The following is a 57,671-nucleotide window of genomic DNA, read 5'->3' as shown; positions in this document are numbered from 1 at the left end:
ATCCTGGTACTGGAGAAGCCCAGGAATCTGAAAAGAACATAGCCGCTGTAAAAGTCACTTCCATTCTGCTCGTGGCTATTGTAACCGTATTTCTCGTCTATGCCAACAGTCTGTTTATTAAGAGAAGAAGTAAAGAAATCGGCCTTTTTCAATTAATTGGCATGACGAAAAAACGTATTTTCGGTATCCTTACACTGGAAAATTTAATCTTATATTTTGGATCACTCTTTGTCGGAATTTTTGTCGGCTTTTCCTTCTCAAAACTCATTCAAATGATCCTTTTTAAATTGACCGGAGTAGAAGCGCTGGCCAGCCTGCATTTTTCAATAGAGGCTTTTTTCCAAACAATACTAGTGTTTGCGGCTGTTTACCTCATCATCATGCTGGTCAATTACATTTATATTAAACGCCATACAATTCTGGCTCTGTTTCAAATTACTTCAAGTACAGAAAACAAAGTAAAGAATATATCAGTCTGGGAAGTAATCATGGGAATCCTCGGATTAACTCTGATTGTCACAGGATACTTCGTCTCAAGCAAGCTGTTTGAAGGAGATTTCGTATCGATGGGTTCTCTTTTCACTGTCATGCTGGTCATATTAGCTTCTGTTATTATCGGCACGTATTTTCTTTACAAAGGCTCTGTCCGGTTTATTGCCAATTTCATTCGTAAAAACAAGGACGGGTATTTATCAATTAATGAGGTCCTTTCTTTATCCTCTATTATGTTTCGAATGAAGTCGAACGCTCTGCTGCTAACTATTATCACGACAGTTTCAGCACTGGCCATCAGTTTTTCTTCCTTAAGCTACATCTCTTACTACTCTGCTGAAAAAACAGCCAAGGAGAATAATCCGGACGACTTCTCGCTTGGAACGAAAGGTCATGCCGATGAATTTGAAGCCAGTTTAAAGAAAAAAGGAATTTCTTATTCCATAAATGAAAAAGAAGTAATAAAATACGCCGTTGCCACCAAGGGTATCCTTTCTTCTGTGCCTAAAAACCTGAACATGGACCCTGCTCATATGACTCTTCCAGTAGTAAGTGATGACCAAGTCGAGCACATTGACTTAAACGCTGACCAAGTGTTGTTTTCGGGGTTTAGCAAAGCAATGTCCAGCATCATTTCGTTTAAAGATTCAGGAAATATCACTTTTGAAGGACAAGGAGAGAAACTACCTAGAAAATATATTGGCATGTCACAAACTCGAGTACTGTCCACTCCCTATAAACGCGGAATGCCTGCAGCCATTGTTGATACTTCGACTTTTCAGCAATTAAAAGAAAACCTTAATCCTAAAATCCAAGACATAAGCTCCTCCTATTACGGTATTAATATTAGTAATAAAAAGAGTCTAAAAGAAGCAAATGAGTTGTTTCAGTCGCTGCCATTTACGAACGACCCCGGGCAAAGTTCAAGGTATGAAAACGCCGAGCGTCAGAAGGAAAACATGGGGCTTACGATGTTTATCGTTGGATTCCTAGGGTTAACCTTTTTGATCACGTCAGGCTGCATTCTTTACTTTAAACAAATGGATGAAAGCGAAGAGGAAAGACCAAACTACACGATTTTACGAAAACTTGGCTTTACGCGAAATGATCTGCTCCGAGGAATAAGAGGAAAACAACTGTTCAACTTCGGAATTCCGTTGACGATCGGGTTGCTTCACAGCTATTTCGCGATTCGTTCCGGCTGGTTTTTCTTTGGAACAGAGCTCTGGACACCTATGGTCATCGTCATGGTGATCTACACCATTTTATATTCCATTTTCGGAGGATTGTCAGTGATCTACTGTAAGAAAGTAATTAGAGAAGCTTTATAATGAAAAAGCTCTAGAGTTTACAGACTCTAGAGCTTTTATTAGTCGGCTGCATCAGGCGGCCGGCCAGAGTACGCTGGGTTCATATGTATGGGTAAGCAGTGCACCACTTTCTGTAGAATGGAGCTATCTACAACCATTGGGAAGGATCTCTCCTTCCAATTTTGAGAGCTCCTATCCATTAAAGAAACCAAGCCCAAAGGCAACAAGAAATAATAAGATCATTGTAATGATCAGTTTAATAAACCCTTTCTTCGTCAGGGAGTTATTTTTTGTTTCCCTTCGAATAACAAGATAACTGATGAAAAAACCCACAATAAACAAAACAGGAAATACCCATTGCATAGTCTCCCCCTAATATCGTTTAGCCAAGATTACCATTGAGAGAAAAATGGTTGATATTTGTAATGAAAGGAGCAAGTGTATTAGCTCTTGTCCAGAAAAAGATACCCCTTCTAATTGCAAGAGTACTAGAAAGAAAATTAAATAAATCATCATAGCAAAATAAGAATATACCATTGCTTTTTGCCTGATTAACTTCATACGCTCATCTTTCTGCTTAAATTGAGGATAAAGATAGCTCATACTAAACGATAAAACAGCCAGTGTTATCATCAGGTAAGAATGATGGGAAGGAACTTCATTTGCAATGATCGCAATGATTAAAAACATTCCCCCGAATCCAGTAAACAATAAACCCAAAATAAAATAGGCTTTTGGATAATAATCCATATTCGTTACCCTCCCTCCTGATTTTCCTCATAAATAAATAATTCTTCAATAGAGACTCCGAACATTCGGGAAATTTCAAAGGCTAGAGGCAGAGATGGAGAGTATCGATCTTTTTCAATTGAGATAATAGTCTGGCGGGATACCTGTAGTTTTTCAGCTAATTTATCCTGGGATAAAGAATGTTTTTTCCTAAATTCAGCAAGCCTATTTTTCAACACCCTGCCCTCCCTTAATCTTAGCCTAATGTAAAGTTATCTTTACGTCAAGGAAGCTTTACATATTCTCATAAAAAAAGCACACTCCCTATACAGGACTGTACTTTTCTAACATTCATATACCCAAGGTCATTTCTCGCTGGGAACAAAAATATTCAATTCATTATGAAGCACTTCCGCTTTAAAAGGTAAGTGGATGCCTTCATCCCCATCGATATTTACTACCAGGTTCTGCCCGGAGGACACTTCTACGCTAGAAGAGGAAAAATATTCAATTTGGTCATTGCTTTGAAGTTTCCCCTGAAATAAATCAGGGATGATTTTAACAACATGAGGCAAAGATAATTCTTTTAATATGAACACATGAAAAGCACCATCATTTACTTCCGCATGTTCAGCAAAAGATTCGATTCCTCCTACCGAATTTGTCAGAGCTACCAGCATTAAATAGGCATCCCCTTTCCAAATTCCCCCTTCATGTTTTACCTGCAGATCAAAGGGCGTCTCGTTATTCAAAGCTTTTGCCCCTTCTATGAAATAGGCAAGCGGACCGAATTTGGATTTTTCCTCAGGGGTCACTTTATAAACGGATTCAGCTATAGCTCCAACTGCAAGCACATTCATAAAATAGCGGTTATTAATTTTTCCAATATCTACAGGAATCGTGTGTGTCGTTTCTAATACACGGAGGGCTTCTTTTGGTTTCTTAGGAATGTTAAGCGCTCTAGCGAAATCATTCGCTGTACCAAGAGGAACAAAGCCAAAAAGGGGAGAGTTCTTTCGTTCTGCCAGACCATTGATGCTTTCATTGATTGTGCCATCTCCACCCATAGCTACTACTGTTTCAAATTGCTGATCAGCAGCTGTTTTTGCAAATTCAATCGCATCCCCTTCTTTTTCTGTCAGCTTCACAATGACTTCTTCGTGGGTTTGATTAAGAATTTTAACGGCATCCTCTTTGTAATCTAACGCTTCTTCTTTTCCTGAAGATGGATTAATAATCAGCATCGCTTTCTTCATAAAATCACCTCTTCATCAAGAACTATCTTAGTTACGCTTGCCAAAGCTCATATGCTCATAGCGGCCGCGGGTAACTTGATATACTCCGTATAAAATTAAACCTAACGCTACTAAACCAAGCAGCCATTGGCCGAACGGTTTTTGAGAAACTTCTGAAAGTGCACCATCCAGTCCTTTGGTGTCTTCAGGATTTTTGGTAACAGCCGTTTGAATAAAGAAAAAACCAACCAGTCCCAATACTGTTCCTCTTGCTGCCAATCCAAGGGTTCCAGAATTCCTGGCGATTTTTTTCTCGTGACTGTTCATATCCTGAACCCTGAATTGGTTTAGAAACTTCTGGCTGACGCCTGTGAGCAGCTCAAATAACCCATACCCAACGATGATGACCCCTAACGCACCAATGATCCAAGGTCCATAAGGATGGGAAAGCAGCTTAGTAGAAATGGTCTGCTTCGACCCTCCACCCCCGCCACCTGCATTCATAGCGATCTTGATAGCCTGGTAAGCCAAACCTCCATATATAATTCCGCTCACAAAATAACCTGTTCGTGCAATCAGTCCTTTGGCATCTGCTCCTTCATTCTTAGGATCTTTAATTGCTTTAATAAATACCCATATAATATAAAAGATTAATCCAATACCAATCATCCATAATAATAGATTCCCAAATGGCACAGTAGCAAGGGAACGCATCATTCCTGTGGTACCCGTTGTTTTTCCGCCCGTACCGACAGCTGCCATTAAAGCAAGAATTCCTACCATAGCATATACCATACCCTTGGCCATGTAGCCAACCCGGGCAAGGCGCCTAATCCACGGTTTTATTTCTTCTTTGGCGTCTGAAGCTTTGGATGAAATAGATTCTGTCGAATTCATCTCTCTTCCCCCTTTCCAGTCTGAAAATCATATCTCTTACAAATACCCTTTTTACATGCATGATATGCCTTTGTCTTTCAGGAAAAAGTTACTAAGAAACCCTACATCTGCTGATTTATTTACTTTTCAGCTGAATTATCCGTGTTTCCGCCGGATTAATTCTATTTGCGCTGAATTATCCGTGTTTCCGCTCAATTATTTCTATTTTCGCTGAATTATCCGCGTTTCCGCCGAATTATTTCTATTTCCGCTGAATTATCCGTGTTTCCGCTCAATTATTTCTATTTTCGCTGAATTATCCGTGTTTCCGCCGAATTTTTTCTATTTTCGCTGAATTATCTGCGCTTCCGCTGAATTATTTCTATTTTCGCTGAATTATCCGTGTTTCCGCCGAATTTTTTCTATTTTCGATGAATTATCTGCGCTTCCGCTCAATTATTTCTATTTCCGCTGAATTATCTGCGCTTCCGCCGGATTATTTCTATTTGCGCTGAATTATCTGCGCTTCCGCTCAATTATTTCTATTTCCGCTGAATTATCCGCGTTTCCGCCAAATTATTTCTATTTTCGCTGAATTATCTGCGCTTCCGCTGAATTACCTGCACTTTCGCTAAATCACCCGCAGTCCCACCGAATTATCTATCTTTCCGCTGTAAACTCTGCTTTTCAACCGAGATTAAAGTAGTATTCTAGAAAAATAAACAAAAGACCTTCCTCTCCCTCAGGAGCAGAAGGCCCTTTATCCTAAAATAGCAGCTGGCTATTATTTTACTTTTTTCCAGTATGCCGCCTCTTTGTTCGAGCGAATTGGAGGAAACGTTTCTCCACTTTCCAATTCTACATACTTTTCGTCTTCTATTACTTCATTTTCATTACCCTCGTTTACAAGTCCATCAAATTCATAGGTTCCTTTTTCAGGAGCATTTTCTCCAGTCTTGTACCGACCTCCCATAGTTCAACATCTCCTTTATCAAAATTGATGATCCCCTCTATTGATAACCCTGTAAAAATTACATCAAACCTACTTTATTACATTTATATAATTTTATTGGTTGAATCTCTATTTCCCCTCTGCTTTCGATTCTTCAATGAGTGATTCACACAGATAGGCATTCATTTTACAAAGCTCTTTCATTCCCTCAAGGTCATCTATCTCCCATTTGCTGATCGTCTGGACACATCTTTTGCAAATCCAGGCACATGTTCGGCAGATTTCTTCAGCTATCGCCGGTGTTGTCTCTGCTGTATATTTTGCATGCCGATAAGCCTCATTGCTCTTTTTCACTAAATAAATGGCATAGAGGGTGGTGGATGATCTTGTTTCTTCAGGTAGGCTTCTTCGTTTTGTCATATTCATTTACCTCCAAAAATTCCCATTAAAAAAAGCCAAAAAGAACATGAGTCATGTTCTTTTTGGCTTATGTCTAGCTCTATTTGTCTAGCTCATTCCCGCCAAAGGAATGCTGTTATTCATTTTCTAACCGTCAAATTCTCGTTCATGTGTTTGCGAAAAGCTTATTCACTTCTCACCTTTTAAAAAGTAACATGGTTCTTTGTTCTTGTAAAGTTTTGACTATACGATGGCCGTAAGCTTATCTGCTTCTTTCTTTAATAAATCCGCAGCGGTTACCACCTGCTGATAACCGCTTTCCGCTATGTTAATCTGTTTCACGCCTTCTTCAACATCGCTCTGAATCGCAAGAGTTCCAGTCGTAATATTAGAAATGCCGCTCGTAATCGTTTCAATGGTATGATTGACTTCTCCTATAGATTGCTGGACTTGTGTGGACAGCTTTCCTACCTCTTTTGCCACTACGTCAAATCCTTTTCCATACTCTCCCGCCCGGGCCGCTTCAATAGCTGCATTTAAAGAGAGCAGGTTCGTTTGGGACGCAATATCCTTAATCGTTTTTACAACCCCTTGTATGTCATTGGCCAGATGCTTTAACCCGTTTAAAGTTTCTGTATTTTCCATGGAAATGGCTGCAATCTTTTCAATTTTATCACTTAACTCTTTATGATTTTTCACACCTTCATCCGCTCTCTTATTAAGTGTTTCAGACATTTGCTGGAGACTGTTTACTACGTCGTTCAAGTTATTCTGCCGATCAGTAATATCTGTCGCGACCTTTAATACGCCAATTACCTCCCTGCCTTTATAAACCGGCATATACGTGGCTTCCAGCCAAACCTCATTTCCCTTCGCATCTCTACGATTGATCTTATCTTGAAAACTTTTGCCTTCTAACAAATTTCGCCAAAACAATTCGTATTCATCACTTTCCGAAAACGATTCAAAGCAGAATGTCTTATGGTGAAGACCGAATAGATCACTTGGTACATTATATTTCATAGTTTTTGCAAAAATTGAATTCACGTAAGAAACTCTACGGTCTTTTCCAAATTGAATGATAGCAAGGTTTTGATTAATGGCTTGAAACATGGAGTTTTGTATCGATGCGTCCGTGTGCAAAGTATTTTCCACTATTAATTCCCCCTACGATTTCGTAAGTATCCACGAGGTATCTTGATTTCTAGATGTACTAAAAATTATAGCGGAGCTTCAAATTCCAGGCAATTTTGAACTCGCTCTGAATAGGCGCTGTCATTTCATCGGTGACCTTTACAAATACACGAACTGACCAAGACCATTTGAGTTTTGATATAATTAATGTGGATAAATGATAGGACTCTTAATCAAGAAAAGGAACTCATGTTATGAAGAGGAACAGGAAGGGGATTGAAAACAATGAATGTAACTTATGAAGTTATTCCTGACGCTAATATTGAGGAATGTCGTGACTTATGCAACCAGCTTATGAATTATCAAAAATCTATCGCCCATATAACACCCGAACGGTTTGATTCCATGAATTTTGAAACTCGTCTTCTTCCTTCCATTCAGCATGCCAAACATAATTTTACAGTCGTCGTAAAAGATCATGACGAACTGATTGGCTATGTGTACTCGAATATCTCTCCTAAAGAAGCGTATGACAATGAATTTGCCACCTTCTTCGACCTTGCTTCGGTCAGTAATGACCACGTGGGCTGCCTCTCTCAATTCTATTTAAAAGAAGGTTATAGAAAATTTGGCATTGGGTCAGTTCTTTTTAATAAATCCATGAATTGGCTGAGTCAATTTCAAAACGTAGGGGATTATTTTGTTTTTGTTTCAAACGGGAATCACCAGGCATTAAATTTTTACAAACAAAAAGGCTTTACTCCTACTCATGACATTTTAGACGGATTTATTACGGTTTTGCGCAGCGATCGTTCTTTGTTCACCCGCCTTTAGTCCATTGCTATCAATTTCCTTGCAATAGAAAGCCAAAGGTAGCAGCTTTTTTAAAACTCATCTATGATGAATAATTGCCCGCATTCCGGTGTACATTAAGGCCATAGAAAAGGAGGCTGGAATGTAATGAACAAAGAACGAGCTAAGGAAATCTTTAACTCTCCTGGTATGATAGAAGTAACTCATGACAAACGCTCTGTTTATATCGAAGAAGTCATAGAGAGAAATGAAATGGCTCGCATTCATCCAATGAATCAGCCTAACATCGTCCAGGAAGTGCCTCTATACGAATTAAAAGAAACCCAGGATTAAAAAGAAGCCGGTCCAACATTCATTGGAGCGGCTTCTTTCTTGTTTCGAAAAGACTTCTCCCTCTTTAATAAATCAGAAGGGTCAATAAAGCAACACCTATGCCGACTAGTCCACATAATAAACTGTAAGGAAGGTTCTTGAGTACAATTTGGTAAGGATTCATCCTCAGTCCAACCGAAGTAATGGTAACGATAAGACCATATGGAGCAGATGGAACGGTAGCAATAGAACAGCTCGCTAATAAGACAGTTAACGTCACAGTAGGAAGAGCATCCATGAGCAGGCTGCCTACCCCTCCAAAAATTCCCATAGTAGCCAGAGGGTGGACTCCAAGTAAAGTCATTACTAGAAATGCACCTTGAATAAACAACATAATTAATAAAGGATGTCCATCCAGAGCTACAATGGGCTGCTGCAAGTACTTCAAATAGGGAGAAGCATTTAAGGATTCTGTAAGAAACGATAAAGATAATAATAAAACGATAAAATTATTTAAATGATTAGTCTGCTGCTTCCATGCCGGCCAGCCTATGCGCAAAAAGCTTTTTCTGCGCTTCATTAAAACAGACCATACAAATGCAAACGGAAAGATAGCGATAGTCACTGCAAACAGAAAGTTCAACTGAACTACATTTACGAGAAGTACAACAACAATCAAAAACAATACAAGAGCAACAATAAATTGTAACAATTTCTTTCGATCTTTCCCATTATGCTGGGAAGAAGGAATATCAACTTCAGCTTGATGTTTCCGGAAAAACAGTCTTCCAATGCTGCTATCAAGAATAAATCCTAATATGGCCACGAGCAGCATCCAGGGGAGAACTTCTATATAATTAGCACCGGTTATAAATATAGAAGTTGCCAGTAATATTTCGAGCGGGCTCCATAACAAAGCAAGCGAGTATCCTCTTAAAGTTGCCATAGATATAAAGCTGTCTCTTATTTTTTTCCGCTTCTTTTTTAATTGTTTCAAAAGCAAATCCTGAGAAATCGTCGCAGAAGATAGATTAAGGAATGCAGCCAGAGAAACCATAGTAATCTCGCTTCTTACATAAAGCGCCCCCATCCCCTTGCTCTTCCCTCCAAGCAGTGCTTGAAGTAAATGGGTATACCTCCCTGCTTTCACGACGCTGTTCATCCAGGGAAGCATAGATAAAAGAAACAACAACCCTATATTTTCGGCAAAAAAACCCGGGATCTCTCGGATAGAAGACTCCCCTGAGAGAAAGAAAAATGCCCCAACGGCTAGAAGTATTCCTCCTAGAAGTTGAAAGACACGATCAGCTCTCGGAAAATTAAGGAGAATCATAATTATCCCCATTATTCCTATTCCAGTGTAAAGAGAGGGATTGTTCCAGAAGATGTGGACCACATTTAGAAAGAATATGAATGAATAAAATATGTATAAGTACTTGGTAAGGTGACGCATCAAATCCTCCTCTCCTGGAAGATAAATAACTTCCCAATATTGCAATTTTCACAAACCAATGCCCTCATCCTATCGATAACAAGCGGGAATTTCAAGAAAATCAGCTTGTTTATTCCTTTTTCATGCTTCTAATCAATAGTTACAAGTAAACCGATTTATCTAATGGTGAAGGACGTTTTCTCTGCTATTCCCTCAGCCATTTGTCAAAAAAGAGTCAGTTCGCCTTACCTGTTATCAGGAAGGCAGAGCGGTTACTTTGATTTCACATCAATCAATTCACTTTGAATAATGTACCTGTAAGGGGCATCACCTACAAACTGAAATGGATAACAAGTGGAAATAGTCAAAAATGACTTGTCTTTTTTTGTGATGACACTTCGATCATCTTTTTCCGTAACAAACAGTTTTCTGATTTGATAGATATATGTACTTCCTTTAAATTCTACAGCTACCACGTCTCCAATATTCAGCTTCCCCATTTCTTCAAAGACGGTATCACGATGGCCGGCTAGAAATACGTGCCCGGTCTGATTTGGTTGAACCGTCCATTGGGAGTCATACATCCCTACTCCTGATTTTAATGTTTCATGATCTGTACCCCAAAAGACTGGATACTTTTTTTCAATTTCTGGAACACTCAGCTGACCGATTCTGTCTCCTTTTTGGAAGGAAGTACTCTTTTCCTCTGTGTTTAACTGGATAGCTTTTTTGTAAGTATCGTCATAACCAAGGTATTCATTCAGCTCTTGATTATCCATTTCCTGGATCGCTTGCCGCTGTTGCCACCAATTAAACCCATAATACAAAAAGATTCCCAGTCCCAGCAAAATAACGAAAATGCCAACCTTCTTCATAACAACCAACCTTTTTTAAAAATATAAAGAGCAGGCGATTACGCCTGCCCTCATTATACCCTATCCTAAAATCATTATTGAGCTTGTTTTCTGCGAATAAAGAATGAACCACCAACCGCGATGACACCAAGGCCAATGATCATCATCAGTGGATTATTTGTCGCGGTATCCGGAAGTTCTCCCCCTTCATCCATAGACTCATTCGTGTCTGCAGCGGACGAGTCTTCGTCACTGGTTGTTCCGTCATCTGAATTTGAATCTTCTTTATCAGCTACAAAGGAATTCCATGCATCTGATGACACTTCACACGGGAGTCCATCGTTATCCCCATCCAAACCATGCGGGTCATTGTTTTCATCATAGCCATTGTCATACCAGAATTCCATAACTGCATCATGATTACTGAAATCATCGCAATTCTTGTCACTATCTGCGTGAACAGCCTGATTGCCACCGGCTAAAATTCCAAAAAACATTACTCCTGCAAATAACAGCTTCCTTACCATTCAGTTCTCCTCCTTATGTATTATTTTGGATATTATTACTTTTATATCCAATTCAAGTACATCACGATCTATGCTATTTTTCAAGAGTTATTGTAATATTTTGTATAATTAATGAAATAATTTAAAAAGAAAATGAAAATATTGCCTCTTCAGTGCATGAGGAATACTTATTTCCCGCTAAAAACCCCATCACAAAGGATGGGGATGCATAATATTTCGTTACTGCCATTTGATTGCTGTAATAGTCGTTCCTCTATCGCGGGACGAATGAATTTCAAACTCATCCATCAATTGCTTTACCCCTGGTATTCCCGCCCCAAGGCCCCCTGAAGTAGAGTATCCTTGAATCAATGCTTTCTCAGTATCGATGATTCCCGGCCCATCATCCATTGCGACAATTTTAACGCCGGTCTTATGTATGGAAGAATGTGGTTCAAGGATGATCTCACCGCATCCTGCATATTTGTATATATTTCTTGCTAATTCAGAGACTGCTGTCATTACTCTAGTTTGGTCTAAGGTTCCCAATTGAAGTGTTCGGGATAAGGTCCTGCTCGTCTTTCGTGCTATGGCAATATCCTCTTCTTTTTGAATTGGAATGACGACTGAATTTTCCATAGTTCTGTTCTCCTTGTAAATGTCATTCTTACCAAGAAAGACTCTGTGGACTCACACTAAACTTATTGCTTTATCCAAGAACACTCACTATACCGAATGGGAATGAAACCCTTCTCTCTATTCAAGTAAAGGATATCACTTTTTCCGTCCATAAGTTATTTTTAAAAAATGTGTTTGAACTAGGAATAAGGGCTTAGCTTAAATATTAATTGGTGATAAAACCCATACAAACACTTAAATATTTTATTCCTATAACAATCACTTTTATTCATTATATCGCATTCATACTATGAATACCCTCACATTTCCGAATATAAGAGGATAGTCCCGCCACTTGTCATACTATTCGATTAGTTTCTTGTTGGAAAATCATTAATTTGTACATAACTGCAGACTCTCTATTCCACCAGAGGCAGATACAAGTATTAACCGATTTCAGAACAAGAAAATGCAGTGCACTGTAAATCTTCAACAGCTATCAGGATACTGGCATCTTACTCCCATTCCAAGTGTCATTGAATAAGCGGTCTTCCCGGAATTTATCACGAAAGAATGCCTGGCTTTCCCTTTTCACAAAGAAAAACGCAATTCCTCAGAAGGAATTGCGAAATCACGAAAGTACGAATATAACTTTGTAATAAATCAATAGGACTAATCTGAATGGAGTGAGTGCCCACACTTTTATAGCAGAAGAATGTGTGTAATTTTAGCCTTTGGATTGTTTTTCAAATAATTTTCGCGCGCCTTTTCCTTATGCGTTGCAAAAATGGGTTCTTTCTTAACTACGCCCGAACTCGTCTGGTAGTAAACCACGTATTTCTCAGCCACGTTAAAGCTCCTTCCCGAGAGAGTAAAATTTGTATAAGTATTCGCTCTAAAATAGGAAAATATACATTTCTCATTAAAGCTAAGCTTTAATTGTGTCTTCACACTTTCTTTTTGACGGAAGTATGAATTTATCATCGAATAATCTATTCAATCGAATTCAATACAAATAAGGGGGCTAACAGCCTGTTAGCCTCCTTACTGTACTTACCATGTTTGTCCTCCAGCTGGAGGCGGCCACTTTTTTAATTGACGCCGCAGCAAGACTGCCTGACCTGTGTGATAACTGTTATGTATGACAAGATCCATCAGCAAGTCCAGCCTTGTTGTATGGTCTAAATCCTCGAACTGCTCAGATAAATCCAATGAACATTCATTCTCTGCTTGTGCCAGCCCTTCCATAAACTTCGAAACCATCTCAGTCCATTCTTCTTGATCGTCAGGCATTAACCGATCCGGCCAAGTCTCTCTGGCGTGTACAGGAAAAGAAACATGTTTACGTTGAAGGGCCTCTAAAATAAAATTCTGCCAATAGTCCATATGCCAAATAAGTTCCCAAATAGTATACGGAGAGTCATCAACACAACTTCCTGACTGCTGCCAATCTATGTCTTCAAATACCTGTTTAGGAGAAACATGGGCCGATTCTCCTCTTAAAGATTTAACTAATGTATTTTTATTCATCTGATTGTGCCCCCTTCATTAAATTACTTTTCTAAACAAGTCGATCAAAAGCAAAGAAAAAAGAATGAGTGATGTAATAATATAACCATAACCAAGCTTCGACTTTCTTTCCTTGTCAAGGACATATTCCATTCCAAAAAGGAAAAACATTACAATTAAAAAGGCCGTTATGGCATTGAAAGATAAGTCTATACCATGAATAAACCAGTTATACAAACCTGCACTTAAACCAATAATCGCAATTACGATATTTATTTTTCTTAATGTCTTCACAGCCTCCCCTCCACATCTATGCCGAAATGGCTTTTCCTGTTTAATTCTCTGAACAACCTTGAAATAATCTTCAAACCTGCGCCTCAGACTCTTGTTGAAATTGGCTTTCTATCCATTTTTCAACTAATTCATCCGCATCATGGGGATATCGGTAATTCAGGAGCTCCGCAGTTTCCAAAGCCATTCGTCTAAATAATTTTATAGTATGTAAAAGCGCCTGCTGCATGTCGTATTTCTCATAATGAGCATAACAATGCTTTATTTGTTCTTGAATAAAAGGATCTGCCCATTGATCAAAAAATCTTCCGTTATGCCAAGTATCATAATTAGCTCCGTACTTAGCTCTTGCATGGCATTCTGCAACTGAAAGCAAGCACTGCTTTAAGTAATGATCGATACAGTCTTTTGCAGTCCACCATTCCCTTCTTAATAATTTTTTCGCCCCCCAGACAGCGTGATACAAAAAATCGTGGATCAGCTCGATCCAGGCGTCTTCATTGATTAGACGCTGATCTTCACCTGCATAGGTTTCTTCTCTTCTATAGATTTCCTGAAACTCCCCATCTTTATCAGCCAGGACCCTTACTCCTCGGTGCAAAGCTTTTCTCGTTTGCGGGTCTTCAAATAAATTCTTCATGCTCTTTATAGGAAATACGGAGAAATCAACATCAATGGCATCTTCAAATAAAACGCGACGCTCTTTTCCGCCTCCAACAGCCGTCTCTTCAATAAACGTAAACCAATACGGTCCTATTTCACTGATCCATTCGTCTGAGGAGAGGTATTGATCGGGTTCATTGGTGAAAAAGACGACATCGAGATCCGACCATTTATCTGCAGGTGCGTCTTTTCTAGCTCTCGAACCAACGACGAGAATAACCCTGAGATCTGATCGCTTTTCAGCCCATGTGGTCACTTTCTTTATGATCTTTTCATATTTTTGAATATGGCTTTCCATCTTTCACCCTCTTTTCATTAAGATCCAGGTTTAATTGCTATTACTTCAATGCTTTTTTGGGGAATCATTCACCTGACTTCTTTTTCTTTTGAATTGTGTAGTTAACAATACTCCGCCAATCACCACGAGAGCTCCCATCACTTTCATGAACGTAATGGCTTCACCTAACCATAAATAAGCTCCATATAGAGTCACTACTGGTAAAAAGTTCAGGAATATGGCTGCTTGGGATGGATTAAGTAATTCAACAGCACGATTATAAAAAACTAACGCAAAAAAGGAAGGAAAAATGCCCAGGTATAGAAAACCAGCGATGTGGTCTGGGGTATTCCAAGCCGGTACGCCCAGCCACCACCATTCCATAACGACGACCGGCATTAATAACAAAACGGAAATCCCGGTCATAACTAAAAGAACAGCGTAAGGAGGAAATAAATGCATATACTGCTTTACACACACAGAATACACCGCCCAGGAGATGACTGCCCCCATCATGATGCCGTCTCCAATGTTCCATGTCAAAGACGCAAGCTTTAGGAATCTTCCGTCAAGGATTACCCATACAGCTCCGAAAAAAGATAAAAAAATTCCAAGCCATTGAATACGCTGTAATTTTTCTTTTATTAATCCCGTACTCAAAATGACAGTTACTACTGGAATAATTGTTTCTAATACAGAGACATTTGTCGCGGTTGTAAATTGAAGCGCTCCATAAACAAACATGTTAAAAAAAGTAATCCCGGTCAGAGTCAATACAAAAAGAGGTCCTTTATGTTCCTTAAACGTTAAACGTTTTTTCCAAGCAGTACGAAGTCCTATCGGCATTAATATCATAAAAGCGACCAGCAGTCGAAAGAATGCAATCGTAAACGGCGGTAAATCATTCAGAGCCTTACCTACTAAAATATTTCCAGCATAAAATATAACAACAAAGATCATTAGAAAATAGGGATACATAAAATCCCTCCTTTACTACTTCACTCTCACCTAAAGAAAAAGATCCTTCGTCTATCAATAAATGATCTTAAGAGCGTATGTATATGATTTCAAATAAGCCTTTTACACTCAATGATCTTACTAAGCGGCCAGTTATGCTATTTGATGCTCTACTCTTCACTCTATATCCTTTATTGAAATCACGGAAAATTACGAACGGAAATGGTGCATGACTAACAAATTCTTACGTACGTTCCTTTAATCGACTTCTCATATGCCGCATTATTCATTTTCTTTACTCTTTCAGAGAGAACCGATGCCCTCTGTATACCTTGTCCATTAATGATGGAAGGGTCGATTAATCGGACTTTGCTTTTACGGTGTAAATCGTAATTCACTTCATCTTCCTGTACGTTTACATAAGGGTGAATAAGATCTAAGATTTCATTGAGTTCCTCATCTTCCATCGTCTTTATTTTATTAATTAAAGCATCATCTTCGTTTAAGAAATCATGAATGTCGATCATTTGTTTATCTAAAGCAAGCTTTAATGTCTTGGCCAGTCGATCGTTACTAAATATATTGAGAGGATCCATAAAAAAATCGATAACTTCCTTATAATAAGTTTGAACAAACCATTCGGCAGCGTTGATACTCCTGAGATACATCTCCCCATTTACTGCCTGTAAATCGTTTAAAAAAGCTTGGACTTCCTGTTTTGAAATGTGCCCGTATCTGTACATATCCCTCAAAGTATAATCCACCCTGTCTGCGCATAATTCAGGCGCAGGCTGCTCCAGCAATGTCCACTTTGAGTCATCAAACAGCAGCTCTTCACAGTTGTAACTGAATTTCCCCAATATTTCCGGGATTTCAGAATCACCAACTACAGAATGATAAATTTGTTCATGGTAATTCTCGTGTTGATTGCCAAAAACAAAATCCACAACATGGGAAAAAGCCGTATGAGAAACATCATGAAGCAATCCGGCAATCTGTTCCTTTATTGATCCTCCGAGTATTCTTATTAAGAGCATAACACCAATGGAATGCTCATACCGAGTAACATTCCAATCAGGGTTCACTAAATAACCGGCTCCTCCCTGATGGATTCCCTTTAATCGTTGAACGGGAAAACTATTGATTAATTCCTCCACTACTTTTTCTACTCTAAAATCACCGTAGATTTCATCTGACAGCAACATTCTTCTATCTTCCTTTCTACTTAAATAGTAAACCTGTTCATCAAGTAATCCTTGATCTATTAAACGATACGGCATAGCAGGAAATCTTGAAATTCATCACATCTGTCAGTGGTTTCTTCATACTTAGAAAAATCCCCAATTCCTTATTAACAAACAAGGAATTAGGGACATTCTCTCCATTTTACAGCTCAATAGGGGCATATATTGAACTCTCAATGCTGCCTATATTCATCGTGACAGGGGTGAAATAAGTCTTCTTCTGCATTTCTGACTATGGCAAAATGTTCGACATTGTAGTGACCGTTAAGCGTTTGGTTATGATGCTTTATGATCTGTTCTGCACTTAAATCAGCACTATCCGTCGTTGAATGACCATCTGCAACTAGCGTAACATCAAAACCATTAATTGTTGCTGTTCTGACTGCACTATCAATACAATGCTGAGTAGCACATCCCATGATTACAAGGTGTTGAATGTGCTGAGATTGCAGATGCTCCAAAAGCCCCGTTCCATGAAAAGAATTCGTTGCTGTCTTATCAAAAACCTCTGACTCAGGAGGCAATTTAATTTCGTCGTGGATTTCAAATCCTCTTCCCTGACCTTCCGCAACGTCTAGATCTCTTACAAAGATAATTGGAACTAGTGCTTCCCCTGCTTTTGCAATCACCCCATTAATATTGTTCAAAAGCTCCTCTTTGTGAAAAACCGCGCTCTCTACTTGATCCCCATCAATTAATTCATTTTGGACGTCGATAATTAATAATCCTTGTTTCAACGAAATGTTCCCCTTTCCAGTTTGGGGAAACGCTGATTTGTCTACGTAGACGCTTTCCCCTTAGTCATATTCATGCGAGTATATTTATTGATTATCATACGAATCAACCTCCTCTTCTAAAAATTTTATAATTTTCAGACATCACAACTTTATCATAAAACTTTAATGAAGGGTACAGAGGAAATAAATGAATTCAGTTAAAGTTTATACGTATTTTCAGCCCAATGCATGGCTCTTTTCTCCAGTTCGGAAACAAAAGTTTTTTTCGCAGGACTGTAGTCGCTGGTGGAATCATATTTGTCCGCTAATTGTTGTTTGAAATTACTGTATTCTTGAGCTTCAGCTGGATGTGCAAGTAAATAATCACGGAATAGTAAATGTCGATTAATGTGGGGATTATCCATTTGATAGCAATGAATGTGGTGCGTTCTTTCTTCTCCGCCTTTTCGGAAGAGCCTTCTGCCGTTAATGCCCCATTCACCGGCAACATCGTAATTCAACGATTTCATTTTTTCGTTATATGCATCTATTTTTTCTATAGTTCTTACGATACACATCATATCAATGACTGGTTTTGCTTTCATACCTGGGATGGATGTGCTGCCAAAATGCTCAAATGAAATAATCTCCTCCCCGAATATAGAAGTTAATCGTTGTACTTCCTCCTCGTACATTTCCCTCCACTTTTCTGTGTACTCAGTTAATCTAATTTTCATTACACCCCTCCATTTGAAGAATTAAACTTGTAAATGATGAATTACACCGATCATACCGCAACGACCTATAGTTTTCCTCCCGTTCATTTGTAAATACAGGCCGGTGTATACTGAAATAAATCTTTTCACTTCATAAAAAGAGATCCCATTTTTGTACAAAGACCCATTATTAAAGGTACTACGTTTTTGAAAAACGTAGTACCTCGTAGATGGAATTCATCTAAGAGAATTCCTTCTTTATTAGACTCACTTATTCTTCCTATAGAATACTATAGCAAGGCGTGCAATAGTTTTTGTATGAAGCGAGCTCTCCACGAACAATTTGATTATAGAGCTGTTGAATCTTTGTTGTAACAGGACCCACCTGCCCCGTGCCTATAACTCTCCGATCTACTTCTATGACTGGTTTTATTCCTACAGCTGTGCCCGTTAAAAAAACTTCATCTGCTTCATAGAGCTCTACCCTTGTAATCGTCTGTTTTATCACTGGCAATTTAAGCTCGTTTATTCCAATCATAAAAACCGTATCCCGGGTAATCCCAGGTAAAATATCATCCGATTCAGGAGGGGTGATCAGCTTATTGTCCCTCACGATAAACAAATTTTCAGTTGCTCCTTCACAGACATTTCCTTCCATCGTAAGAAAGAGGGCCTCATCGCAGCCATTTCTAACTGCTTCATTAATCGCCAATCCGGAATTAAGGTATCCTGCGGTAGGTTTTGCCTGCGGTGGAATCATATTACTCCCTATCCTCGTCCAAGAAGAAATACATACTTTTAAATAGGGCTTAGGCTGGTATTCAGAAAAGACTGTGTAAATGGCCAAATGATTCGGCGGGTCATTCAAATCAGGGCGTAAAGTATCGGCCCCTTTAAAACAAATAGGTCGTATATAAACATCTTGAGAGACTTTATTTATTTCCAGTAACTGCTTCGTAATGGAAGATAGCTGGGAGACAGTATAAGGAATGGGAATGAATAAGCTTTTTCCGGAGTTATGAAATCTCTTTAAATGATCTTCCAACCGAAAAATATACAGCTGCTTCTTCCGTTCATTCCAAAACGCACGAATCCCATCGATGCAGCCTAATCCATAATTCAGGCCTTTATTTTTCACACTGACACTCAAAACATTCTCGTCTACAAACCGATCTATATCAAACATATATGCCACTATAACCACCCCCTTTTACAAAAGGCTATTCTTTTAGCTCGCGGTCTATACAAGTTTCCCCTTGGATTCTATGCAAGATCTCAGCTTATTTTTAAATATCGATTAAACTATTATGAAAATAAATTGAGTTAGCTGTTGACATGAACCAACAATTTTAGAATAATAACACTGAATATTTATTTAATTCGAACTATTTTAAAAATGAGTAGTTTTGATAACGCTTACAACACTCTCTGAAAGGAGGAAATCTATGTTCATTCCCTTCATCCTTGCCCTCATCACTATATTTTCCGTGTATTTCGCGTTAAAGAAAAAACGTCCTCTGTATTTTATCCTTCCAATTGCAATCATCTTTGTGGCTGCCATTGTAAAAATTGCCATGGTGCCTATGCCCTTTTGGGAAACGATCCAATTCATTTTTGATTTGAGAGGTTAGATTTTTATTCCTTCCGAAAGGAGGTGAAACTTTGAGAAAAATCGATCCTGACAAAGCAAATGCCTATTACCGTATCCGTACAACACTTATCTGCGTCTATTTATCCATTGGATTTCTCGTTTCGTTTGTTGTCGTTTTCTTCGCACGTGCCCTTTCATCCTTTAGCATAATGGGCATCCCTTTCCATTATTATATGGGCTCACAAGGAGCCATTCTCACCTTTATAATACTTTTATTTGTAAATGCAAAAGTCAGCGATATGATCGATAAGCGCTTTGGAATTACTCCTGAGCAAATGAATGAAAAAGATCAAGCTGTAAATCAGTAAGATAGGAGGAGATGTATGGACGCCCAGTTTATTGTTTCTCTCGTGTTAATCGTGGCAACATTCGCCTTGTACATAGGCATTGCTGTCTATAACAAAGCAAGGGCAACATCAGATTTTTATGTGGCCAGCCGCGGAGTGCCGCCGGTGTTCAATGGCATGGCTATTGGGGCTGACTGGATGAGTGCCGCTTCCTTCATCGGATTGGCTGGAACCGTAATGATTCTCGGGTATGATGGCCTTGCCTATATCATGGGTTGGACAGGCGGGTACTTATTATTAACCTTCTTACTTGCCCCTCAATTAAGAAAATATGGACGTTATACAGTTCCTGAATTTATCGGGGACCGCTACAACAGTGATTTCGCTCGTTTAATTGCTGCTGTAGCAACGATTATTATCAGCTTCACTTATTCGATTGGCCAGCTTTCAGGTTCAGGAGTAGTTATTGGCCGGCTTCTTGAAGTCAATACAGTCATCGGGACCTTAATCGGAGTTGTTTTAATAGCCTTTTACTCTGCTTTAGGAGGAATGAAAGGAATTACCTGGACACAGGTAGCTCAGTATCTCGTCCTGATCATTGCCTATTTAATACCAGTCATCTTTATGGCAATGCAGCTTACTCAAAATCCTCTTCCTTGGTTATCTTATGGCGAAGTCATTTCGGAAATGAAAGAGATCGATCAGGAATTAGGAATTTCCGAATACGTCGTACCTTTTACTGAAGGAAGCAAATGGCAATTTATCGCGTTAATGTTTACATTAATGGCGGGAACAGCCGGTCTTCCTCACGTTATTGTTCGTTTCTACACAGTAAAAACGATGAAAGCAGCTCGGTGGAGCGGAGCGTGGGCTCTTTTATTCATTGGGTTATTGTATTTATCAGCCCCTGCTTATGCGGCTTTTTCACGTTTTATTTTAATGACTGAAGTAGCCGGCTCTTCACTGGACAATCTTCCTGCATGGACCCAAGCCTGGGTAGATACAGGGCGGCTGTCTCTTGCTGATGGGAATGGGGACGGAATTCTTCAATGGACAGAACTGGTTATCAGTAATGACATTGTTGTCATGGCGACTCCAGAAATAGCAAACCTCGGTGTCTTTGTCATTGGACTTATGGCTGCAGGGGCTATGGCTGCTGCCTTATCAACAGCCGGCGGGTTAATGATTGCCATTTCTGCAGCCTTATCTCATGATATTTATTACCGCTCCATTAACCCGAAGGCAACAGAGCAGAAACGTCTGGCTGTAGGTAGAATTACGATTGTATTAGCTACAGTCATAGCAGGCTTAGTTGCACTTAATCCTCCTGGCGCGATCACGCAGATTGTTGCCTGGGCATTCGCTTTAGCCTCTGGTACCTTTTTCCCCGCCCTGCTTCTTGGAGTATGGTGGAAACGATCAAATGGTGCCGGAGTGGTAGCCGGGATGCTTGTAGGTTTAGGCGTAACGCTTGCTTATATTTTTGCTGCCAAGTACGGCGGATTTACGATCCTCGGAATTATAGATACTGGTGCAGGAGTATTTGGTGCCACAGCTGCCATATTGACTAATGTAGTGGTTTCTTTACTGACTCCCCCTCCTTCGCAGAAAATTCAAGACGAAGTTACAGACTTACGCTATCCTGAACAGATTCAATACAAAAACGGGGAAGTATGGCTGAGAGATGTGAAATAATAATTGACACCTCAGGTTTTAATAAAGCCTGAGGTGTTCAGTCTACATTATTAAGTGCCTCCTGCATGACCCTTAAATAAATCAGGTAAACGAAAGTTTTCCGTTAAAGGAATTCTTCTCCCTTCCTTGTGCCACTTGTGGTAAAAAAAGCTATCGATCACAAGGATCTATAGCTCTCACCTATCTACTCTCCGTCTCCTTAACTTTTTCGAGTCCAAGTTATGCGAAACGTACACCCAGCAGTCCTGTGATCAAACCAACGAGAACTCCTAAAAAACAAAAGATCAGCCAGAGTCGCCGAGGCTGGGGGCCCGAAAGGTAAGACCAGCCAAGCCGGCCAAACAAGATTCCTTCAATTGTAAACCATGGTTCAAATACAAACAGATCCCACAGTACATAAGCATGTTCACTAAAGGTAAAAGACCCGCCTTCCAGCTCGATCAGCCCGGCCCATTGAAGGATTCTGTTGATCATTCCGTACATTCCATGGGAAATTGATAATGAACACCCTCCCAAAATGATAATAAGCAGCAGCCAATTTTGTACTTTTCTTTTTTTAAGGTAAAGAAGAGCAAGCCCCAGGCACCCTGCTGCAGTGAGAAGGACAGAAGCTATCCCGTTTATCAACTGCCATTCAGGAAGGTTTGCAGCAGAGGAGACGACCATTGATAAACCTATTGTTCCGCCAAGAGACCAGTAAAGGTGAGGGATCATATAAGCAAGGGACCAAATAAATACAGCATAGGCAGCCCACATTAAAGACCGTCGCGACCTTCGTAAAGACGGCTTTTCTTCCTGTAACTCAGAGTCAATTCCTGTCATGTGCTCTCCTCCACTCTAGTAAGGTGTATGCTCTTTAATTAAAGACATAAGGGTAAATATGGGAACAACTTCAATTTACAAAAACCATTCATTTCACACAACAGCACCGAGGTGTATTTTATAATACGCCTGTAGATTTACTTTCTTAAGCATTCGACAGTTTTTTGTACTACTATTATGAATAGAATTGTAAAAGAATACTAAGAAACATACGAGCAAGCACCGATTGTTCTACACAGTATCACGATTTCAACACCCTACAGGCTATAGTTATTCAAATCACGAGAGGAAAAAAATCGTAGAACTTGCCCGGAAATACGATGTTTATATTATAGAGGATGATTATATGGGGGATCTGGACACAAAAAGAAAGGCCGATCCTATGTTTGCCTATGATCCGTCCGGAAGAGTCATCTATACTAAAAGTTTTTCTAAGGTTCTCCTGCCTGGACTAAGGCTTGGAATGGCCGTTTTACCTGAAGCATTGCTGGATGACTTTGCCAAAGCGAAGTTTGCAGCGGATGTCCACACCCCAGTAGTCACTCAGGGTGCTTTAGAAATCTATCTGTAGAGCGGGATGTACAACGCTCACATTCAGAAACTGAGACGCCAGTATAAGAGGAAAGGAAGTCTCCTGAAAAAGGCATATATTGAACACCTCCCTAAAGAGGCTGGATTTTCAGGAGGAGAATCTGGTTTTTATTCAACAATCGAGCTGCCTGAACAATTAACAGGGAAACAGCTGGCGGATTATCTTGTCAATAAAAATGTACGTGTACAGGAGACAGCCTCCATGTATCTTTCAAAATATCGAAAGGAAAACCGCATCCGCCTGAGCGTATCCCAAGTTAAGGATAGACATATTCCACTCGGAATTGAAAGAATCAGTGAAGGTATTCAAGAATTGTTAGTAAAGTGAGAGGGACAGTTTGTATTCTCTTCACACTTTTAAGAGTCTTAAATTGGAAGAAAACAGGCAGACTTTTTAAACCCTTAGCAAGCCTCGAAAACCTCTGGCAGCATAATAGGATTCTGCTCCATTGTGATACACAAACGCGTGACCGAAGCGATAATCGCAAAAAAGTGCCCCGCCGAGTTTTCTAATATCAGAAGGGGTTGCGACCCAGCTCGACGTTTTCGTGTCGAATTCTTCTTGTTTCTGGAGTGTCTTGTATTCTTCCTCCGTTAATAATTTTATCCCCATGGCTTCTGCCATATCAACGGCATTATTATCAGGTTTATGTTTCTTTCTTGACTCCAGCGCTTCGCGGTCATAACACACACTCCTGCGCCCTTTAGGGCTCTGCTGTGAGCAGTCACAGAAGATGTATTCATCCTTATGTGGATCGTAATCAATCACGTCTGGTTCTCCTGCCGTTCGTTCCATCTCATGGAGCGACCATAGTTTGTCAGGATGGTCATTCAGCTTTGTATGAACGTGAGACCACTCCACACCTTTATGCCGATGCATATTTTTCTCAAATCTCGTTTGCAATAAACTGATCAGTTCTTCCCTCTGCTCTTGGGACAACGCTTTATCAGGACTGGTGTCCGTGCTTTTTGTCATATTCGTTCCTCCTCTTTTATTTGATAAATAATAAAGGTCTACCTTCTATTTTGAAGGATTTTAGAAATTAATTCCAATACCTGCCCTACCACCGCCTCTATCCATTGAAAAACAATCACTCGTATCTAGTTTAAAGAGAACGGCACTTATCATCCACAACCTAGATCATTAACAGTTTGGCTGTAAATATATAGTGCCCGCTTAAACCTCTGGAATAAATAATGAATAAATCTGTTCTAAAATTTCTTCGGGTGAGTATCCCCTTACTTCTCTTTGAAACAAGTATTCTTCACTCTTTAAAGCAGCAAGTAAAATGTCGGCTTTAAAAACAGTATTGGAATGCACTTCCTTCATCTCATCAAATAAACCTACGAGAGTGTGATGCAATTCATCATATAAAGGACTCCGCTTAGAAGACGACCGTTTAGCTGGCTCCCCATCTTCAACACCTTTCAGTAATTGGGCTTTACTCTCTCTAAAATGAATGAAAATACGTAACATTCCTTTTAATCGCTCACTGGCTGGTGCTGTCTCGTTTTCTTCCAAATAGGCGTCAATTTCTTCGAAGCACATCACTGCATTATCTTTGATTAAAGCAAGACACAGTTCGCCTTTATTCCGATAGCGCCGGTATAAAGTTCCCGCTCCAATCCCAGCTTCTACAGCAATTTGGTTCATACTGACTTTCTCGACTCCATTTTGTTCAAACAGCTTATCTGCCGCCTCAAGAATACGCTGTCGATTTTCTGCAGCATCACGACGTTCTATTTTAGAATGGCTGAATGATCTACTCTTTGGCATATTTCCTCTCCTTTACTACATAGCAGGATCTTGACAAACGGAGAATTATCCGTTTACCATTAACAGGAGAACACTCCACTTAATTTTACCTTAAACGAAAAGGAGCATTCAACCTTATGGACAATCGTGAAGGAAAAACAGCCTTACTATTAATGGATTTGCAGAATGGGATCGTTTCCCGCTATGGTGACCAAACAGAAGTTGTGGAACCTTTCCAAAAGGCATTATCCATTGCCCGTGAGAACGATATCCCTGTCTTTTTTATCCGAGTCGGCTTTAGTGAAGGGTACCCTGAAGTCAATTCTAGGAATAAAATTTTTTCTGCCATTTCCCAATCTGGTGGCATGACTCTTTCTGATGATTCTACGCAAATTCACGAATCGGTTAAACCTCAGGAAAACGAAGCAATTATCACCAAGTACCGATTTAGCGCTTTTGCCGGCAGTACTCTTGAGGTTATCCTGAGATCTCAAGGAATTAATTCATTAATTCTTAGCGGGATTTCAACGAGCGGAGTCGTGTTATCAACCTTGAGGGAAGCAGCAGATAAAGATTTTTCATTAACCGTCTTAAAAGATGCTTGTCTTGATGCAGACGCAGAGGTCCATCAAGTACTTATAGAAAAAGTATTCCCTCGTCAAGCGGAAGTCATCACTGTGGAGGACTGGGCTAATACCTTAAATAAATAGTTTACCGATATGGTAATTGACTATTTTCACTCTTTATAGTTAGAAGATCTGCACTTGCACCTGCTTATAAAGTGTAGGATTTCCTAAAGCTTTTTTAAGTATAGAAAGAAGGAAGAACATGACACGTACATTTCTATATCTTATAGCCGCTGCTTTTTTTGGATGGCTGTTATCTTTACTTCACATTCCTGCAGGGTGGTTAATCGGCTCACTCATGTTCGGTGTCTTTTTTCGACTCAACATTAGCGAACTATCTATGCCATCGTATTTGTTTCCATTTTCGCTTTCTCTAATAGGGACAAGCATTGGACTTACTATGCAGACCAGTATGTTTAAAGAAGTAGCCTCTTATTTTTTACCTCTGCTCGTCAGTTTGGTGGCCATCATGCTTGGCGCCTGGCTCTTGAGCAGAATATTAACCCGCTATTCGAATCTCGACCGGACCACTGCATTATTTTCGTGTATTCCAGGCGGCGCCTCTGCAATGCTTGCCTTAAGTGAGGAATACGAGGCAGATCAGCGGATTGTTGCAGCCTTTCAGATGACGCGGGCAATGTTTATTGCCTTATCCATCCCTGTCTTAGCTGGGCTCGTGGCACACTGGAGTGGAAGCGGGGGTGAACAGGCAGCAGCTCACACCGCAGACACAGCCCGTACCACGAATGGCACGATGCTTTTTCCAGGGTTCAAAATCGTATGTATGCTTGGGATCATTGCTCTTGCTCTTTTCCTTGCAAAGAAAGCCAAAATTCCTGCAGGGCAGCTATTATACGCCATGCTGCTAGCCTTTTTAATAAACCAGTTCCTCTTTCCTATTGGTTCTCTTCCAAGCATCATTGTAGGAATTGCCCAAGCTCTGCTCGGTGCAATCATAGGGCTAAGATTTGATAGAACTACATTAGTGCAATTAAAAGAAATCGGCTGGTTGAGTCTCGGAATATTAATGATGTATTTGGTATTAACATTTGTCATTTCTTTACTCTTTTTTGTATCGACCCCTCTTAATTATGTCACAAGTATGTTATCGATGGCCCCTGGAGGTGCACCGCAAATGTCTTCGACTGCTGCTGTACTTAACTTGGACGCTTCGATTGTTGCTTCACTGCAGCTGATCCGGTTGTTAACCATTTATCTATTACTGCCTCTTGTCATTCCCTATGTTATAAAACAACCGGTACTCCGAAAGAAAAAAATGGAATAACGATGACGGCTGAGGTGAACGAATTGTATAAAAAACCAACCTCATTTATTTTAAAAGACGATGGGGTGGGTTTACATTCATGTTATTTTTTACCGCTTAGTATCATTGCATTTCCTAATACTTTTCTGCTTAACAAAAGCTTTGGCAATTTCATCTCTTCAGCAAGCGGCGATTGTTTCCATTCCAACACTTCCTCGAATGCCTGCGCGATCACTTTTTCATCTCCAAATATCTTTTTATCATTAAACAAATCTAAAAATACAAAGACACCCCCGGGCTTTAAAACTCTTAATGCCTCTTTTATCACTTCCATTTTGTCTTGCCTGTCCCTTACTTCGTGGAATGTTAAACAACTTACAATTCCATCAAAGTCACGAGACTTAAAAGGGAGTTCCGCAGCACTGGCTTTCAAAAAAATAATTCTCTCAGCGACCCCTTCTATTTCAGCATTCTGCTGGCATTGAGCTTTTGAATATTCCCAATTCCCGCCCCAATAATCAATCCCCGTTAAAACTGTATGAGGATAAGCTTTCGCAAGCTTAATGATGAGTGAACCACTGCCTGTCCCTATATCCAAAATTTTTCCTTTTCCATTCGTATTACTCTCAGCAACTATAAGATCATGTATTTTCGACTGATAATTCCCTCCAATTGCTGAAAATTGATAAACAGAATAAGAAAGGATAAAGGTGATATAAAGAAACGGAAGAGCTATAACTCCTGAAAAGATTCGCAAAAATAAAGGCACAGGTAATAGCGCAGTGAAGAGAAGAAGCAGAGAGATCATTAGAAAAATAAGGAGTTTATTAATTCTGATCCACGTTTGGTATTTAGGTTTAGTTTTCGACACAACTGTCATCCTTTGTTCGGCTACTCTTGTTATTAATCATAAAGGAAATGAACCGCCTTGTGTGAATATTTTATAATACTTATGACAACAAGCACTATCAAAAAAAGCCGTCCTCTGTACAGCCACTCACCAATTCGATTTAAAAAGGAACCAGGGTAATCACCGAAAACTCTAGAATTATCTGTGTTTTAAGGAAGAGACTTAAGTGATCTTATACTGAGGAAATAAAAACATCCCAAGCATGCTATGCATATAGTACATGAAATGTGAGTTTTGGGAGTGAAGGCTGTTGATGTATGTTTCACCTCTTCCTTATTACTATTACCTTCCCTTGTACTTGCTTAACGATTATGGTCCGACTCGGCCATTGCCTCCGGTTGACCCGGAATTCTTCCGTCAATCAGCAAATGAATCCAAAACACTCATGAAACAAGCCAATATGGTGCTTAATCAAATATCTGAATCAAAAGATTTTAGTACACATTTAATGGAGGCTGCCCAACGTTCAGATTTCGAGGAAGTGAAACGATTAATTCATTCCATTGGAGTATCCTCAGATGTCGACATTCATTTTACACCAGACAGTTTCAGGTTAACATTCAAATCCAAAATAGCTGCTAAGGATTGCTGCAGGTTAACTATTGCTTTACGATGGTGATGAAAACCGCATAAAGGAAGATGTATGCTTAGGATGCATGCTCCTTGGCTCAATTATCGAGCTGAAGTTTTGAATAAAATGGACTTGCTCCTGAAAAGAACGCCGAGAATGAATAAAGGGAAAACTTCATTCAGCAATGGGCAGGCTGTTTTAATTGACAGGATCGATGTAACAATGAGGCGCGAAAAAAGTAAAATCCGAATGAAAGTGACACTTATGATAATAAGATTTCACCATCATTCGGATTTTTTATGGCCGATGAACTTCAAATCTAATCTCCGTCATTCTTTTTAACTTGAATCAGCCTCGTATTTACCATTGAGGATGATCAGCCTCCCATAAATCCAGGAGACTGTTTTCGATCAACATGATAATTGTTCGCGTTGTTCAGTTTTCCAGGTGATATTTTTCTTATAAATTGGTTTGGTTCACCTACACTATATAGATACAAATGATGCATTGCCCTCGTACATGCCGTATAAAACAAGCGGCGCAGACTCTCTTTTCCATAAATTTGCTCAGCAGCATTATAAATAATGACCGCATCAAACTCGATTCCTTTCGCTAGATAGGCAGGAATCACCACAACCCCTTGTTCATAGTCGTCGGTGTTCTTCTTAACAAGCTTCAGGTCGTTTATGGTTTGAAGAGATTGATAAGCTGACAAACTCTCTGCTGCTGATTTACAAATGATGGCGATCGTTTCGCACCCACTATTCTGTAAGTCTACAACTTTCGATCTGATTTCTCTGTGTAATTCAGTTTGATTAGAGAGCCTTGAAAGGATCGGCTTCTCTCCTTCCCGGTCAAAGGCCATAATTTGTTCACCTTCAGGGACAAGTTCACGAGTAAATTCAATAATCTCCCTGGTCGAACGATAACTGCGATCTAACGTGATACGCTCTGTTTCCTCAGCCCCATATAAGCTGGTTAACGACTGGAAGTCAGCAACGTTATTCGCATGAGCAAAGATCGCCTGATTGAAGTCGCCGAGAACCGTCATCCTGGCACTTGGAAACAACCTTTTAATAAACTCAAACTGAAACACAGAATAATCCTGAGCTTCATCTATGAGTACATATTTTATGGAAGAATTGGACTGAAAGCCTAGAATAAGTTCCTTGAGCAGCAAATAGGGGGTGGCATCCTCGTGGTAAAGCTTCTCTTCGTCCAGCATATCTCTTGTCATGCTGGAAATCTCTCTCCACTCTTCAGGAAGCTCCTGCTCATCCCAAAGCTTACCGCTCATGCCATTTTCAAAAATCTGCTTGTATAATTGTTTACTATCGATAAATGCAAGTGCTTTGACTTTCTTACGTAACGGTCTCAGCTTTTTTAGGACGATCATTCGCGCAAGCACCTTGTTTTCCTTTTCGTAAAATTCATAGGAGTTTTCACTATATTTATCAGTTTTCTCTAATTGATCGTACACTTTCTGAAGCTCTTCTTTGCTGAGCAGCTCAATTTCTTCCTGTACCCAGTCCTTTTCCACTTCCATTTTTTCCGTTTTATCAATTTCTTTTAACAGCCACTCTTTCAATTTGTCGATTCGATTATGAAAGCGAAGAGCTGAGTCTTTATTATAAAAGACGTCGGTCATTTGCTGAGACGTAACAAGCGGCTGTCCGCGAAATTTAATCCCTTTAAAAACCATTCCTGCGGACGCTAATATTTCCCTGTACCTTTTAATTCCTTCAAAGAAAGAAGAGGAAGCTTTAAAGTGAATACTTGCTTTTCTCGTTTCATAGTTAGGATCATCTACAGATTCAAGCAGGTATTCCAATTGATCATAAGGATCCTCCACAGTAAAGAAGCGGTCCAACCGGTATTCTAAATAATCCTGAAAGGTTTCCTGCTGCATATTTTCTTCCCCAAGTTCTGGGAGTACATGAGAGACATAGTTGCTGAACATCTTGTTAGGAGAAAACAATACAATTTGATCGGCTTTTAACATTTCGCGATATTTATAAAGGAAATAAGCAATTCGCTGGAGAGCAGCTGATGTCTTCCCGCTTCCCGCTGCCCCTTGTACGATTAATAGTCTTCCACTCACGTTTCGGATGATCTTATTTTGCTCCTTCTGAATGGTAGCCACTATGCTTTGCATATGTTTATTGGAGGCTTTCCCCAGGACTTGCTGCAGGATTTCATCTCCGATCGTAAGGCTCGTGTCGAACATGGATTGAATGACTCCATCGCTTATGGTGTACTGCCACTTCTTCTCAAGTTGACCGTAAATTTTTCCTTCCGGAGTAGTGTATTCCGCCGGACCAGGAGGATAATCATAATAGATACTTGAAATCGGAGCCCGCCAATCGTGAATAAGGATGGTTTCGTTCGTTTCATCAGTAACTGTCGCTACACCAACATAGACCGACTCAGAGACGTTCATACCTTCTTCCACGAAATCAATCCGGCCAAAGAAGGGAGATTTCTCGATTCGCTTGAGCTTTCCAAGTCTGTTATATGCGTGTCTGTGTGTCGTTTGACTTACTGATAAATCCTGGGCTTGCTGCCGCAACCCGATAATCGTCTCAAGGTAATCATCAAATGTATCCATATTCACTTTAAGGTCATCCCAGAAATGCTTACGAATGTGAACCACTGTTTTTTTACGCTTGGCAGTATCCGCTTCAACCTCTTCTATTTGGTGCGCAATCGTACTCATCACTTTATTCAAATAATCCTGCTCTATTTGATGATCTTTATTCAAAATAAACCACTCCTTAAAGTCGGTTTCTTTTCTATCAAATCCAAAGTTCTCACCAAACCATTACAATAATTCAATATATCCTTCTGTGCCATTCAAGCGAATTCGCTGGCCATCTTTTATCAGTTGGCTGGCATTCTCTACACCAACAACGGCTGGCAGACCATATTCACGTGCGATTACTGCCCCATGAGTCATCAATCCACCAACTTCTGTGATAAGTCCTTTTATAGATACAAAGAGCGGTGTCCAACTAGGGTCGGTATAGGAGGTGACTAATATGTCTCCATCTTCAAAGTTAGCATCCTCCATGTTTAAAATGACACGTGCTCTTCCCTCTATCACTCCGGAAGAAACCGGAAGACCTGCAAGTGCCCCTGATGGAAGGTGATCTCTTCGGTATTTACCTGCAATGATCTCACCATCGGAGGTGATCAAACGAGGTGGAGTCAGTTTATTAAAGAATTGATACTCGTCTTTTCTTCGACTGATAATTTCGTCATCCCTTTTATGAGTACGTACCGTTTCACGAAATTCTTCTAAAGTAAGATAGTATATGTCTTCCTTTTCATGAATAACGCCCCTTCGCGCCAGTTTTCCGGCTTCTTTCAGTAAAGCTTTTTTATAGACGAAATAACGCTTCATCATGCCGTATTTTGGATATTCACGATATCCGATGAAGTTCCGGATCAAGTCAATCATACGTTTTGTTTCTTTCGCCTTTTGTTCACCATCTGGTAATTGTTTTAATCTTTCTAGTAACTCTTTTTCTTTTTCCAAAGCGGCACGCAGTCCCTGCTCGAACTTGGATGGACCAGCACTAGGTGCAAAGTTTTTGATGTTACTAAGAATCATAGGCACAAGAGCGGTTGGTTTTTCATTCCAGCGAGCTCTAGTAATATCGATTTCTCCGCTGCAGCGCATTCCATATTTATTAAGAAACGCATCAATAGCATCTCGACTTTCCTGTCCTCCCTCAAACTTAACCATTTCATCCAAAAAGTTCTCATCTTCAACACTTTGTAAATACTTTACAACTTCTGGATACGGGCGAATTACATCGGCAACATCCAATAGCTGAAGCCCCATTTCTGAAGTAATATTATTTTGTACAGATTGGGCGAGCGTATCTGCAGGATTTTTCTCCCCTAACCAATAGTTCATTTTTTCATTGATCCATGTTGAAGCATTGATTGCTGCCATAAAAACAGCGGAGCTTTGTGGAGCAAATAAAATTTTCTTTAATTCCTGGATATCCTCCAGAATAAAATCAAATAACTCGGAGCCTGATTTCGTTTGGATTTTTTGTTCTAACTCTTCGATCGAAGCTTGGCTTTTCTTCATCAAATCAGCAACAATTGCTGGATTTTTTTCAATTTGTTCCAACCTATCTGTTTTGTTTCTATCAGGGACCGGAGCTCTATGATCATTTGATAATGGTGTAATAAAACCTTCTCGTTCGATAATAGTCATAATCGCGTCTTTTAAGAGAGGATCGTGCTGTCCCATGGATTTCAATAACATGTTCCTGCTAACAGGTGAAGCTAGTTGAGGCGTGACATCGACATACAACCTTCCACCAGCTTTATGCATGGGTGCATTCGTTGTTAATAAGAAAAAAGATAATCCCAAAGGTTTTATAGGATCGGTCATCATTTGTTGATGACCGACTGAGATAAACACATGGTTTTCCTGATCGTTTGCTTCAGGGACGGGGAAAAGTGTAGTGATGGGCCGACTCTGTACCATATAAAAAGTATTTTCTACCAAACACCATTCGATATCTTGCGGACAGCCAAAATAAGTTTCGATCTGCCTTCCAATGCGTGCTAGTTCTAAAATTTGCTGATCAGTAAGAGTTTGAGCATTTTGTCGATCAGGAGACAATTGTTTCGTTTCAGTTCCCCCTTCTCTTCTTCCATAGACGGCCATTTTTTGAGCGGTTATTTTCTTATCAACGATTTTTCCTTCCTGAACTTTGTAACAATCGGGAGATACCCATCCAGAAACCAGCGCTTCTCCAAGTCCAAAACCAGCCTCAATGGACAAAAGCTTCCGGTTGGATGTCATTGGATCAGCGGTAAATAAAATTCCGGAAGCCTGGGGGAAAACCATCCGTTGAACGATTACGGATAAATATTTTTGGCTGTGATCAAATCCGTTTTTCATACGGTAAATGACTGCACGTTCTGTAAATAAGGATGCCCAGCATTTTTTAATGTGTAATAAGATTGCTTCTTTTCCTTTGTTATTTAAATAGGTGTCCTGCTGTCCAGCAAAAGAAGCATGTAGTAAATCTTCAGTTGTCGCGCTGGAACGTACAGCATAAGCATGGTCATCCCCCAGTTCGGAGAGATAATAAGTCACTCCTTCTGTAATTTCTAAAGGGATTTCTACATCGATAATGGTTTGTCGTATGTTCTTAGAGACTTCACAAATTTGGTCACGGTCTTCAATCTTCATCATTGTTAATTGATCTAATAAAGCTTGATACGCTTCATTCCGTTCGATGGCTTTTTGATAAGCTGCAGTTGTAATACAAAAACCTTCCGGCACGTAAATGTCTTCGAGTTTTGATAATTCACCCAGGCGTAAACTTTTCCACCCAACGAGCAGAAGCTGTGATTTTTCCATTTCATGAAAACCAAGAACAAAAGGAACCATTCCACATCTCACCCCTTATCAATAAATTAAGAAAAAAGTTGACAACAGCACAGCAGCATGATATGATTAAAATGTAAGATAGGATATTTGCGACTTAAATTAAATAACAGTAGTGATTTGATTATATCATCGCACCCGTTTATGTGCAATAATAAAATCATTAACTGATTAGAATTAGAATTATAATGACCAGGGCCAGTTGAACAGGCCCTTTTAATTATGGAATGAAAAAACACCTTCCACTTGTAGGATCATCTACAATGGAAGGCGTTTTTTTATACTGACATTCATTTAGAACATATGGATTAATTCATTTAGTCCTAAATACCCGAAGATGATTACACAGCCTGTTAACACGGTATTTACGACCCAGCCGTTTTTCAGCGGCTTTTCTACACGGTTGGAATTTAACAGACACATTAAGGTAATTGCCAAAAACGGCATAAAAAACGCACCGAGAGCTCCGTAAATAATCACAAGGAACACAGGTTTACCTGTAAACAATAAGATCATCGGCGGAAAGGTCAGCCATAGAAGATAAGCTCTATAAGCAGGATCCTTCTCCGTTACCTTATGATTCTTTTTGCGTCTGACAATCCGGATAAAATCGGCAAATAGATAGGGAACACCATTCCAAACGCCTAGCAGCGAAGAAAAAGCGGCACTCCAGGCACCGATCAGGAACATCCAGCGGGCAAATCCGCCAAATTGTTCGCTAAACATGTTGGAAAGGGTTACCAGCCCTTTCTCTCCATCAATTTCTATTCCGGTGCCATATAAAAATTCTGCCCCAATGACGAGAAGCGACACGGTAAACACCGCTGTTATGACATAGCCTGCTGCAGAATCTAATTTCATCATCGGAACCCATTTCCTGCCTTCCCACTTATTTTCCCGAATCCAGTAACCGTAAGAAGCCATAGTAATTGTACCGCCTACTCCACCAAGCAGCCCCAACACCAGCAATAACGAACCGTCTCCTGTCCTTGGCACAAATCCGCTTATAATATCCCCGATATTAGGAAAAATAATAACGGCGGATCCGACAACCGTAACGAACATGACTCCGATCATAACTGTCATTATTCTTTCAAAAAGCTTGTACCGCCCCGTTAAAACAAGCAGCATCCCCGCAACTCCGTGAAGGATCGCCCACGCCCAAAGAGGCATAATTGGAAACATCGTCACCATCATAATTGCACTGGTTGACATCGCTGCTGCTCCATAACTTAATCCCCATATAATCGAATAGACACCAAAATACCCGGTAGCCCATTTCCCTAGTGAGTGAAAACCTTCAAGAATTGTACGGCCGGTCGCAAGCTGCCAGCGCCCTATTCCTTCAGTGAAAAAGAATTTAAAGATGGCACCTAACACAATTGCCCAGATTAAAGTCGTCCCAAAACTAACCCCGGCTACTAATGCGGCAATTAAATCTCCTGTGCCGACACCTGTGGCAGCGGTTACAAAACCCGGCCCAACTGCTTTTAGTTTTCCTTTAAACGTTGTTGGAGGAGCAGGTGTAAAAGATTGTTGCCCATCCAAACTTTCCGTTGCAGGTTTAACTTCCATTTCTCGCCCCTCCTCGTTGTAAAATGACATATTTCTATTATAGGCAGGGTCGCTGATTCCAAGCAATCATTATTTAAAAATTAGAAATTTTCACTCCTTTTCTACTAGAAATGTGGAGTATTTCAAAGAAGGTGCTTATTTTTTTCTTTAACAGGATTGATCGTCACAGTGACTCTTCACGTTTCTTAACCTTCCAAAAATCGGAACGTAAGCTATGTTATCCTAACTGGTGTTTGAATACTTTATTAGCAATGAGATAAGCGATGGCCATGATGCCGACACACCAGGCAAGCGCAGTCCAGATCCCGCTGCCAACCGTGCCTTCATACAAAAGACTGCGGATCGAGTTGACGATGGAAGTCACTGGCTGATTCTCAGCAAACACACGAACAACGGCAGGCATTGTTTCCGTAGGAACAAAAGCCGAACTGATAAATGGCAGAAAAATCAGCGGGTAAGAGTAAGCGGTTGCCCCTTCCATAGACCCTGCCGTCAATCCAGGAATGACCGCCAGCCATGTCAGCGCCAGCGTAAACAACCCGAGAATTCCAGCTACAGAGAGCCAATCCAGGAAACCCGCACTAGAACGAAAGCCCATCAAGAGCGCGACGAGGAACACCACCACGATCGTAAGCGCATTGGATACTAGCGACGTCCAAACGTGAGCCCATAGTACCGACGAGCGCTTAATGGGCATCGTAATAAAACGCGCCATCAGCCCGCTCTTTACATCATTAAATAACCGCAAGGAAGTATAAGCGATGCCGGAGGCAATCGTGATTATCAGGATTCCAGGCAATAAATAATTGACGTAGTTGTCCGACCCCGTTTCAATCGCTCCGCCAAATACATAGACAAACAACAGCATCATCATCAGCGGAGTAATCGCCACCGTAATAATTGTATCCGGACTGCGAATAATCGTACGCATTAAACGCCCGAGTAACACTCCAGTTTTACTTTTCATGGACATTTTCTTCCTTTTTGCCAATGATCGCTAGGAAAATTTCCTCTAATGTCGGCTGTTTCTCGATGTACTCCACTTTCGCTGGCGGGAACATCTCCTTCAGCTCGGTAAGAGTACCGCTCGAAATAATTTGTCCGCCGTGAAGAATAGCTATTCGATCCGCCAGTTGTTCCGCTTCCTCCAAGTACTGGGTGGTCAGCAAGATCGTTGTGCCCCCGCCGGCAAGTTCTTTAATCGTATTCCAGACTTCCTTTCGTGCCTCGGGATCCAGTCCTGTAGACGGTTCGTCGAGAAAAATAACAGCCGGCGTACCGATCAGGCTCATGGCGATGTCCAGCCGGCGCTTCATCCCGCCGGAGTACTTGTCGGTCCGGCGGTTCGACGCATCGGTCAGGCTGAACCTTTCCAGCAGTTGATCGGCAGCTTGAGCAGGCGTCGAAACGCCCCGCAGTTTGGCAATCATCATCAAGTTTTCCCGACCTGTTTGCATGCCATCAATAGCAGCAAACTGTCCGGTCAGGCTGATGCGCTGACGGACATGATCGGATTGACTCTGGACGTCAAAACCGCAAACTTCTGCTTTTCCGCTGTCACGTTTCATCAGTGTTGAGAGGATGTTGACGATGGACGTCTTGCCTGCACCATTTGAGCCGAGCAGGGCGAAAATTTCCCCACGCCGCACATCAAAATCCACCCCCTTTAAGACTTCCTTGTCTTTAAAGGATTTTTTTAACCCTTTTACAGAAATCACTGCATTGTTCATCTTTTTTCCTCCTTGTATTCAGCTCAAGTAACTTTATCTATGCCTTAAGAAAAAATGGAAAACAATCTGTTCAAGTGAATCAAGAACCTCAATCTACTTAGTAATACAGGTATTCTGTATAACTTACTACCAAAATAAAATTAAAACTGAATAGGTCAGTTAGACATACATGTCAGCAATCAGCTATTCAGTCGATATTGATAATCATTTATAACTTTACTCTCGCTTAATGATTCAGTGATCTTAACTTTTACGGTCTTTACCAATCATGTCAGCTCGTTAGTCACGACCAATCGTATCGTTCAATTTCTTGCGATACTTGTCACTCCAAGTTTTCTCATCCTTCAACAGCTCGTCGCAGAATTCGGCCACATCTTCACCTGTAAGGTCTGTCACTTTTTTCCCTTCCGCTGCGCCTTCCTCAAAGAGATCAAGAATGCCGTTAAAGATTCGGCTGGTATCTTTCCAGTCAGACGGGCCGCCAGTCGTCCACATATATTTTTGGATCGCTTTGTAGGCGTTGTAATACTCACTTGGAAGCTCTTTTGCACGTGCCTCCATCGCCCTCCATTCCCGCTTATCTTCAAGACTTCCAATAATTTTTTCAAAAATACTCATTTTCATTCTCCTTTATCGTTTAGTTTTTTAGTTCGTTAATTTTGCTTGAGACAAATTCCCATTTCTGCCAAAAAATTTCGAGATGCTCTCGACCTGCTGCATTGAGTGTGTAAAATTTTCTAGGCGGTCCCATAGTCGATGGCTTTTTCTCGATATCCACCAGATTGTTTTTTTCAAGCCGCATGGTTATCGTATAAACAGTGCCTTCCACCACATCTGTAAAGCCTAGTTCCCGCAATTGTTGAGTGATTTCATAGCCGTACGTTTCGCCACGGCTGATGATCTCAAGTACACACCCCTCCAGCACCCCTTTCATCATTTCTCTGAAATTACTCATAATAACCTCCATTTGTATGATGTTTTCTATTAATTAGTACTCTGTATAACTGGTATTATGTTTTACTGATATCAAGTAATACTTACTACTGGTATATAGTATTACATAATAGCGTGATACGTCAAGTTTTTTTCGTCCTCCATCCCCACAAGGTATTCGTTCAAGGGTAGATAGACTCCGTTTCATGAAAGATTGATTCCGAGTTAGTTTAACGCAGAACGAACACCTGTCGTTGCAAAGAAACTAGACCATTTTCGCTTAAGTAACAAGGAATTTTAGTATATGTGACACAAGTTCAGCAGGTTGATCTTCCTGTATTAAATGCCCTGCATTGGGAATCGAAACAAATTCTGAGGTTTTAATCTTTTCATGCAATTGATTTCCTTTTTCAATTGGAATCCAGTTATCCTGCTCCCCCCAAATGATTAATAAAGGTTCTTTGATTTCTTTGTAAAAGGATTCTATTTCATCTGTGTATCGTTGGTCTGCCTGGGCTATTTGTCGATAAAATGCCATCTGGCCATTTGAACCCATCCAAGGTTTTAGGATCCCCTCTAATGTTTCTTCATCCATGGACTTATATGCCGCTCCCTGGACGTAAGTTGAAACCATTGACTCATGAATGTACGCAGGAATTCCTTGAAAAGCTGATTCATAGCTGTTTACATGTGAGAAAAAGGGAGACCCCCACGGAGCGACAGCGACAGGATCGATAAGGATTATTTTTTCAAAATCCTGCTTTTCCAAAATATGCGTTCTTAACACAGTGGTTCCGCCAAAATCATGCCCGATCACTAGCGGTTTTTTCAGTCCCCAATGATTTAGAAGTTCCGAAAAAACCTTGTTCTGCACTCCAAGTGAAACATCGTCATCCGGCTTTTCAGACTGCCCATAACCCAGAAGATCATAAAAGTAGACAGTAAACCATTGACTTAGTGCGGGAATAATATGTCGCCAGTTAAATGATGACCATGGAGTTCCATGTACAAGGATAAGTGGAGGCCCTTGGCCCCTAATGTCAAAACTAATATTTCCGAATGATGATGAAAAGCTTTTCGTTAATTTAAATTGTTCCATTTACATTTACCTCCCTTTACTTTGAATGAAAGAGGGAACTAAGAGTTTTTTGTAAGCAATGCTCACACTTATTATCAAGTAACTCCTTATGTAGTTCAAATAAAGTTGAGTAAATATCTTAACCTCTTATTCCAAAAGACCGCCTTAAACATAAGTAAAGGGGATAATCATGTAGAACATTTGCTTTCGAGATACACTTCATCATGCAGAGGCTCCCCCTATGTCAAAGGACAGGTAAAAAGGTGCAACTGCGAAAATATTATGCTAAAATCTTATATTTCTTTAGTAATTGAAGATAGAAGAACGCCCCAATAAATCCTGCAAAATAAATTACAAAAGTCCAGAATATATTCCAACCATTGGAATAAAGGACTTTTCCTGACCAAACAGCCAAAAGTTCCATAAAAGTGGTAATGATCGTGAAGAATAAAATTAGAAATGCAGTGTTGACTAGTTCTTTTACTTTTATATAACCAAACAAGCAGGACAACAAGGGGAAGTAACCGATTTTATATGAAAACGCAGACAAGGAAGGGTTATGTTCAAAAGTTGGAGTAACATTCCAAAAAAATCCGAATCCCCAATCACTGCCAACAAATGCAGTGGCTACTCCAACCGGATACATTAATGTGATTAATTTCGGATTTTTCAAGAATAAGTAAACAATGATTATCCCGGGAAGAAGGAATCCGACCAAAAGATTGATCCACATAATTGAGAACCCCTTTTACTATTTTAATTATTTTTCCACCGTAGGATCTATGATTGAATACAGGATTACCTCGAATTCAAGTCATTACTAATTCTATCCTAAATGCACCTATTTAAATCTGAACTTTCGAAGTAAGGTTCCCTCCCCATTAAACGTAAAAATACATGGTCAATATTAAAAATGCAGCGATTAGTCCTAATGTACCGATAGCTGACTCTTTCCTTGTAATCCCCGCTTCTTTTTCCATATATCCTAAATAGCTTCCAACGAAGAGTAACCCAAACAATATTAGTCCATTTCCCAATTGGTCATCGAAGATTACTACGAACCTCATTAATGCCAGTCCAAGCAGCAGGAGGCCTCCATGCCCCATTGCCATAAGAAGATATCGTATTCCTTTACTCCCCTTCATTTTAACCACCTTTTTCCTTGGATTCCTTTTATAAAAGGTTCATTTCCTAATGGCAGACTATGTAAACGACTCTTCTAGGAAAACAAAAATAAACCACCCCGATGAAGCTTCGGAGTGGTCAGAACCTGGTAATTAAGCGTATTGCAGGTTAATTCCATATTTGTTCAAAGTTTGACGGATTTCATTTTGCAGCTCTTCGGATGGAAGATCCATCGGGAGCCTTAGATGGGGTTCGATCTTACCCATCATGCCTAGGGCCGCTTTAACTGGAGCAGGGTTTGTATCTTTGAATAAAACATCGTTCAGCTCCATGAGTTCATAGTGAAGCTTCTGAGCAGTGACTACATCCCCTTCGAACCATGCATCATGCATTTGGGCTACTTTTCCTGGCAGCACATTTGCCGTGGCACTGACAGAGCCTGCTCCGCCGATAGCGAGCATTGGATAACAAAGCAATTCGATGCCGGAGAATAGGAGGAAGTCACGCCCGCACTTTAAAAGGACGCGGTTCACATGTTCAAAATCTTTGTTTGATTCTTTCACCCCGATAATATTGGGGCAGTCTTTACTCAAATGAGCTAATGTATCCACGTGGAGGTTCTGAGCTGTACGTCCTGGAATATTGTAGACAATAATCGGGATGTCCACAGAATCCGCCACCGTTTTAAAGTGCTTATACAAGGCATGCTGGTTCGGTTTATTATAATAAGGGACGATGACTAAAGCGGCATCTGCTCCAATTTCTTCTGCTTTTTTCGTCATCCGCACCGTTTCTTCATGGTTCGTGGACCCCGTACCTGGTACAAAGGGAACCCGGCCATTAATTGTTTTATGGGCGGTTTCAATAACCTTTATCCGCTCTTCTTCTGTCAGCGAGCTTGGTTCTCCGGAAGTTCCCGTTACCGAAATCGCATGGGTTCCATTTTCCAGCTGAAACTCGATCAAGGCGGACAGGCCTTCAAAATCAATGGCATGATTTTCTTTGAACGGTGTGACGACAGGTGTCATGGAGCCTCTTAATTTCGCTTTGATCTCCTGGTAATCTATCATACTAACTCCTCCTTCGGATCGATGACAAACTCATTTCAAACTCTCGTAAAATTGCCTGGTCGTGCAAGTGAGTATTGGATAGGGATCGTTATCATCTCTCTCCTCCCCCTTAAGTCATTTGCATATATTTTCCTTCATAGAACGCGAGCGGTTCTCCATCCTTTACATTCAGGTTGAGTACTTCCCCTACATACAACGTGTGATCCCCTGCTTCATGAGATTGATAGACACTGCAAGCCAGACTGACCAGGGAGTTTTCAATAACCGGAAGACCTTCAAACGTTTCAAACTCTACATGTTTATTTTCCTTTATCTGCCCGGCAAAAATCATCGACATTTCCTGTTGCTCCCCAGAGAGGATATTCACAGTAAATTTGTTTGCTTTATGAATCACTTCATTCATTTTTGCTTTTTTATCGATCGAAATAAGAACAAGCTTCGGATCAAGGGAAACGGACATGAAAGCATTAGCGGTCATTCCGTGAACCTGCCCCTCCACTTCTGAAGCGATAACCGTTACTCCTGTCGCAAACTTGCCCATCGCCGTTCTGAACATACGATCGTCCATGATGATCACCTCTGTTTATTTATTCTTAATCACGTTACAAACGTAGGCTTGCGTTTCTTAAGCGTCGGATTTTTCAGCGCTGTTTTTTGATTCGAATGAACATCAAGAACTTCTGATGCTTCATCAAACCAGCTGTCAGGAGCCTGATGTCCCCAGAACGTCTGGCGCATAGGATCATCCAGATCCCAGCGTATCGGTTTAAAGTCCGGATCACTCGTCAAATAATCGCCATTATAGAGCTCAATCCGGTGACCGTCCGGATCCCTTAAATAAAGAAACAGCGCGTTAGATAATCCGTGACGTCCAGGACCGCGTTCGATCGCTGACCCGTACCCCATCGATGCCAGGACATCGCAGGCGTCAATAAGATTCATCGGATCCTTCAGCCAAAAACCGATATGGTGAAGTCTCGGCCCCAGTCCATTCATGTAAGCTACATCATGAACACTCGGCTTCCGGTGCAGCCAGGCAGCCCAGATTTTCTTTTCCTCTCCTTCTGTATATTCAGAGCAAGCGAAGCCTAATTGATGGATGTAATGGTCATAAGCCTTTTCAACGTCCGGGACCATGCAGTTAAAGTGGTCGATGCGCTGTACTTTTGCTCCTTTATGATAATGGTATTTCTGCAGCAATCGTTCAGCAGGGTCCATCTCGCCATAGTACTCAACTGGTAACCCGGAGATATCCTGAATTCTCACGGTTCGACCGACTGCTTCCTGCGTGCCCGCTTCCATCCATTTCACTTCAGTCCCCTGCTTGTTGTAAAAGTCAGCTAAATGATCTAAATCCTGTTCTGACCTCACCTTGTAGCTGATCACTTCTACGGCTGGCGTTTTCTTTTTTTTCAAGACAAGACTATGGTGGTTATGTTCTTCCAGCCCTCTGAAAAAAATCTGCCCGCTGTCTGAAGCTGTTTCAATGAAACCAAGAGCTTCATAAAAAGCTCTTGATTTTTCCAAATCAGTGACGTGCAAAACAGCGCGGCCTGCGCGGATGATATCAAAATCCATCGTCTTCACTCCTTATACTCGGATATAGTTTGGTTTGGAGGATTTCACTTTTTTCATAAAGTCCTGGACGTACTCTTTATAAGGTGCTTTATTAAATTGTTCAAAGTAGGTCATGCCCATTTTCACGGGATCCCCAAAGAAGTAATACTCATAGTGAGTCTGTCTGCTGCCAAAAGCGCTCATCGTCAAATCCCACGCGAGACGGAAGAGTTTCACACGTTCATAGCCTTCTAGATTCTTTGATTGCAGCGCTCGATTAACCAGCGGTCCAATTTCTTCGTGATGGAAGTCCTCTTCAGTTGGGATCCCCATTAAACCGGAAGCACCTAGAATACGAAGAATCTCCACAAGACGCGGATACATTCTTGGATACCAGTTTCTAGCGGCATTCAATGCTTCAAAATCCGGTGTCATCGTGCCCCATTTATCCAGCTTGGCATTGTGCTCGGCTTTGAAGAGGTGCGATTTCATCGTTTCAAGCACGAGCATGATTTCCGTTCCTTTATCCTGAACGTGCTGGAATTTATCGATCCCGATCGACTCCATCAAATTTAACACCACACCGAGCAGGAATTCAGTTTTGACAACATTTTTGGCCACCACCTGGTGGGACATATGCACAACCGCATTTGTTTCAGCGAAGGTACGGTTGCAGATGGAAGAATTCCCACATACGAACACCTTCTCCCATGGGACGAAAACGTGGTCAAAATATACTATCGCATCTCCCTCTTCAAAGCGGCTGCCTAATGGGTGATCCCACTGGCTCCTGCCTTGATCGAAGGATTCACGGCTTATGAACTTCACCCCAGGTGTATTATTAGCGACAACAAAGGCAAGAGAGTACGGATCATCAAGTTCGCCAGCTTTTTTAACTGTCGATGGGAAAACGAGAATTTCATCTGTAATCCCGCCTTGTGTAGCAAGTAAGCGTACCCCGTCAACAATTATTCCGTCCGAGCGTTTTTCCACCAGGTGAAGGGCTACATTGGCATCCTTTTGTTCATGCTGTGCTTTTTGGCGGTTTACTTGAGGATGAATCAGGGTGTGGGTCAAGCTGATATCATTTTCGCGGGCATAGTCATAATAGTTCCTCGCATTTTCGGCAAACATCGGGTCATCTTCACCAAACAAGTCGCTCGCTACTCCCATAGCCATGACTTCTGCATTCAAATAGTCAGGAGATCGTCCCATCAATCCTCCGGAAAGACGAGCCCATTCCTGGATTGCTTCTCTACGCTTGATCAAGTCTTCAATCGTTTCGGGTCGGTAAAATGTCATCCCAACTTGGTCTCCCGTTTGAGGCGATGTGTAGAGCATCTTTTCCGGCTTTTCATATTGCAGATCATACAGGTCCGCCATCGACTGCACGACGTTTTTAAAGGCGGGATGAGTGGTCGGATCCTCAACACGCTCCCCGTGGATATAAACATTATTTTTCGCCTGTTTTAACTTCTCTTTATACTGCGCTCCTGTTTTTGCTGGCATAAGTACCTTCCTCCTTGATTATTTTTTTCCGAATTGCGGGATGCGGTGTTCGCCAAGCGCAACATGGATGATTTGTACTTCTGTATAAAATTCAAAGGCATAATGACCGCCTTCACGTCCGATTCCGCTATGTTTAGATCCTCCAAATGGTGTTCGTAAATCACGGACATTCTGTGAATTGATCCACAGCATGCCGGAATTAACAGCCTGTGCGACGCGATGGCCTCTTTGCAAATCTTTGGTCCAAACGTAGCCGGCCAAGCCGTAACGGACATTATTCGCATAATCGATAACCTCAGCTTCATCTTTAAATGTCATAACAGCGATCACAGGTCCGAAAATCTCTTCCTGAACAACTTTCATGGAAGTATCTGCGTTAAGCAGTAAAGTCGGTGCTACAAAGTTGCCGCGGCTGTGCTCTTTCGGAATGGAGCCGCTGATAACTTCACAGCCTTCCTGCTCAGCGAGCTCAAGGTAGCTTTTCACACTTTCATAATGTTTCGTATGAATCAACGGCCCCACCTGCGTATCCTCTCTCATCGGGTCCCCTACTACTATGTTCTGGACTCGATCTTTCAAGGCTGCAATAAAATCGGAAGCAATGTCCTCATGGACGTATAATCTTGAGTTGGCTGTACAGCGTTCGCCGTTAAAGGAGAAGATTCCCCACGTGCAGGCGTCGATGGCCCTTTCAAAGTCAGCGTCTTCAAAGACGATAATCGGCGATTTCCCGCCAAGCTCCATAGAGAACCGCTTCAGCGTGTCAGCGCCATTTTTCATAATTTCAGAACCTGTAGTTGTTTCCCCGGTAAATGAAATCAATTCAACGTCTTCGTGAGCAACCAGCGAAGCACCAGCCGTTTCACCATAACCGTGAACAACATTGAATACCCCGTCAGGAAGCCCTGCTTTATCGATAATTTCAGCTAATCGATTCGCTGTAAGGGGCGACCATTCGGCCGGCTTTAACACGACCGTATTTCCTGTCGCGAGCGCTGGAGCAATCTTCCACGTTTCCAGCATAAATGGAGCATTCCAAGGAGTAATTAATCCTGCTACCCCCACTGGCTTATGAATGGTGTAATTGAGAAACTCATCATCCACCTGGTAAGCATCGCCCACCAGACGGCTTTTCACCATCTCGGCGTAAAACCTGAAGTTGTGGGCAGCTCGCGCGACCATCTTCTTCGTCTGGCTGATTGGCAGACCCGTATCATAGGATTCAAGCGGCGCAATTTCATCAATGTGCTCATCAATCAAATCAGCAATTTTATAAATGTAGCTTAACCGCTCATTTTGTGAAAGACTTCCCCATTCCCCTTTAAAAGCTTTTCTGGCTGCTTTAACCGCCTTATGGATATCAGCTTCTGCTCCTGATGCTATTCTGTTGATACTTTCATTCGTAAACGGGTTATAGTTATCAAATTGCTCTTGGTTCACGGCATCGACAAAAGCTCCATCGATATAAAGCTGGATATCTTTCACATCTTTTATCACGCGTTTTCCTGCTTCGTTAATATCTGGTAATGTAAGTTCGCTCATGCTTCTCCTCCTTTATGATAGCGCTTTCTTATCTGTCTAAAAAAATATCTTTTTTTCTCAGAATAAATTTGCAAATATTCGCTAAAGTTTGTATATTCAAATTATCCCATAGGCCTTTTTATATTAAAAATATCTATAATATTTATATTGCATATGATTTTCATATACATAGAACGGAGGTCAGACATTGGACATTAAACAATTGCGCTACTTTCGTACAGTTGCTGAAGAAGGTCAAGTAACCAAAGCAGCAAAAAAGCTCCATATGGCTCAGCCGCCCCTCAGCCAGCAAATCAAATTGATGGAGGAGGAACTTTCTCTAAAGCTGTTTGACCGCCAAGGACGGAAGCTTGAACTGACCAATGCCGGTCGTGTACTTTATCAAAAGGCTGGTCAAATCCTTACTGATCTTGAAGAAACGATTGTCGAGGTCAAGGAAACGAATGAAGGAATCACTGGAGTGCTCCACGTAGGTTCCAACAAGTCCTGCTTTTCTTATTTGACTGGTCCTTTGCATCAATTAAGACAGCAATATCCGCACTTAACCTACCAGCTAAGAGAAGGGGATACGTATTTTCTCGCAGAATGCATCCGAAGGCGTGAAATCGAAATGGCAGTTGTCCGTCTTCCTATCGAACCAGATGAATTTGAAATGATCCCGCTTCCCTCCGAACCCTACGTGCTCGTCACTCCAAAATCCTGGGACCTCTTCCCGGCAGACACTAAAAAAGTACAGGTCGAGGACTTAAAGGATATTCCCTTAATGCTTCTGCACCGAATCAGCGGCATGGGGCAGTTTGAGTTGGTTGTAAATGAATGCAGAAAACACGGCTTTGACCCTCACGTTATCTGTGAATGTCCAGATGCAACGATGCTCTTATCGCTGGCGGCTAATGGTGTAGGGGCTACGATTGTTCCTCGCTCAACTTTGAAAGCGTTTTCTTTCCCTAATATCCAGAGCTTTGAATTTACGAACGCAGAGATTGAAGCAAGAGCCGTCATCATATGGGATAAAAATCGCTACTTGACGAAAGCCTCGAAGCGACTCCTGCAATGGCTTGAAGTGAATAAGAAGACTTTAAAAGAACTCATACAGCCTTGACTCACGTGAAAACAGTTATTTCTGCTAATGTCTATACTTTTTCTAAAAGAATTGACGTGCATCTCCTTACTAAATCAAAGCACAACCAGAATGTGTTTGTATTGCTCGAGAGGGGAACATGCTGATGGTATGATCAGATCAAAATCAAATGATCTCCCCCATAAAAAAAAGGACTTCCTCTTGTTAGGGAAGTTCTTTTTTTGAAGGACAACTCTTCAGTTTTCTCCTGCGGATATCCTTTTTGTGACTTGAGCAGGTCTTAGTTAAACCGACTGTGGATATTATTATGTTTGAAGGTCTTATACTGAAATTCTGCAAGTTCAAGCGATAACGCTAAGTATTTTTCTTCATACACCGGTGCGAAGTGCTCTTTAATGACTTGAAACAGTTCTTCACAGGTCGCCAGCTTCGTCTCCTCGCTTCTACCTTTTCCTATTTTAAACGTCGTATGAACAAACGCATCGTCTTCATTGCCATCTGCAATACAGTAGTCCGTGACTTTATGCGCTCTGACGCGGATGCCGCCAATCGGATAAGTTTCCTTTCGCCCCACTAAAACTTTGCTTAGCTTCTCTAACAGGCTTTGGATATCTGTATGAGGCGATAAGTTATCGGTATATTCCACTATGACATGCGGCATGTCCAGTCCCCCTTTCAGTCAGCTCAGCTTCTCTCGTCGGTGATCGTATTAACGAGACTCCCAAGCCCTTCGATTTCAGTACTTACTTCATCCCCCACTTTAGTATCGACTGTGCCTTTAGGCGTGCCTGTTAAAATAAGGTCCCCACGATTTAACGTCATAAAGCTGCTCAAATATTCGATTAGGTCAGGGATTGCAAAAATCATATCCTTTGTAGATCCTTCCTGTACAAGCTCACCATTTACATAAGTACGCAAGGAAAGGTTCATAGGATCATCGATATCTGCAGCATCAACATGCCACGGACCCAGCGGCGTGCAATAATCACGGTTTTTCACTCTTAAATTGGGACGGTAATAATTTTCCAAATAATCACGGATCGCATAATCATTCGCAATCGTATAGCCGGAAATATAGGAATAAGCCTCATCCCGGGTAACATTTTTTGCCTGCTTTCCGATTATGACGGCAAGTTCACACTCGTAATGCATATTTGTGACCTCCGAGGGACGATACGTTTTCCCCCGGTGTCCGACAAACGTATTCGGTCCCTTCAAAAAAACGAGCGGTTCTTCAGGTGCTTTGAATGAAAGCTCATTGGCATGATCAAAATAATTCAATCCAAGTGCAAAACTTGTCTGCGGCTCGACAGGCGGAAGCCATACGACATCTTCTTCAGACACCTGCCGGCCGTTATCCAACTCTAGCCCTTTACCATGTTCCTTTGCTTGATAGATTCCACCTTGAAAAACTATGCGTGCCGTCTTCATGACTGAATCCCTCCAATAAGACCTTCTTTTCTCACTCTATTTTCAAGCGCACCGACCTGCTCGATTTCTACCCGTACCAGGTCGCCATCTTTTACAAGAGGAGGGTTCTCAGGAATACCAACGAGCAGGATATCTCCTTTGTCCAAAGTCATGAATTCTGTGACGTCTTCTAGTAATTTGGGCACAGCTCTCACAAGATTCCTTGTATGGTTCTCCTGTTTACATTCTCCATTTACATACACACGTACAGACAGGTTATCAGGGTTCAAAATCGTATCCCGCCGATTGACAATCCACGGGCCAACAGGGCAGAAACCGTCACGAGCTTTCTGCTTAACCGCTGGTCTGAATAGACTTTCATGAGGCACGCTGATATCATTGACTATGGTATAACCCTCAATGTAACTCATTGCATCTTCTTCGCTGACCCGCGACGCTTTTTCTCCAATGACAAGTCCCAGACAAGCTCCAACCTCAAGTGCTGATTCATCTTCAGGCATAGGTATGAAAGCTTGGTGGCCAATCATTGTGTTTTTCGGTTTGAGATATAGAATAGGAGCCTTAGGAGGAGTTTTGTAAGGATCGTGGTGTAAAGCCTCACCCAATTGTTCAAGAACCCCCTGATAATTGAGCAGTGTCCCGTAAATAGTACCTGTGATCGGGACGTCAAAGGTGTAAGCAGAGGGATCAATGGTCTGGCCATTCCATTTGATCGTTCCTTCATTTTCAAAAATCTCTATTTCCTGCATCTGCATTCGTCCGCTGAATTTTGCTTTCGCTTTATGCATGGCGTTCACTCCTTATCATCACAAACTTATTTTCTACGAAATATTCAAAATTATCATGTAATTACAAAGTAACACTCCGCCTGCCATATATAAAATATTGATTATATTCGTTTAGCATATGAAAAAAATATAGTGAGATGAAAAAAGAAGCCGCGAGGGCTCCTTTTTATCTTTGAAACTTGATGAGATGGTTAAATAATACCTTCGTTGCGTTCAACTGACTGACGACCTGACCAGTTAAGACTGAGGCTTGTGAAAGTGATCCCCCCGGCCACGTATGCCCTCCGCCTTTAATCGAGTAAAAAACGACTTTTTCTTCTTCCCCTTGAAGATAACTATGCTTCTTAATGGCAAAGTTTTCACCCTCGTCGACTTCTTCAATGTGTTTTGCTAACTCAGTGCCCCAGGAATTAGCAAAAAACCGAACTGTATTCTCAGCAGAGAGAAGTTGATCAATTATGTATGTAGAGTCATAGCGGCCATCAAAAGGAACGAATTGATCTTCTGTGCCCATGATGAACAGCATTGGCATAGGCTTAAGCCAGTGTGTTGCCTCAACAAAATCTTTCACCAATGGTCCTGAAACTCCCCCTACTCCGGCAAAAACCTCCTGGCATTCGACACCGAGTCGCAAACTGAATGCGCAACCATTGGAGAACCCGGTAGCATAAATTTTGGTATCATCCACAGAATGTCTTTGTCTCAGCCAGTGAATGAGTTCCAAAACAAAACCGATGTCATCTACCTCATGCTGAAATGCAGCATTCTCTTCTCTTCCTTCATTCCATTGCTTCGTCATCCGGTCTTTTGGATCGAATTGCACCGCCTCAGGAAAAACGGTTAGAACCTGATGCTTATCGGAAAGCTTATGAAAATTCGTTATTTTCATGTGATGCCTCGCACTGCTTCCGGCACCGTGGAAACAAAAAAATACGGGCAGCGGTTCGTTTCCACTGTGTTCAGGCAGACTGTAAAAAAAACTCCGTTCTCTTTCTTCGAATGTTAGCGCTTCTGGTCCGTAAACTTCCACAATCATCTTCCTTTTCGTTAGTGATTATTGATTGCCTGTGCCTGAGGAGACTCTTTGCTCTTCAAACTCCACGACATCTTGCTTTGCTAGTGGGGTTAAGGTAAATCCTGTATAACCATAGATAACTGCGATCATCGGGCAGATAAAGCAAAGGAATGAGAACGGTATGTAGCCGACACCAACGTTCAACGTCGTCATAATAAAAGCACCTGTCACTCCCCATGGAATCAATGGATGAATCAGTGTTCCTGCATCTTCAAGTGTCCTTGACATATTCTTCGGATGAAGGTTTGTCTGTTCATAGCTCTCCTCTAGCATTTGTCCTGGAAGAATGATCGAGAGATATTGTTCTCCAATCACAACGTTAATGCCCAAACAAGACAAAACGGTTGATGTAATTACATTGCCTCGACTTTGCAAAAATCTTTTTAACCCTTCAATTATAGCATGGGCAATACCGATCTCCCGAATAATCCCGCCGAATGAAAGCGCTATCAAAATTAATGAAACTCCAAACAGCATGCTGTCTAAACCACCTAAAGACAATAAGTTATCAATGGACTCAACCCCTGTATCTGCTGTGTAACCGAAGTGCGCCGTATTCACAATCTTCCCAAACGAGACACCAGGAACTGTGTAGAAAGTGGTTAATACGGCAGCCACAAGCCCAATAATTAAAGATGGAATCGGACTGACTTTTCTAAAGGCCAGAATAATGATAAGGAGAGGAGAAATGAGCGTGACAGGTGAAAGCATAAATTCACTGTTTAACGTATTCATCATAGCTTCTACTTTGGATAGATCAGCAGAGCTGTGTGCTGAAAAGAGTCCAATCGCTGTAAATATCATAAGAGTAAGAAACAAACTTGGGATCGTCGTCCACATCATATGTCTGATATGCTGAAAAATATCAACCTTGGCCGTAGCCGCAGCTAAGTTCGTCGTATCAGATAAAGGGGACATTTTATCTCCAAACATCGCCCCGCTAACAATCGCTCCAGCAGTAATAGCTGGCGAAATCGACATGCCATAGGCTACGCCCATCAAGGCTATTCCTATCGTACTAATCGCGCTCCATGAACTTCCAGTCATGGTTGCGACGACTGCAGTGACAATCACAGCACTAACTAGAAAGAAAGAGGGAGATAGGACTTCTAAACCGTAATACGTAATTGTCTGAACTGTTCCATTTAACACCCATACCCCGACATTTATACCGATCAAGCTCAAGATTATTATTGCAGGGACCCCATAGGAAACACCTCTTGTCATCGCTGATTCAAGCTCTTTCCACCGATATCCAAGTTTCAAGCCGTACAACGTTACAATGATGGCAGCGATGACAATGGGGATATGAGGCGCAGTTCCATAGATTAAGATGCTGACACCAAGGATAGCCATAATCAAAAGAATAACGAGACTTGACATGAGAAACGATGGTCTGCTTTTTTCCATGTAATTCTCCTCTCTCTTCTTACCATGTTATTTACTTCTGAACCTTGTGGAGCGTCTTAGATGATCATGGGTACTTACTTACAAGAAACATTTCCGGCTAGATTAACTCGGTGAGCATTGCATAAGGATTTTCAATATAATCAATAAACAGGTTGGTAAAGGCTACCGATTGTGAACCATCCGCTATTCGATGGTCAAAAGTCAACGATACATTCATCATCTCTCGAATGACAATTTCGTCGTTAACGACTACCGGCATTTTCTTCGTTTTATGAAAAGCCATCAAACCTGCTTCCGGATAGTTTAATATCGGTGTTGCTCCTGTACTCCCCATTGGTCCAACGTTACTGATCGTAAAGGTACCTCCTCGTAAGTCATGTCCGGAAAGCTGATTCTCTACGGCTTTTTTCGTTAGTGCTTTCATTTGCTTATGAATCTCTGTTAAAGAAAGCTTCTCAACATTCTTCAATACAGGTACGATTAACCCTTCGTCCGTCCCTGTTGCCAATCCAATGTTATAAGAAGACTCAAGAAAAATTTCTTCTTTTTCCTCATCTAATTTTGAATTAAAAATCGGGAATTGCTGCAGCGACAGCTGGAGAGCTTTAATAAAAAAGGCGGCGACCGAGACTTGGATTCCTGGACGTCGATCCGTTCCCCGCTTCAACTGTGCTTTAACCTTTAGCAGTTCAGTCATGTCTACTTCATCAAAATGAGTGACATGGGGAGCGGTATAGAGGGACTGGGTCATCTTTTTGGCGATTTGTTTTCTCCGCCCTTTAAAAGGAATCGTTGTCTTTGGTGTTTCTGGTTCAGCTTTCGTCTCCTTTCTCTCCAAGTTCTCGTTTAAAGGTAAAGGGTGGGAGTTGGATTCTGCATACGCAAAAATATCCTCATCCAGGACACGTCCTCCCTTTCCTGTGCCTTTTACTTCTTCAATCTTTACTCCTTGCTCTCTTGCGATTCTCCGTGTATGAGGGAAGCCTTTACGCGAGTTGGCGGAAGCTCTAAATTCATCGTTCGCGGACCGGATCTCTGCACTGGTTCACCATGTGAAGCAGTAGCTTGTACTTGATTCTTCTGCTTATTTGAAGGCTGCTTTTGTTCCGTTGTCATCGTCAGGATGGTCGTTCCGACTTCAATGACCTCCCCTACACTAAACCGGATCTCTTCTATAAATCCGTCTGTAGGAGCAGTCAGTTCTGCTGTCATTTTATCAGTCTGTACTTCAAGGAGCGGCGCGTCGTTTTTCACGAAGTCCCCTGGATTAATAAAATAATGCAGAATCTCTGCTTCATGCATCCCTTCTCCGATATCATGCAATTTTACGTCCATTGCTCAAGCCTCCTAATACGATAATGCCGTGTTTATGGCATTGATCATTTTTTCTTTGCTGGGCAAATATTCTTTTTCCAGCGAATACACAGGAACCGGAGTATCAAATCCAGTTACTTTTTGAATCGGTGCTTTCAAGAAGAAAAAGGCAGCGTCATTAATGAGGGAGATGATTTCCGCATTGACTCCACCGGTTGCAGGAGCTTCATGAATAATCACAACCCGTCCCGTTTTTTCTACAGACTTCTGAATCATCTCTTTATCTAATGGATAGAGCGTTCTCAAATCGATGACGTCACACGTAGCGTCATGGTTTTTTTCAAAGTCCTCCACGGCTTTCATCGTATCCGGAACCATAGCTCCCCAAGTAAAGATGGATACGTCCTCACCCTTTTTCACATAGGCAGCCTTGCCGAGTTCAATCGTATATTTTTCTTCTGGCACTTCCATCCGGGAAGATCGGTAGCTTCTCATAGGCTCTAGAAAAAGTACGGGGTCTGGGTCCTCGATGCTTGCAATCAGCAGCCCTTTAGCATCGTAAGCATTGGAAGGAATCACGACTTTCAGCCCTGGAATTTGTGTAAATAACCCTTCTACACTATCGGAATGAATCTCAGGTGCTTTCACCCCTGCCCCGTACGGCGCCCTGATGACCATTGGAACAGTGTATCGTCCCATCGACCGCTGCCGCATGCGGGTGGCGTGAGTCATCAATTGATTAAACGCAGGATAGATAAACCCTAAGAATTGAATCTCGACAATGGGGCGGAAACCGTTAACGGCAAGGCCGATAGAAGTTCCAACAATCCCTGACTCGGCAAGCGGTGTGTCAATGATGCGTTCTTCACCGAATTGTTCAAACAATCCATCCGTCGCTCTAAAAACTCCACCATTTGTGCCGACGTCTTCTCCAAGAACAAGCACGGCTTCATCCTGTACCAGCATCGTTCTCATCGCATCCGTCAAGGCCTGAACCATCGTTAATTGTTTGATTTGCACAGCCGTCGTCATGACTTTTGCCCCCTCTTGATAGAGTTATGGTGTTCACGCTGTTCCTCGAGTGTCCACGTAGGTTTTTCGAAGACGTTATCAAATACATTGTCAATATCTGCTTCAGGAAAGTCCTGCATTTCAGCGAGAGCCGTATTGATTTCATTGGAAATCTGCTGTTCGATTGCTTGGAACCATTCCTCACTCCAGAATTGTTCATTTTTCATATACTTTTCAAGTCTTAAGAGCGGATCGGTCGTACCTCTTCTCAGTTCACTCTCTGATTGATCGCGGTATTTGGACGGGTCATCTGCGGTCGTGTGAGCACCGTAGCGCCAGGTAACGGCTTCTATCAACGTCGGCCCGCCGCCATTCCGGGCTCGTTCGACTGCCTTTTTCGTTTCCATATAGACAGCCACGATATCATTGCCATCAATACGAATGCCAGGTATGTCATAACTCAAACCCTTCTGAGCAATCGTTTTTGAGTTCATTTGCTTCTCCATAGGAACGCTGATCGCATAGCCGTTGTTTTGGTTAAAAAAGACGACAGGCGCTTTGAAAACGCTTGCAAAATTAAGTCCTTCATGAAAGTCCCCCTCTGAAGTTGCCCCATCTCCGAAATACACGAGAGAAACGCGGTCTGAATTCTTCTTTTTCTCCGCCCAGGCAACACCTGTTGCATGCAGCAATTGAGACGCAATAGGCACTGCTGGAGGAAAGATGTTTTTTCCTTCCGGCGGAATCCCGCCTTCAATACGGCCGACCCAATATAACAGAAGGCTTCTAAGGGAATGTCCAAACGTCATCGTCGCTGCATGATCCCTGTAAGTAGGGAACATCCAATCTCCCTCTTCAATAGCAAGCGCACTCCCTACTTGTGCCGCTTCCTGTCCTTCGTATTGAACATAAGTACCGATTCTTCCCTGTCTTTGAAGATTGGTGCACTTTTTATCCATCATTCTTGCTCGAAGCATTTTTTCATAAAAATGCTTGAGAGTATCAGGGTTCATCATTTCTTTCGCCGTATCATCCAACAGCTTTCCATCTTCACTGACATATTGAGTTAGTGGAAATTTCTCAAGCATGTTCATCGCTCTTCACCTCTTTTTCATTCATACGATAGTTTTCTAAATATGCTTTCAAGCCATCGATAAAATAGTGATTATCTTTTTGCTCACCGATCGTTACTCGAATCATAGTAGGATACCCCATCAAATGGCCGGGCCTGATGATGACTCCGAGGTTTAATAAAAATTCATAAACCTCTTCAGCAGGAGCAGCTATATCGACCATAATGAAATTTGTCTGGCTCTTGAAATAATCAAGCTTCATCTCTTTAAATTGCTGGATGAGATACTCTCTTCCTTGTTGGTTCAATCGGATGCTTTCATGCAGAAATTCATCATCATCCAATGAAGCCGATGCGGCAGCCTGTGCTAAACGATTAACGTTAAACGGTTCTTTTACTTTATGAAGAGCCTTCACCATTTCAGCATCCATGAGACCATAGCCGACTCTTAATCCAGCAAGCCCATACACTTTTGAAAAAGTCCTTAAAACAACCATATTCTTATGTTGGTGCAGAAGAGGAAGCGTTTCTAAGTACTCATCCGAATCCGCATATTCGTAATAGGCTTCATCCATAACAAGCAGAACATGAGAAGGTACTTGTTGAATAAATTCCTTTAAGGAAGCTTTGTCCACAATTGTTCCAGTTGGATTATTCGGATTGCATACAAAGACCATTTTCGTTTTTTCATTAATGGCAGCGGCCATCTCCGTTAAGTCATGTCTGCCTCCTTCTAGCATTTTCACTTCAACAGGAACCCCTCCCTCAATGATGACGTTTGGTTTATAGCGGGGAAACGTCACCCGAGCCATAACGACTTCATCACCTTCGTTGATGTACGTCCTCGTAAGCAGGCGGATAATTTCATCCGAGCCATTTCCAAATACGATTTGGTTTGGGGAAACCCCAAGTTTATTGGCTAATTTTTCAGCAAGCAGCGGGGAGGTGACTTCAGGATAGAGAGGGATTTCTTTCATTTCAGCACGAATTGCTTCTGCTGCAAGGGGAGAATATCCAAAAGGATTTTCGTTGGAAGCCATTTTGACAATTCTTGATAGTCCTTTTTCACGTTTAAGTTCTTCTACAGGTTTTCCAGGGGAATACATCGAAATTTTATCGATTTGCGGGCGTGTATGAACCAAAGACGTTCCTCCTTTAATCAACTAGTCAAAGATTATCTATCATCACCATTTATTCTAGAATTATCTAAATTTTCCCTCAAGAATATCATTTAAAGTTAAAACACGTTATCGCACTAAAATTTATTGGTTTTATGTACTCACTCAATGAGTTTTTCAATTAAACTATTTTCAAATCAACATCAAAAAATCCCCCGTCAGGCCAACCATTCCTGACAGGGGATACCAACTCTTTCACCTTAATAAGTATTATTAGTTCTATTATATTCTGAGTAAAACATCATCCTAATCCGATGCTTCTTTTCGTATTTGATAGATAAACTTTTCTAAATTTCATATACGAAATTACTCTCCAAGGTACGATATAACTAATGGCGACAATCATAAATAACGCCGCAACTGATTGAGAATCTAAAGACGTAAAATAACTTCTCATAACTATGCGGATAACAAAAACTCCTAAAAACGCGAAAACAAAGGCCATATTCTTCTTAGCATAGATATTTCGGTCCTCACGAATTTCAAACTCAGTCGTCCAGATTAATGGAGTGGAAAGTAAAAGTCCAGCGGTTACAGCAAGCAGATCCTCCCATAAGCGGAGATGTACTTCAGGGCTGGAAATAAGAGCGAGACCAGGGATAAAAAAGAATATGGGCAGTAGCAGCCTTCTGCCATTACCTTTGATCGGCCTGTACATGCTCCTCGTTCTCCTCCAAACCACAAGTGCCGCTACAAGCACTACAATGAAGTAAAAAGAATTGTTCCCCATCCTTCCCCTCCTTTTTTTAGTTAACTATTGAAATTCTATCCTCATCAAGACTCGCCGTTTGCTATTTCGGAATTCGAGCTCTATTCATATTCACAAACTTTCTTATGACTGGAAGTACACTAATCCTCATTGTAACGTCTCTAATAAAAATTCTTAGGCGCGTATCAGGGAGAAAGTAACGCGCAAATTTTCTTCCGGATTCCTGTGTCTTTTCAATCTGCGGTTTTAAATCCTCTTCATATTGAAGTAGTGCTTGTTGAACATCTTGATCCTTACATAAATTGCGGGCGAGTACATACCCGCCTGTCATAGCTAGCGAAGCCCCCTGGCCCGCCAAGAGGGAGACTGCTTGACACGCATCTCCAACGAGCACCACACGATCCTTACTCCAATGAGGGATTTCTACTTGGGAAACCTCATCGAAATAAAAATCGTTTGAAGTCCCTGCTTTATCCAACATCTCAGGAACAATCCAGCCCATTTGCTTAAATTGCGCCTTCAATTCATCTTTTGCTGCTGCTCCAGATAAATGCTTATCCTTTTTGGGAGCTTTATATAAGTAAAAGGTAGCTAATCTATTTCCTCTAATCGGATAAACCGAGGCTTGAAGATCAGGAGACGACAAGGAGTAAAAAGCGTCGCTTAGCTCCTTATACATCCCGGAGTTTTCTATGACATAAGCAGCTGTATAATATCCCATATACTTGATGTAGTTTTTATGATCACCAAATACCAAGGAACGAACTTTAGAACGGATTCCATCTGCCCCTACCAATAAATCTGAAGTTTCAACACTCCCATCGGATAAGGTTACATGGACGTGCTGGTCATCCTG

64 protein-coding genes (2 of these 64 running past the window's edge) are annotated in these 57,671 nt (G+C 41.2%); 12 read left to right on the top strand and 52 right to left on the bottom strand.

What is annotated here, in order from left to right:
- Positions 1-1,823 carry the 3' portion of an ABC transporter permease gene (locus tag MUN89_RS08475; protein WP_244712888.1) on the top strand. 121 nt of this gene lie to the left of the window's left edge, so only the last 1,823 of its 1,944 coding nucleotides appear in the window; its start codon lies beyond the left edge, outside the window; it ends in the stop codon at positions 1,821-1,823.
- A gap of 171 nt (positions 1,824-1,994) precedes the next feature.
- Here MUN89_RS08475 and MUN89_RS08470 read toward each other — a convergent pair whose 3' ends face one another.
- The 8 genes from MUN89_RS08470 to MUN89_RS08435 all read right to left on the bottom strand — a co-directional run bounded on the left by MUN89_RS08470 (position 1,995) and on the right by MUN89_RS08435 (position 7,148).
- Positions 1,995-2,165, bottom strand: coding sequence for a hypothetical protein (locus MUN89_RS08470; protein WP_244712886.1), 171 nt, complete (start codon positions 2,163-2,165; stop codon positions 1,995-1,997).
- A gap of 9 nt (positions 2,166-2,174) precedes the next feature.
- Complete coding sequence (locus tag MUN89_RS08465; protein WP_244712884.1) at positions 2,175-2,552, bottom strand: permease; 378 nt, start codon at positions 2,550-2,552, stop codon at positions 2,175-2,177.
- A 5-nt stretch (positions 2,553-2,557) separates the two neighbouring features.
- On the bottom strand, positions 2,558-2,767 hold the full coding sequence (locus MUN89_RS08460; protein ID WP_244712882.1) for a helix-turn-helix transcriptional regulator: 210 nt from the start codon (positions 2,765-2,767) through the stop codon (positions 2,558-2,560).
- Positions 2,768-2,896: 129 nt separating this feature from the next.
- On the bottom strand, positions 2,897-3,787 hold the full coding sequence (locus tag MUN89_RS08455) for a diacylglycerol/lipid kinase family protein (protein ID WP_244712880.1): 891 nt from the start codon (positions 3,785-3,787) through the stop codon (positions 2,897-2,899).
- Positions 3,788-3,814: 27 nt separating this feature from the next.
- Complete coding sequence (locus MUN89_RS08450; protein ID WP_244712878.1) at positions 3,815-4,663, bottom strand: DUF1206 domain-containing protein; 849 nt, start codon at positions 4,661-4,663, stop codon at positions 3,815-3,817.
- 763 nt (positions 4,664-5,426) lie between these two features.
- Entirely contained in the window at positions 5,427-5,615 is a 189-nt protein-coding gene (locus tag MUN89_RS08445; protein WP_244712876.1) for a YjzC family protein, read from the bottom strand.
- A gap of 108 nt (positions 5,616-5,723) precedes the next feature.
- Positions 5,724-6,014: a hypothetical protein gene (locus MUN89_RS08440; RefSeq protein WP_244712875.1), complete on the bottom strand. Its 291-nt coding sequence runs from the start codon at positions 6,012-6,014 to the stop codon at positions 5,724-5,726.
- A gap of 222 nt (positions 6,015-6,236) precedes the next feature.
- Entirely contained in the window at positions 6,237-7,148 is a 912-nt protein-coding gene (locus MUN89_RS08435) for a methyl-accepting chemotaxis protein (protein ID WP_244712873.1), read from the bottom strand.
- Between the two features lie 264 nt (positions 7,149-7,412).
- Here MUN89_RS08435 and MUN89_RS08430 point away from each other — a divergent pair, with 264 nt between their 5' ends.
- Together MUN89_RS08430 and MUN89_RS08425 are read left to right on the top strand one after the other, a co-directional pair.
- Positions 7,413-7,961 (top strand): GNAT family N-acetyltransferase, encoded by a 549-nt coding sequence (locus MUN89_RS08430; protein ID WP_244712871.1) that lies wholly within the window; start codon positions 7,413-7,415, stop codon positions 7,959-7,961.
- Positions 7,962-8,087: 126 nt separating this feature from the next.
- Positions 8,088-8,273, top strand: coding sequence for an H-type small acid-soluble spore protein (locus MUN89_RS08425; protein WP_244712869.1), 186 nt, complete (start codon positions 8,088-8,090; stop codon positions 8,271-8,273).
- A gap of 64 nt (positions 8,274-8,337) precedes the next feature.
- Here the strand turns inward: MUN89_RS08425 and MUN89_RS08420 are convergent, their stop codons facing one another.
- The 13 genes from MUN89_RS08420 to MUN89_RS08360 form a co-directional block, all read right to left on the bottom strand.
- Positions 8,338-9,597: a hypothetical protein gene (locus MUN89_RS08420; protein WP_244712867.1), complete on the bottom strand. Its 1,260-nt coding sequence runs from the start codon at positions 9,595-9,597 to the stop codon at positions 8,338-8,340.
- Positions 9,598-9,956: 359 nt separating this feature from the next.
- Positions 9,957-10,559 carry a class D sortase gene (locus tag MUN89_RS08415; protein WP_244712865.1) on the bottom strand — a complete coding sequence of 201 codons (603 nt, stop codon included), beginning with the start codon at positions 10,557-10,559 and terminating at the stop codon, positions 9,957-9,959.
- A gap of 74 nt (positions 10,560-10,633) precedes the next feature.
- Positions 10,634-11,065 (bottom strand): LPXTG cell wall anchor domain-containing protein, encoded by a 432-nt coding sequence (locus MUN89_RS08410; RefSeq protein ID WP_244712863.1) that lies wholly within the window; start codon positions 11,063-11,065, stop codon positions 10,634-10,636.
- Between the two features lie 219 nt (positions 11,066-11,284).
- Positions 11,285-11,683 (bottom strand): anti-sigma regulatory factor, encoded by a 399-nt coding sequence (locus MUN89_RS08405; protein ID WP_244712861.1) that lies wholly within the window; start codon positions 11,681-11,683, stop codon positions 11,285-11,287.
- 681 nt (positions 11,684-12,364) lie between these two features.
- The gene (locus MUN89_RS08400; protein ID WP_244712859.1) at positions 12,365-12,511 is read right to left on the bottom strand and encodes a hypothetical protein; all 147 of its coding nucleotides are present in this window, start codon (positions 12,509-12,511) and stop codon (positions 12,365-12,367) included.
- A gap of 204 nt (positions 12,512-12,715) precedes the next feature.
- The gene (locus MUN89_RS08395; protein WP_244712857.1) at positions 12,716-13,192 is read right to left on the bottom strand and encodes a DinB family protein; all 477 of its coding nucleotides are present in this window, start codon (positions 13,190-13,192) and stop codon (positions 12,716-12,718) included.
- A gap of 18 nt (positions 13,193-13,210) precedes the next feature.
- Positions 13,211-13,465: a hypothetical protein gene (locus tag MUN89_RS08390; protein WP_244712855.1), complete on the bottom strand. Its 255-nt coding sequence runs from the start codon at positions 13,463-13,465 to the stop codon at positions 13,211-13,213.
- Positions 13,466-13,535: 70 nt separating this feature from the next.
- The gene (locus MUN89_RS08385; RefSeq protein WP_244712853.1) at positions 13,536-14,423 is read right to left on the bottom strand and encodes an aminoglycoside 6-adenylyltransferase; all 888 of its coding nucleotides are present in this window, start codon (positions 14,421-14,423) and stop codon (positions 13,536-13,538) included.
- A 45-nt stretch (positions 14,424-14,468) separates the two neighbouring features.
- Entirely contained in the window at positions 14,469-15,380 is a 912-nt protein-coding gene (locus MUN89_RS08380; RefSeq protein WP_244712851.1) for a DMT family transporter, read from the bottom strand.
- Between the two features lie 212 nt (positions 15,381-15,592).
- Complete coding sequence (locus MUN89_RS08375; RefSeq protein WP_244713649.1) at positions 15,593-16,564, bottom strand: HD domain-containing protein; 972 nt, start codon at positions 16,562-16,564, stop codon at positions 15,593-15,595.
- Between the two features lie 212 nt (positions 16,565-16,776).
- Entirely contained in the window at positions 16,777-17,340 is a 564-nt protein-coding gene (locus tag MUN89_RS08370; RefSeq protein ID WP_244712850.1) for a cysteine hydrolase family protein, read from the bottom strand.
- 197 nt (positions 17,341-17,537) lie between these two features.
- Positions 17,538-18,056 carry a GrpB family protein gene (locus MUN89_RS08365; RefSeq protein ID WP_244712848.1) on the bottom strand — a complete coding sequence of 173 codons (519 nt, stop codon included), beginning with the start codon at positions 18,054-18,056 and terminating at the stop codon, positions 17,538-17,540.
- Between the two features lie 259 nt (positions 18,057-18,315).
- Positions 18,316-19,221: a branched-chain amino acid transaminase gene (locus tag MUN89_RS08360; RefSeq protein ID WP_244713647.1), complete on the bottom strand. Its 906-nt coding sequence runs from the start codon at positions 19,219-19,221 to the stop codon at positions 18,316-18,318.
- A gap of 259 nt (positions 19,222-19,480) precedes the next feature.
- Between MUN89_RS08360 and MUN89_RS08355 the strand changes: the two genes are divergently transcribed.
- Genes MUN89_RS08355 through MUN89_RS08345 form a run of 3 tightly spaced genes read left to right on the top strand, consistent with a single transcriptional unit; the run spans position 19,481 to position 21,668 of the window.
- A complete protein-coding gene (locus tag MUN89_RS08355) occupies positions 19,481-19,666 on the top strand; it encodes a hypothetical protein (protein ID WP_244712846.1) in 186 nt (61 codons plus the stop codon).
- A 31-nt stretch (positions 19,667-19,697) separates the two neighbouring features.
- Positions 19,698-19,994, top strand: coding sequence for a DUF4212 domain-containing protein (locus MUN89_RS08350; RefSeq protein ID WP_244712844.1), 297 nt, complete (start codon positions 19,698-19,700; stop codon positions 19,992-19,994).
- A 15-nt stretch (positions 19,995-20,009) separates the two neighbouring features.
- Positions 20,010-21,668, top strand: a complete 1,659-nt coding sequence (locus MUN89_RS08345) for a sodium:solute symporter family protein (protein ID WP_244712842.1) — start codon at positions 20,010-20,012, stop codon at positions 21,666-21,668.
- Between the two features lie 219 nt (positions 21,669-21,887).
- On the opposite strand, the gene MUN89_RS08340 is transcribed toward MUN89_RS08345, so the two are convergent.
- Complete coding sequence (locus MUN89_RS08340; RefSeq protein WP_244712840.1) at positions 21,888-22,490, bottom strand: DUF3995 domain-containing protein; 603 nt, start codon at positions 22,488-22,490, stop codon at positions 21,888-21,890.
- A gap of 226 nt (positions 22,491-22,716) precedes the next feature.
- Between MUN89_RS08340 and MUN89_RS08335 the strand changes: the two genes are divergently transcribed.
- Positions 22,717-23,061 carry an aminotransferase class I/II-fold pyridoxal phosphate-dependent enzyme gene (locus MUN89_RS08335; protein ID WP_244712838.1) on the top strand — a complete coding sequence of 115 codons (345 nt, stop codon included), beginning with the start codon at positions 22,717-22,719 and terminating at the stop codon, positions 23,059-23,061.
- 6 nt (positions 23,062-23,067) lie between these two features.
- Positions 23,068-23,409 (top strand): aminotransferase-like domain-containing protein, encoded by a 342-nt coding sequence (locus tag MUN89_RS08330; RefSeq protein WP_244712837.1) that lies wholly within the window; start codon positions 23,068-23,070, stop codon positions 23,407-23,409.
- A 66-nt stretch (positions 23,410-23,475) separates the two neighbouring features.
- Here the strand turns inward: MUN89_RS08330 and MUN89_RS08325 are convergent, their stop codons facing one another.
- Both MUN89_RS08325 and MUN89_RS08320 read right to left on the bottom strand, forming a co-directional pair.
- Complete coding sequence (locus MUN89_RS08325; protein WP_244712835.1) at positions 23,476-24,057, bottom strand: DUF4256 domain-containing protein; 582 nt, start codon at positions 24,055-24,057, stop codon at positions 23,476-23,478.
- 201 nt (positions 24,058-24,258) lie between these two features.
- Positions 24,259-24,858 (bottom strand): TetR/AcrR family transcriptional regulator, encoded by a 600-nt coding sequence (locus tag MUN89_RS08320; RefSeq protein ID WP_244712834.1) that lies wholly within the window; start codon positions 24,856-24,858, stop codon positions 24,259-24,261.
- A 116-nt stretch (positions 24,859-24,974) separates the two neighbouring features.
- Between MUN89_RS08320 and MUN89_RS08315 the strand changes: the two genes are divergently transcribed.
- Together MUN89_RS08315 and MUN89_RS08310 are read left to right on the top strand one after the other, a co-directional pair.
- Complete coding sequence (locus MUN89_RS08315; protein ID WP_244712833.1) at positions 24,975-25,547, top strand: cysteine hydrolase family protein; 573 nt, start codon at positions 24,975-24,977, stop codon at positions 25,545-25,547.
- 118 nt (positions 25,548-25,665) lie between these two features.
- Positions 25,666-26,748: an AbrB family transcriptional regulator gene (locus MUN89_RS08310; protein WP_244712832.1), complete on the top strand. Its 1,083-nt coding sequence runs from the start codon at positions 25,666-25,668 to the stop codon at positions 26,746-26,748.
- A gap of 82 nt (positions 26,749-26,830) precedes the next feature.
- Here the strand turns inward: MUN89_RS08310 and MUN89_RS08305 are convergent, their stop codons facing one another.
- Positions 26,831-27,598 carry a class I SAM-dependent methyltransferase gene (locus tag MUN89_RS08305; RefSeq protein ID WP_244712829.1) on the bottom strand — a complete coding sequence of 256 codons (768 nt, stop codon included), beginning with the start codon at positions 27,596-27,598 and terminating at the stop codon, positions 26,831-26,833.
- 289 nt (positions 27,599-27,887) lie between these two features.
- Between MUN89_RS08305 and MUN89_RS08300 the strand changes: the two genes are divergently transcribed.
- Complete coding sequence (locus MUN89_RS08300; RefSeq protein ID WP_244712828.1) at positions 27,888-28,256, top strand: YuzC family spore coat inner layer protein; 369 nt, start codon at positions 27,888-27,890, stop codon at positions 28,254-28,256.
- 328 nt (positions 28,257-28,584) lie between these two features.
- On the opposite strand, the gene helD is transcribed toward MUN89_RS08300, so the two are convergent.
- The 15 genes from helD to hpaE all read right to left on the bottom strand — a co-directional run bounded on the left by helD (position 28,585) and on the right by hpaE (position 45,746).
- Positions 28,585-30,969, bottom strand: a complete 2,385-nt coding sequence (gene helD / locus MUN89_RS08295) for an RNA polymerase recycling motor HelD (protein ID WP_244712826.1) — start codon at positions 30,967-30,969, stop codon at positions 28,585-28,587.
- Between the two features lie 60 nt (positions 30,970-31,029).
- Positions 31,030-33,630, bottom strand: a complete 2,601-nt coding sequence (gene ppsA / locus MUN89_RS08290) for a phosphoenolpyruvate synthase (protein WP_244712824.1) — start codon at positions 33,628-33,630, stop codon at positions 31,030-31,032.
- A 291-nt stretch (positions 33,631-33,921) separates the two neighbouring features.
- Positions 33,922-35,202, bottom strand: a complete 1,281-nt coding sequence (locus tag MUN89_RS08285) for an Nramp family divalent metal transporter (RefSeq protein WP_244712823.1) — start codon at positions 35,200-35,202, stop codon at positions 33,922-33,924.
- Positions 35,203-35,419: 217 nt separating this feature from the next.
- The gene (locus tag MUN89_RS08280; protein WP_244712822.1) at positions 35,420-36,169 is read right to left on the bottom strand and encodes an ABC transporter permease; all 750 of its coding nucleotides are present in this window, start codon (positions 36,167-36,169) and stop codon (positions 35,420-35,422) included.
- Positions 36,159-36,932, bottom strand: coding sequence for an ABC transporter ATP-binding protein (locus MUN89_RS08275; RefSeq protein ID WP_244712821.1), 774 nt, complete (start codon positions 36,930-36,932; stop codon positions 36,159-36,161). Before MUN89_RS08275 ends, MUN89_RS08280 begins: the two co-directional genes overlap by 11 nt.
- Before the next feature lie 279 nt (positions 36,933-37,211).
- Positions 37,212-37,550: a DUF1048 domain-containing protein gene (locus MUN89_RS08270; protein ID WP_244712820.1), complete on the bottom strand. Its 339-nt coding sequence runs from the start codon at positions 37,548-37,550 to the stop codon at positions 37,212-37,214.
- 19 nt (positions 37,551-37,569) lie between these two features.
- A complete protein-coding gene (locus MUN89_RS08265) occupies positions 37,570-37,887 on the bottom strand; it encodes a PadR family transcriptional regulator (RefSeq protein WP_244712819.1) in 318 nt (105 codons plus the stop codon).
- Between the two features lie 258 nt (positions 37,888-38,145).
- On the bottom strand, positions 38,146-38,964 hold the full coding sequence (locus MUN89_RS08260; protein ID WP_244712818.1) for an alpha/beta fold hydrolase: 819 nt from the start codon (positions 38,962-38,964) through the stop codon (positions 38,146-38,148).
- 259 nt (positions 38,965-39,223) lie between these two features.
- Complete coding sequence (locus tag MUN89_RS08255) at positions 39,224-39,676, bottom strand: hypothetical protein (protein ID WP_244712817.1); 453 nt, start codon at positions 39,674-39,676, stop codon at positions 39,224-39,226.
- Positions 39,677-39,824: 148 nt separating this feature from the next.
- The gene (locus tag MUN89_RS08250; protein WP_244712816.1) at positions 39,825-40,088 is read right to left on the bottom strand and encodes a hypothetical protein; all 264 of its coding nucleotides are present in this window, start codon (positions 40,086-40,088) and stop codon (positions 39,825-39,827) included.
- A 132-nt stretch (positions 40,089-40,220) separates the two neighbouring features.
- Positions 40,221-41,135 carry a 2,4-dihydroxyhept-2-ene-1,7-dioic acid aldolase gene (gene hpaI, locus MUN89_RS08245; protein WP_244713645.1) on the bottom strand — a complete coding sequence of 305 codons (915 nt, stop codon included), beginning with the start codon at positions 41,133-41,135 and terminating at the stop codon, positions 40,221-40,223.
- A 112-nt stretch (positions 41,136-41,247) separates the two neighbouring features.
- The gene (locus MUN89_RS08240; protein ID WP_244712814.1) at positions 41,248-41,706 is read right to left on the bottom strand and encodes a flavin reductase family protein; all 459 of its coding nucleotides are present in this window, start codon (positions 41,704-41,706) and stop codon (positions 41,248-41,250) included.
- A 29-nt stretch (positions 41,707-41,735) separates the two neighbouring features.
- Positions 41,736-42,716 (bottom strand): 3,4-dihydroxyphenylacetate 2,3-dioxygenase, encoded by a 981-nt coding sequence (gene hpaD, locus MUN89_RS08235; protein ID WP_244712812.1) that lies wholly within the window; start codon positions 42,714-42,716, stop codon positions 41,736-41,738.
- A 12-nt stretch (positions 42,717-42,728) separates the two neighbouring features.
- Positions 42,729-44,204 (bottom strand): 4-hydroxyphenylacetate 3-monooxygenase, oxygenase component, encoded by a 1,476-nt coding sequence (hpaB, locus tag MUN89_RS08230; RefSeq protein WP_244712810.1) that lies wholly within the window; start codon positions 44,202-44,204, stop codon positions 42,729-42,731.
- Between the two features lie 18 nt (positions 44,205-44,222).
- Complete coding sequence (hpaE, locus tag MUN89_RS08225; protein WP_244712808.1) at positions 44,223-45,746, bottom strand: 5-carboxymethyl-2-hydroxymuconate semialdehyde dehydrogenase; 1,524 nt, start codon at positions 45,744-45,746, stop codon at positions 44,223-44,225.
- A 187-nt stretch (positions 45,747-45,933) separates the two neighbouring features.
- Here hpaE and MUN89_RS08220 point away from each other — a divergent pair, with 187 nt between their 5' ends.
- Positions 45,934-46,848: a LysR family transcriptional regulator gene (locus tag MUN89_RS08220; protein ID WP_244712806.1), complete on the top strand. Its 915-nt coding sequence runs from the start codon at positions 45,934-45,936 to the stop codon at positions 46,846-46,848.
- Between the two features lie 259 nt (positions 46,849-47,107).
- Here MUN89_RS08220 and MUN89_RS08215 read toward each other — a convergent pair whose 3' ends face one another.
- The 12 genes from MUN89_RS08215 to MUN89_RS08165 form a co-directional block, all read right to left on the bottom strand.
- Positions 47,108-47,488 (bottom strand): 5-carboxymethyl-2-hydroxymuconate Delta-isomerase, encoded by a 381-nt coding sequence (locus MUN89_RS08215; protein ID WP_244712804.1) that lies wholly within the window; start codon positions 47,486-47,488, stop codon positions 47,108-47,110.
- A gap of 23 nt (positions 47,489-47,511) precedes the next feature.
- Complete coding sequence (locus MUN89_RS08210; protein ID WP_244712802.1) at positions 47,512-48,258, bottom strand: fumarylacetoacetate hydrolase family protein; 747 nt, start codon at positions 48,256-48,258, stop codon at positions 47,512-47,514.
- Positions 48,255-49,046 (bottom strand): fumarylacetoacetate hydrolase family protein, encoded by a 792-nt coding sequence (locus MUN89_RS08205; RefSeq protein WP_244712801.1) that lies wholly within the window; start codon positions 49,044-49,046, stop codon positions 48,255-48,257. Before MUN89_RS08205 ends, MUN89_RS08210 begins: the two co-directional genes overlap by 4 nt.
- Positions 49,047-49,212: 166 nt before the next feature.
- Entirely contained in the window at positions 49,213-50,076 is an 864-nt protein-coding gene (locus MUN89_RS08200; protein WP_244712799.1) for a CE1 family esterase, read from the bottom strand.
- A 24-nt stretch (positions 50,077-50,100) separates the two neighbouring features.
- Positions 50,101-51,531, bottom strand: coding sequence for a Na+/H+ antiporter NhaC (nhaC, locus tag MUN89_RS08195; protein ID WP_244712797.1), 1,431 nt, complete (start codon positions 51,529-51,531; stop codon positions 50,101-50,103).
- A 97-nt stretch (positions 51,532-51,628) separates the two neighbouring features.
- Positions 51,629-52,369, bottom strand: a complete 741-nt coding sequence (locus MUN89_RS21980; RefSeq protein WP_318036124.1) for a 2-oxo acid dehydrogenase subunit E2 — start codon at positions 52,367-52,369, stop codon at positions 51,629-51,631.
- Positions 52,370-52,473: 104 nt separating this feature from the next.
- On the bottom strand, positions 52,474-52,866 hold the full coding sequence (locus MUN89_RS21975) for a lipoyl domain-containing protein (RefSeq protein WP_318036123.1): 393 nt from the start codon (positions 52,864-52,866) through the stop codon (positions 52,474-52,476).
- A 12-nt stretch (positions 52,867-52,878) separates the two neighbouring features.
- Positions 52,879-53,877 (bottom strand): alpha-ketoacid dehydrogenase subunit beta, encoded by a 999-nt coding sequence (locus MUN89_RS08185; RefSeq protein ID WP_305852444.1) that lies wholly within the window; start codon positions 53,875-53,877, stop codon positions 52,879-52,881.
- A complete protein-coding gene (gene pdhA / locus MUN89_RS08180) occupies positions 53,874-54,944 on the bottom strand; it encodes a pyruvate dehydrogenase (acetyl-transferring) E1 component subunit alpha (RefSeq protein ID WP_244713641.1) in 1,071 nt (356 codons plus the stop codon). The genes MUN89_RS08185 and pdhA overlap by 4 nt, the downstream gene beginning before the upstream one ends.
- Positions 54,937-56,070: a histidinol-phosphate transaminase gene (gene hisC, locus MUN89_RS08175; RefSeq protein WP_244712795.1), complete on the bottom strand. Its 1,134-nt coding sequence runs from the start codon at positions 56,068-56,070 to the stop codon at positions 54,937-54,939. Before hisC ends, pdhA begins: the two co-directional genes overlap by 8 nt.
- A 277-nt stretch (positions 56,071-56,347) precedes the next feature.
- On the bottom strand, positions 56,348-56,836 hold the full coding sequence (locus MUN89_RS08170) for a CcdC family protein (RefSeq protein ID WP_244712793.1): 489 nt from the start codon (positions 56,834-56,836) through the stop codon (positions 56,348-56,350).
- A 61-nt stretch (positions 56,837-56,897) separates the two neighbouring features.
- Positions 56,898-57,671, bottom strand: partial view of an FAD-dependent oxidoreductase gene (locus MUN89_RS08165; protein ID WP_244712791.1) — the 3' portion only. Its footprint extends 423 nt past the window's final position; 774 of the gene's 1,197 nt are visible here — the last part of the coding sequence; its start codon lies beyond the right edge, outside the window; it ends in the stop codon at positions 56,898-56,900.

Origin of the sequence: Halobacillus salinarum, assembly GCF_022919095.1 — a bacterium.
Taxonomy (GTDB): domain Bacteria; phylum Bacillota; class Bacilli; order Bacillales; family Halobacillaceae; genus Halobacillus_B; species Halobacillus_B salinarum.
This window is presented reverse-complemented; position numbering and strand designations above follow the sequence as displayed.

Bases quoted from the DNA above. Each gene is read 5' to 3' on its own strand.
- MUN89_RS08415 (WP_244712865.1), bottom strand. From the start codon at position 10,559: ATGAAGAAGGTTGGCATTTTCGTTATTTTGCTGGGACTGGGAATCTTT.
- MUN89_RS08250 (WP_244712816.1), bottom strand. From the start codon at position 40,088: ATGAAGGGGAGTAAAGGAATACGATATCTTCTTATGGCAATGGGGCAT.
- MUN89_RS08465 (WP_244712884.1), bottom strand. From the start codon at position 2,552: ATGGATTATTATCCAAAAGCCTATTTTATTTTGGGTTTATTGTTTACT.
- MUN89_RS08410 (WP_244712863.1), bottom strand. From the start codon at position 11,065: ATGGTAAGGAAGCTGTTATTTGCAGGAGTAATGTTTTTTGGAATTTTA.
- MUN89_RS08320 (WP_244712834.1), bottom strand. From the start codon at position 24,858: ATGCCAAAGAGTAGATCATTCAGCCATTCTAAAATAGAACGTCGTGAT.
- MUN89_RS08405 (WP_244712861.1), bottom strand. From the start codon at position 11,683: ATGGAAAATTCAGTCGTCATTCCAATTCAAAAAGAAGAGGATATTGCC.
- hpaE (WP_244712808.1), bottom strand. From the start codon at position 45,746: ATGAGCGAACTTACATTACCAGATATTAACGAAGCAGGAAAACGCGTG.
- ppsA (WP_244712824.1), bottom strand. From the start codon at position 33,630: ATGGTTCCTTTTGTTCTTGGTTTTCATGAAATGGAAAAATCACAGCTT.
- MUN89_RS08205 (WP_244712801.1), bottom strand. From the start codon at position 49,046: ATGCATAAAGCGAAAGCAAAATTCAGCGGACGAATGCAGATGCAGGAA.
- MUN89_RS08265 (WP_244712819.1), bottom strand. From the start codon at position 37,887: ATGAGTAATTTCAGAGAAATGATGAAAGGGGTGCTGGAGGGGTGTGTA.
- MUN89_RS08420 (WP_244712867.1), bottom strand. From the start codon at position 9,597: ATGGGGATAATTATGATTCTCCTTAATTTTCCGAGAGCTGATCGTGTC.
- MUN89_RS08345 (WP_244712842.1), top strand. From the start codon at position 20,010: ATGGACGCCCAGTTTATTGTTTCTCTCGTGTTAATCGTGGCAACATTC.
- MUN89_RS08440 (WP_244712875.1), bottom strand. From the start codon at position 6,014: ATGACAAAACGAAGAAGCCTACCTGAAGAAACAAGATCATCCACCACC.
- MUN89_RS08270 (WP_244712820.1), bottom strand. From the start codon at position 37,550: ATGAGTATTTTTGAAAAAATTATTGGAAGTCTTGAAGATAAGCGGGAA.
- MUN89_RS08255 (WP_244712817.1), bottom strand. From the start codon at position 39,676: ATGTGGATCAATCTTTTGGTCGGATTCCTTCTTCCCGGGATAATCATT.
- hpaB (WP_244712810.1), bottom strand. From the start codon at position 44,204: ATGCCAGCAAAAACAGGAGCGCAGTATAAAGAGAAGTTAAAACAGGCG.
- MUN89_RS08380 (WP_244712851.1), bottom strand. From the start codon at position 15,380: ATGTATCCCTATTTTCTAATGATCTTTGTTGTTATATTTTATGCTGGA.
- MUN89_RS08275 (WP_244712821.1), bottom strand. From the start codon at position 36,932: ATGAACAATGCAGTGATTTCTGTAAAAGGGTTAAAAAAATCCTTTAAA.
- MUN89_RS08325 (WP_244712835.1), bottom strand. From the start codon at position 24,057: ATGACAAAAAGCACGGACACCAGTCCTGATAAAGCGTTGTCCCAAGAG.
- MUN89_RS08210 (WP_244712802.1), bottom strand. From the start codon at position 48,258: ATGAAGACGGCACGCATAGTTTTTCAAGGTGGAATCTATCAAGCAAAG.
- MUN89_RS08425 (WP_244712869.1), top strand. From the start codon at position 8,088: ATGAACAAAGAACGAGCTAAGGAAATCTTTAACTCTCCTGGTATGATA.
- MUN89_RS21975 (WP_318036123.1), bottom strand. From the start codon at position 52,866: ATGGACGTAAAATTGCATGATATCGGAGAAGGGATGCATGAAGCAGAG.
- nhaC (WP_244712797.1), bottom strand. From the start codon at position 51,531: ATGGAAAAAAGCAGACCATCGTTTCTCATGTCAAGTCTCGTTATTCTT.
- MUN89_RS08260 (WP_244712818.1), bottom strand. From the start codon at position 38,964: ATGGAACAATTTAAATTAACGAAAAGCTTTTCATCATCATTCGGAAAT.
- MUN89_RS08315 (WP_244712833.1), top strand. From the start codon at position 24,975: ATGGACAATCGTGAAGGAAAAACAGCCTTACTATTAATGGATTTGCAG.
- MUN89_RS08185 (WP_305852444.1), bottom strand. From the start codon at position 53,877: ATGACGACGGCTGTGCAAATCAAACAATTAACGATGGTTCAGGCCTTG.
- MUN89_RS08360 (WP_244713647.1), bottom strand. From the start codon at position 19,221: ATGTTTGATATAGATCGGTTTGTAGACGAGAATGTTTTGAGTGTCAGT.
- MUN89_RS08355 (WP_244712846.1), top strand. From the start codon at position 19,481: ATGTTCATTCCCTTCATCCTTGCCCTCATCACTATATTTTCCGTGTAT.
- MUN89_RS08455 (WP_244712880.1), bottom strand. From the start codon at position 3,787: ATGAAGAAAGCGATGCTGATTATTAATCCATCTTCAGGAAAAGAAGAA.
- MUN89_RS08240 (WP_244712814.1), bottom strand. From the start codon at position 41,706: ATGGACGATCGTATGTTCAGAACGGCGATGGGCAAGTTTGCGACAGGA.
- MUN89_RS08170 (WP_244712793.1), bottom strand. From the start codon at position 56,836: ATGGGGAACAATTCTTTTTACTTCATTGTAGTGCTTGTAGCGGCACTT.
- MUN89_RS08340 (WP_244712840.1), bottom strand. From the start codon at position 22,490: ATGACAGGAATTGACTCTGAGTTACAGGAAGAAAAGCCGTCTTTACGA.
- MUN89_RS08395 (WP_244712857.1), bottom strand. From the start codon at position 13,192: ATGAATAAAAATACATTAGTTAAATCTTTAAGAGGAGAATCGGCCCAT.
- hpaD (WP_244712812.1), bottom strand. From the start codon at position 42,716: ATGGATTTTGATATCATCCGCGCAGGCCGCGCTGTTTTGCACGTCACT.
- MUN89_RS08365 (WP_244712848.1), bottom strand. From the start codon at position 18,056: ATGAAAATTAGATTAACTGAGTACACAGAAAAGTGGAGGGAAATGTAC.
- MUN89_RS08280 (WP_244712822.1), bottom strand. From the start codon at position 36,169: ATGAAAAGTAAAACTGGAGTGTTACTCGGGCGTTTAATGCGTACGATT.
- MUN89_RS08310 (WP_244712832.1), top strand. From the start codon at position 25,666: ATGACACGTACATTTCTATATCTTATAGCCGCTGCTTTTTTTGGATGG.
- MUN89_RS08375 (WP_244713649.1), bottom strand. From the start codon at position 16,564: ATGTTGCTGTCAGATGAAATCTACGGTGATTTTAGAGTAGAAAAAGTA.
- MUN89_RS08450 (WP_244712878.1), bottom strand. From the start codon at position 4,663: ATGAATTCGACAGAATCTATTTCATCCAAAGCTTCAGACGCCAAAGAA.
- MUN89_RS08285 (WP_244712823.1), bottom strand. From the start codon at position 35,202: ATGGAAGTTAAACCTGCAACGGAAAGTTTGGATGGGCAACAATCTTTT.
- pdhA (WP_244713641.1), bottom strand. From the start codon at position 54,944: ATGCTTGAGAAATTTCCACTAACTCAATATGTCAGTGAAGATGGAAAG.
- MUN89_RS08330 (WP_244712837.1), top strand. From the start codon at position 23,068: ATGTACAACGCTCACATTCAGAAACTGAGACGCCAGTATAAGAGGAAA.
- MUN89_RS08215 (WP_244712804.1), bottom strand. From the start codon at position 47,488: ATGCCGCATGTCATAGTGGAATATACCGATAACTTATCGCCTCATACA.
- MUN89_RS08385 (WP_244712853.1), bottom strand. From the start codon at position 14,423: ATGGAAAGCCATATTCAAAAATATGAAAAGATCATAAAGAAAGTGACC.
- MUN89_RS08470 (WP_244712886.1), bottom strand. From the start codon at position 2,165: ATGCAATGGGTATTTCCTGTTTTGTTTATTGTGGGTTTTTTCATCAGT.
- MUN89_RS08430 (WP_244712871.1), top strand. From the start codon at position 7,413: ATGAATGTAACTTATGAAGTTATTCCTGACGCTAATATTGAGGAATGT.
- MUN89_RS08445 (WP_244712876.1), bottom strand. From the start codon at position 5,615: ATGGGAGGTCGGTACAAGACTGGAGAAAATGCTCCTGAAAAAGGAACC.